Here is a 43,256-nt window from a genome sequence, read left to right on the forward strand (position 1 = left end):
GTTCTCCAGGCCGACGATTTGCTCGCAGGTCGGCCGCTGAGGCTGGGCAACGGCTTTGCAGCGCGTGCCGTCGTCCAGCACCGTCGAATCCGCGGGGAGTTCCTTCACGGGGTTTCCCACACGAGGGCCCGGTTGGCTGTCCTTGACCGCACCGATCTTCAGCTTTTCGTTGATGGCATTGATATTGCCGTTGATCGTTAAGCCCTCACCGACCGTCTTGCCGAGCACCGTGTTCATGTCGGTGGTCTGCTGGTCGATATCGGTGGTTTTTTCGGCGGTCTTATTAGTATTCGTCTGGATTTGCTCCAGCGTACTGTTGGCTGTGGCATCGTTGACCGCCCACTGCGCATGCGCAGCAGGAGCAATGGAACCCAAGGCCAGAAGAAGCACCGAGGCACCGAGGAGCCGGCGAATCGGGGAGGCGTAACGATGATGTTCGATTTGGATAGCCATGGTGGTCTCCAGGGGTCAGCGAGCCGCCGAACGGGCAGGGCGTGTCGTGGGGGAGGCGGGTGACGGCTTCTTGCCGCTACCCTTTCGGTTTTCGTAGAAAGACGGCAACCACTGGTCGGGGGTGAGGTCGTCTGGCGGTACGCCCGCGTCCTCGGCCTGCCGGGCCAGGATCTCGTGCATGATTTCGATGTTGTCCGTGGACGCGGAGATCACTGCCAGCGCGTCGTCCATGCCACGCAGGTTCAACTGGCATACGGCCGAGGCATGGCCTTGTTTGACCAGGAAGCGGCGCGAGCGCTCGTCCAGGCTTACGACCACCTGGTACTCGGCGTCGGTGAGCTTGAGGCCGTCGACGTAGTCCTCGCGACTGGCGTTCGGGTTCGGAAGGAGGATCATCGTGGCGGTCTGCTCGATGAGCGCGGCCGAGATGTCGCTGGCCAGCGCGTCCTCGGGGCTTTGCGTAGCGAAGATGCCCATGCCGTTCTGCTTGCGAATGGTCTTCTGCTTGTTCTTGGCGAACTCCTTGAGGCCGCCCTTTCCATCCAGGATCTTCCAGAACTCGTCCATGACGTAGATGAGCCGGCGGCCGTCGATCAGGGCCTCGAGGCGATGCAGGAGGTAGTTGATGACTGGCGCACGGACTTCCGGGTTGTCGATGATCTCTGTGTAGTCGAAGCCGATGATGTTGGCCCGGGACAGGTCCACGGTGTCGCGGGGGTTATCGAAGACCCATCCGAGGGAGTTGCCAGCGGTCCACTTGCGCATACGGATGAAGAGGCCGTCGTCGCCGAGGTTCGGCAGGTTCTTCTGGAAATTCGTCATGCTTCGCAGGTGCATGGGGATGTCGAGGACCGCCTCAACGGCGCGATAGATGTCCTCTTCCTCGCGCGAGCTGTACACGCTCTTCCCGGCCAGCACCTTGATGAGATCGGCCAGGAACTGGACGTTCTCTTCCGTGCGCTCGCACTGGAACGGATTGAATCCCGTGGGCTTGCCGTTTTCCAGGGCGAGGTAGTTGCCGCCGCATGCGCGGACGAAGATCTCGGCGCCGCGGTCCTTGTCGAAGAAGAAGATGGTCGGCGCCGGATCGAGCTTCTGCACCTGGCTCAGGAGGAAGTTGATCAGCGCCGTCTTGCCGGTGCCGGACTTGCCGATGACCATCGTATTGGCGATGGCCTTCTCGCCCAACGAGTTCTCGGCGGGATGCGTGGCGTGGAAATTGAAGAAGTACGGCTGGCCGTTCGTCGTCTGCAGCGTGGTGACGCAATCGCCCCAGGGATTGTTCTGCTTCTTTCCCGTGGCGAAGTTGTGCAGGGGCGACAGGCCCAGGAAGTTGAGCGAACTGACGTTGGCGAGGCGAGTCCGGTACTTCCAGTTACCCGGAAACTGCGCGTAGAACGCGGACGTAACGGCCAGGTCTTCCTTCACCGAGACGAAGCCGGCGTTGGAGAGCTCCGCGCGCGTCGCGGCAATCTGCTGCGAAAGTACGTCCTGTGCCGTCGAGTACACCGCCATGGTGAAGTGGTATTCACCAAGCACGAAGTTGCCGGACGCGAGCTGGTCCATGGCCTGGTCCATCTCGATGATCTGGCTGACGGCCTTATCGCCGGACGAGATCATCATGCCCTTGGTGCGCTCCAGGGCCTTGAGCGCGTCCTGTCTGCCCATGGGGCTGAAGGAGTGGGTGATGACGTATTCGAAATCGAGGTACTTCAAGCCGTTGAGGATTCCCGGGTAGGTACCCTCGACGTATTCCTTGATGTTGAGGATCGCGCCGAAGTGGTTGACCCCATCGGGCGTGGTCAGCACGAAGTCGCCCGTTTTCGACGAAAAGCGCTGCCGGCTGACAGAAAGGTAATCTTTCACGGCTGCCGTCAGTACGGGAACCGGCTCATCCAGGCGGTTGAGGATGTATCCGTAAAGCTCAAGTACTTCGGAGAACACGACGCCGTTGGGCGCTTCGTACATGCCCATGCGGTTCGGCGCGTAGTCCTTGAGCACGGCCTCCACGTTGCCTGCCAGTTCCAGGATCGTGGCAATGGCCTGTGCCTGCTCGGACAGAAGACGTTCGGCGTTGGAGGACTTCTCGACGAATCGCTTTCCCGATACCACGGGGCGATAGATCATCGTGAGGTATAGCTCGTTCTGCATCAGTTTCTGGCCGGAGAGCGAGGTGTAGTAGCCCTCGGACAGTTCCTGGTTGAAACGATGCTGGAACTTGCTCTTGTCCTTGATGCCGCGACGGCGGCGGATGTCGTGGACCCAGAAAGCCACGTTCACGAAGTCCGGCGCACGCAGCGTCTGCAGCATGCGGTTGAACGTGTTGTGACGGTGTTCAATCTCCCACTCCTCACGGCCCACGAAGGGCAGGCCGCCCAGGCGCCACACGAGCAGGAAATCGCCCCCCGTCGTCTTGAGGACGGTCGGCGAGACGTGGGTTGAGAAGGGAATGAATTCGCCGATCGCTGCATCTGGAATGAACATGGCTCTGTCTACCGTGAGACGCGCTGGAAAGGCCCTGGCAGGTATCTGCCAGGGCGAGGGATGCCTTATCGTTTAGCCTTGCCTGGCTCGCGATAACTATTGGGCGTGAACACCCAGGTACCTTCGTGCTCCGCCAGGTTCCTCACCCGCGTCCGGAACTGAAGACGCAGTCCGAGCAGCCGGAAGATCAGTTCGTCGCGACGCGCCATCTGGCGCATGACGACGATGGACAAGGGAATCCAGAGGAGGAACCACATGTTGAAATACATCGCCATCAGCAAGCCGCTGCCCGCCCCCACGAAGAACGGTACATAGGGCACGCCCATGAACATGGGAGGACGCGTGCAGCCGCGGAAAAGCGCGTTCTTATGCATGGAGGTGCAGCAGGTGCATCGCGGTCTGCAGCGACTCCATGAGGAACGTCGCGCCGCCGCCGCTGCTGGAGGCACATGCGGTCGTGTCGCCACTGCCACCGACGACCATCTTCGCCACCTGGGCGGCAGCGCCGATCAGGACACCACCGACTAGGGCGGGCGCGACATCGGCGATGCGCTTGTGGGCAAAGGCGATCTGGTAGCCGGAGAAGATCACCGCGATGGTCACGACCACGATGGAGGCGGCATTCAGCAGCGAATTGATGTTCTCGAAGAAGCCGCAGACCTTCTTCGAGGTTTCAGCCACGTTCTGGGCCAGGCTGATCGACGGCAGGAGAAGGACAGCGGCGATCATGAAGAAGATCACCACCTTGTTGAGCGACGTGCGGTCGGTCGGGATGCTGGGCAGTTTGGACATCTCGTAGTTCCTTCGTATTACTGGGCGGGGTGCGGCCGATTGTGTGCGGCCGGGTTGAGGACGGCTACGAACTCCGTAGCCGGTTTCGCGATGACAGGCCTCCGATGAAGGCGGAAGCAGGTCAGAAAACAAAGGCGCCATCGGCTCCTCCACGGCGCAGGTCCGCCGGATCGCCGGCGGGTGTCGAGGAAGGCGCTGGCGTGGCGACGGATGAGGGGGCCGGATCGTCAGGCCCCTGCACTTGCGGTTCGAAAACGCCGTTGCCGTCGGCTGGGGCCGAACCCGTCGCATTGACCTGACTCCGTGCGGCCTGTATGGCCTGCAATGCCTGCGCGATGGATGCGGCATCGGGCAACGCTTCGGGCACGGCAGGATTGGCGGAAGGTTTGACAGCGCGACTGGGTGGCGGGAGCCCCGCGGCCTTCGCGACAACAGGTGACATCGCGAAGGCGAGCGAAGCGTCCGCCACGCTGCGCATGGCCACACGATAGGCAGAACCATCGAGAGGGCGAACGGTCGCCCCTTTGCCGGATACCGTCGCCGGCGTGATCACCAGGGGTATCGGTATGGCATTCGTGGCCAACGCGTTCTGGCGCGCCATCGAATCGAAGATCTTCTGGACGTAGCCGTCCTCGTAGCCGGTAGTGAAGTTGCCGGAGTAATAGCAGCTGAAGGCCTTGCCCCAATCGCCGCCGGCATTGGCATAGCACTGCGCGAGGATCTGTGATCCCGCGACGAGATTAGGACACAGGTCGAAAGCCTTCTCGTAGGTGTCGAGTCCGAACTTGCCGAGGTTCGCCCGATTGACCTGCGCGACGCCCAGGGAATAGTTGTAGCCCTTCGCCTCGAGCATGCGTGCCGTCGCCACGGCTTCGCCGAGGTCCGCGGGCTGACGCACAAGTTGCCCACCCACGACGCCGATGGCGAACGGGTTGCGCGACGACTCGACGTTCACGACATGCTGCATCACCTCGACCGGTACGGCGAGATTGGGGCAAGCCATCATTTCCATTCCTGGTACCACCGTTACAACTCCTGTCTAATGACCGTTGTGTTTCGCGTGTTACCCCCCGTCCGGAGCAAGGCCCCGGGCCGGGTTGAAGTCGATGCCGGTGATGTGGCGGCGTCCGGCGTGCGCCTTGATATGGACGACGATGTCGATCGTGAGCATCAACAATCGCTTGATCGTCGAGAATTCGAGCCCTGCGCCTTCGTTGGAGGCCTTCACCATCAGGCCGAGCTGGTCCCAGGTCTGCTCCACGCTGCCCGCATGGCAGCTGGTGATCGATCCGGGATGTCCCGATGCGCAGTTGCGTATGAAGTAAAACGACTCGTCGCCGCGAAGCTCGGCGAGGATGATCCGGTCGGGCTTCATGCGCAGGCAGGCTTCCATGCAACTCTTCGCGGTGACGTTGGTGGTGCTCTGGCCGCCCTTCGAATAGAGCAGGTGGACGACGTTGGACTGGTCGATGAACAGTTCGCGCGCATCCTCGATGGTGACCAGGCGTTCGTCGTCCGGGATATGTCCTACCAGCGATTTCATGAAGGTGGTCTTGCCGCTGCCGGTGGCGCCGGCGACGACGATGTTTTTCTTGCTCAGCACCGCATGGCGGAAGAAGTCCGCGTAGCGGCGCTCGGCGCGCAATTCCAGCAACTCCCGGTCCGCCTCGGTGATGGTGTTTGCACCTTCCAGGATCTGGTCGAAGAAACCGTCTTCCTGGTACTGCGCCAGCGTCTTGTTCTGGCGCGAGGGCAAGCGGATCGTGATGGAAACCCGCCCGGCCTCGCAGGCAGGCGGGATAACGAACTGGGCGCGCTGGCCCGTGGGAAAGGTCAGGGAAACCACCGGGTCCACATCGGTGATGCGCTGGCCGGTATTGCTTTCGTTGACCACGGCGGTGCAGAACTGCCGTGCACGGTCGAAGGTGAGCGACGGCACATCCACGCGCTGCCACTGGCCGCGGCGCTCCAGATAGAGTTCGCCGGGCTTGTTGATGCAGATCTCGGTGACGTCGGAAGACGACAGGTAGTCCCGGATGCCCAGCACTTCGTACTGGTAATCCAGGAAGTCGTTTCCGACGGCGGCGAGCGCGGGTTCGTTCATATCGATCAGTACCGCGCCACGACGCCGCTGAAATCCACGTCCTTGGCGACGTAGATGGCGAGCACCGTGCCCTGGTTGATCGTGACGGTCGCGGGGCGATTGACGGCGCGCTGTACGGCCGAATTGGCAATCTGCTGAATCGACTCCGCGGTGTTGCTCTCGAACGGGCTCTGCGTGACCACACCATTGCTGATGGTGGTCTGGGACGGTCCGTGCTCGGCAGCCTCGTACTTGAATGCGTCACTCAGCAGGGAGATCAGCAACGCGGCACCGATACGACTTCCCCAGTGGGCATTGTAATGTCCGGGGTGACCGGCACCGCCCAGCGTGTCGATGCCTGGGCTGGCCATGTTCACGTCGATGCCCGTGGGCGTGACGATGCGATCCCAGATGACCGCGACGCGCGGACCGTTGGGTTCCATCTCGTACTTGCCTAGCACCTTCGAGCCCTTCGGCAGGAGCAGGCGCTTGCCCGTGAACGAGTACACCGGTTCGGTGACGACACAGGAGGTGAAGCCGGGGATATCGGTGATGATCCTCGTCTCCAGCACGCAGCGGATGAACGTGCCGCGCAGCATGAGCGTGTCCGGATGGGTGAGGGGCGAGGCATTGGAGACCTCCGGCAGCGCCTTGGCACTGTAGGCGGAGTTCACCGGTACGCCACCCGGCGCGCCGGGGTAGGGCATGCCGGGAACCATTCCGAAGGGACCTGCCGGGCCGCCCGGACCGCCGCCACCGCCTGACTGTCCACCGCCACCCGCGATCTGCGCGGCTTCGGTATCCATCATGCGACGCTCCATGAGCGACGGACCCGTGCGCACCTGCGGCGTGGCGGCAGGACGTTGAGGAAGTGTCGACGGAAGCGGCGGGGGCGGTGCCAGCGCGATCGGCTGGGGAAGCCTGGGCGCCGCTTCCGGCATTGGCGCGACCCGGGGGGCGTCGGGAATCGTGACCGTCTCTTCCGCCTTGGCCTTCTTCGGCGCCGGCGTGGAACTGCCGCCGCTGATGAAGAACCAGGCGGCGAAAAGCAGCAGCGCCACGATGCCGGCGAGGAAGGCAAGGGCGCGGCGGTTCATCCGACGCATATCGGCGGCGGGGAGCTGCGGTGCGCCGGCATCGAGGTCCGGCGGCGGCGCCTGGCGGCGCTGCGTCGAATACGGATTGCCTGCGAGCGGATCGGCGTGCTCGTCACCATTTCCCGGCGGTGACACGTGGTCGTCGCGGGTCTCGTCTTCCGGATGATAAGGATTATTCGGGCTCACTTCTTCGTGTTCCTTCGCAGACCCACGACGTTGTTGTCGTGCCGGATGACCAGGTAGCTGTACGTGCCATGGACAACGATGGTGTTCCCCTCGACCGTGGTGTTCACCACCGAATCCTCGCCATGTTCCTTCTCACGCATGTACACCGTGGGGAAGTTCCCAGTGGGGAATTGCTTCAGGTCGGGCATCTTGATGTACGTGAAACGGCCATCGTCGTAGACGTTGGTCGGCACCAGCCAAGGCGCGGTCTTGCGCTTCATGGCGTAGTCGTAGTCGAAGTTGTAGTCGCGCCCCTTGACCAGCGCGGTGTCGAGTTCCGGCGTCTCAGCTACCTTCTTCGTTTCGGCGAGGAAGCTGGTGTCCGAGGGATAGGTGAAGGTGATCTTGTACTGCACGCCGGCCCGGCGCGCCTGCTCAAGCGTCTTCCAGTCGGTGGCGACGACCTTCAGTTCGAAGATGTACGAATGCGTCGCGGTACGAATCATCATGTTCGTGTCGACGTCGACGTTCTTCGGCTTCACGTAGAACACATTGTCGCGACGGGTGAGTTCCCAGCCGCTGCTGAAACCCGTGCTGTAGTCGAGGATCTTTTCGTTGGGGCTGAGTTCGATCTGGGTCGTGATCCCGAGGCCCGTGCGGACCGTGTAGATCTTGTCGGGCTCGTACTGGTATGGCGTGACGACCTGCGCATGGACGACACCGGTCATGCCGGTCGCTATCAGGCAGGCGGCCAGGGAAAGCCGTAACAAGGTGCGATGTTTCATCGACGGCGCCCTCCGTTGGCGGCGTTCGGTTGGACGGGAGTGGTGGACTGCGGCGCGACTGCCTGCGCAGGAGCGACCGCGGCAGGTGCGCCATCGACGGGAATGGGCGGCTCCGGCAGTGCTGCCAGCGAAGCGGGCTGCTGTTGTGCGGGGATGGGTGTAGCAGCTGCCGGAGCTTGCGCCGCGGCGGGCACCTCGCTCTCGGGCGGCGGCGGCTCCGCATAGTCGCTGTCGACACGATAGTCGGTGACCTGGAAGCCGAGCGGGTTTTCCACTCGGTACTGGTCGTCCATCTTCAGGTTCGGCTTGTACGAGAACGCCAGCGTGGCGATCTTGCTGTCCAGCGGGACGATCTGGCCGGATACCTTGTTGTAGACACTGCGCTGGAAACGGACCGTCGCACCTTTCGGTGTCGTACCGTTGTCGCCGCCGATGAGAATGATGCTGGAGATCTTCACGCGAATGGCGCGATCGCGGCCATAGGTCTTGTACGGAGCGTTGGGATTGTCCAGCGCATGCAGGTCGGTGTATGCCTTGGCGACATTCGGCGCCGCCATCGTCAGCACGGTGGCCCAGTCGCGCAGGTTGATCATCGTCACGTCGAACGATTCGCGCGCGAGGATGAAGTGGGTGACGTTGCTGCGGTTGATGGCCTCGCTGGCGGTGATGCGGCGATTGATCACGTCGTCGGTGATGCGCGTTACCGAACTCATGCCGGTATACGCATCGGCCAGGACGATGTACGGCACCTTTTCTTTCAGGGGCAGCATGTAGAAAAGGGCACCGGCGAGAATCAACGACATCGAAATCGCGCAGAAGGCAACCATCCACGCACGGCGTTCGCTTTTCTGCGCCAGGTCGGAAACCGTGATTTCGAAGTCGACCGATTTCGCCACGGCAGCGTCGATCTTCGGAGATTGCTTCTTGTTGAGCATCGAGGGAGCCTGGTTAGCGGGTCTGTGGCGTTGCGGCGGCAGTCGCATCCGGCGCTTGCGCAATGGATGGCTTTTCCGGCGTGGGTGGCGGTTCGGCGGCAACGGGTGCGGTGGGCACGATGCTGCTGGTTTCGTCGACGACGAGTTCCGGGCCGTCCACGACCACGGTGACGCCTTGCTGGGCGAAGATCGCACTCAACTGGCTGGCGGCGTCGCGCAGTTCCGAGGTGTGGATGTCCGCCGCGCCCTTGGGCAGCGTGAAATCGGAACGCAGGCGATACGAGAGCCGGGTGCCGGTGTCGCTCGTCCAGCGCGTCAGCATGGTTTTCAGCGTGCCGTCCATCGGAGCGGCGTAATAGGTGTACGGGACGGCCAGCGGAATCTCGACCGGCTTATCGTCGTAACGATTGATCGGCCGCCAGCGGCCGCCGAAATCCTTGGCTGCCGGGGTCCCGCAGGCGGAGAGCAGGGCCGTCAACGAGGCAACGACAAGGATAGAGAGCTTCGAAGACAGGTGTGTTTTCACGCGTGGCTCGTAAGTCATTGAAAGGCAATGAAGCGCCGGCAGCGGCAGGCACGATGGGGCCTCGCCGTGAGGCGTAGCGTTTAAAACAGTCGGAATAAGGTTGGAGCGGGAGTGTCGGGAAAGGGCTTGTCCCGATGGAGAAGCCGCTGCGGTGGTCCCGCTCGCGGATGTACGACCCCTGGCTGGAGCCAGTCTCGAGCCGACACGGCCTCGAGCGACATGCAAATCATCCATACAACATCCTGTACAAGCGCCAAGGACGCCCTTGCATTACGTGCCAGCGAAGAATGGCCGTACGCCTTCGGAGGCGATCCCGGGTCGCCTACCTAAAGTTGCGTCTGTCGAAGCCTTGGATTCCCCACCCCTTAAGCGGACCCTGTCCGCGGCGTAAAGGTAACGCAACAACTGTTTTTTGACTAGGGTCGAATTTGCCTGTTTTTGGGATGTTTGTCACACATTCCGGAGGTGTAATATGCGTGAAACGCGTCGGAGGCTTGACGGCCGTCTCAGTGGCAGTGCGAACTGAAGCCGCATTTTGCCGAATACGCGCATGGCTCGTGAAGGTTGCGATTGTAACCATCATGTCTGTCCTTGGTGGATGGAAGGCTGTCAGTACAGCGTGTCATTCGCGCTACATCGGGATGGCTTTCCGGGCATACGAATGCTGAACAAACGTCGGCTGGGTTATCAGGGGCTGCAGCCCCTTTGAGGAGTGAGGGCTCGCCGCACAGAGAGCGCGGGTGACCCCACCAGCTTTTGAAGGGCGGTGCGCCATGTCATCGCTACAGAATGGCACCTGAAACGAGCCTATTCGAGCAACATATGGTGGCAAATGATATAGGCGACCCGTCAGGCTGGCAACCTGTTGCATGAACGCGCCCTTACGTACTTGCATACGGAAGGGCTGCATCGACATACATCAGCTCCGGTAGTAGAACTGCTCCCTTTACCCAAGGACCCCCATGGCTGACGCACCCATCCCCACCGATGCCGACCTCGATGCGCTGGCCCGTGACGTTGCGACCGCCGCGCAGGAGAGGCGCGTGATGGTGGCCACAGCCGAATCGTGCACCGGCGGCTGGATCGCGAAGACGCTTACCGACCTGGCGGGGAGCTCGGCCTGGTTCGAGGCCGGGGTCGTTTCGTATAGCTATAGCGCCAAGGAAGCACTGCTCGGCGTCAACCCGGGCACCCTTGAGCGCACGGGTGCCGTCAGTGAGGAAACGGTTCTCGAAATGGTCTCGGGCGCCCTCGCGAGGTATGGCGCGGGCGTCGCCGTGGCGGTCACCGGCATCGCGGGCCCGTCTGGCGGTACGCCGGACAAACCCGTCGGCACGGTCTGGATCGGCTGGAAGCAGCGCGGGGGCTACGCCCACGCACGGCTCTATCATTTTGACGGGGATCGCGAGGCGGTCAGGCGGCAGACGGTAGCCGCGGCGCTTGTTGGAATGACCGCCGAACTGAAGGGCTGATCCCGGCTGGCTATGGCAAACTGAGGGACTGCGGATCGCAGTCCCTGAGACCACGGTCGGGCAAGATACTCACCTACACACGAGACTGGAATTCACGATGGACGACAACAAGCGCAAGGCGCTGGCGAGCGCGCTCGGCCAGATCGAAAAGCAGTTCGGCAAGGGTGCCGTGATGCGTCTTGGCGACCGCGTCGACGACCAGATCGACACCGTGTCGACGGGTTCGCTCGGCCTCGATATCGCCCTCGGCATCGGCGGTCTGCCGCGCGGCCGCGTCGTCGAAATCTACGGTCCGGAATCGTCGGGTAAAACCACCCTGACGCTGCAGGCCATCGCGTCCTGCCAGCGTGATGGCGGCACGGCGGCCTTCGTCGACGCCGAGCATGCGCTCGACCCGAGCTATGCCGAAAAGCTGGGCGTCAACGTCGCCGACCTCCTGGTCAGCCAACCGGATACCGGTGAGCAGGCCCTGGAAATCGCCGACATGCTGGTGCGCTCGGGCGCCGTGGACATGGTCGTGGTCGACTCGGTCGCCGCGCTCACCCCCAAGGCCGAAATCGAAGGCGAAATGGGTGACTCCCACGTTGGCTTGCATGCCCGCCTGATGAGCCAGGCGCTGCGCAAGCTCACGGCCAACATCAAGAAGTCGAACTGCCTCGTCATCTTCATCAACCAGATCCGCATGAAGATCGGCGTGATGTTCGGTAGCCCGGAAACCACCACGGGCGGTAACGCGCTGAAATTCTATGCCTCCGTGCGCCTCGACATCCGTCGCATCGGCGCGGTGAAGAAGGGCGATGAAGTCATTGGTTCCGAAACCCGCGTGAAGGTGGTGAAGAACAAGGTGGCGCCGCCGTTCCGCCAGACCGAGTTCGAGATCCTCTACGGCGAGGGCACCTCGCGCGAGGGCGAGATCATCGAACTGGGCGTGCGCGAGAACCTGATCGACAAGTCCGGCGCCTGGTACAGCTACAAGGGCGACCGCATCGGTCAGGGCAAGGAGAACGTGCGTCAGTTCCTCCGCGACAACCCGGCCATCGCCAACGAAGTCGACGCCGAGTTGCGTGCCCGCCTGCTGGTGAAGCCGGGCAAGGGCGATACCCCGTCGTCGGCCAGCGATAACGAGCAGGATGCGCTCGAGGAAGTCTGATCCCGGCGCGGGCAAGGACGATCGCCAGTCAGATCGCCCGACCCGCACCGCCTACGACAAGGCGCTTGGGCTGCTGGCCCGGCGCGAACACTCTCGCCGCGAACTCGCGCAGAAGCTCGAGCGCGGCGGTTTTGCGCGTGACGAATCCACGGCCGCGGTGGAGCGGCTGGGCAACCAGGGTTACCAGGACGACACCCGCTTTGCCGAAGCTCTCGTCCGCAGCCGGGTGGGGCAAGGCTATGGGCCCGCCCGCATCCGCGCCGAACTGCGCAGCCAGGGCGTCGGCGACGCCACTATCCGCCGGCTGATCGAGGCGGCGGCCGTCGATTGGGAAGTTCTTGCCGCCCAGCAGTTGCGCCGGCGCTACGGGGCACCGGTTGCCGATCCCGGGGAACGGGCCCGCAGGGCGCAATTCCTCTTGCGTCGTGGCTTCGCCGCCGCCACAGTACGTGTTCTTACCCACGCCGATGCGGAAGACGCCGACGACGACTGAAGGCAGTGAGCCTTGATTCTGGACGGAGCGTCCCCCGCGAGACGCCTCGCAGCTCCGAAGCCACGATCGCATATGAAAACCGCCGACATCCGTTCGACCTTCCTCGAATTCTTCCGCTCCAAGGACCACACCATCGTGCCGTCGGCATCGCTGGTGCCGTCGAACGACCCCACGCTGCTGTTCACCAATTCGGGCATGGTGCCCTTCAAGAACGTCTTCCTTGGCAGCGAAAAGCCGGGCTATGTCCGCGCAGCCGACGTGCAGCGCTGCCTGCGTGCCGGCGGCAAGCACAACGATCTCGACGCGGTGGGCTACACGGCCCGCCATCACACGTTCTTCGAGATGCTGGGCAACTGGTCGTTCGGCGACTATTTCAAGCGCGATGCCATCCGCTATGCCTGGGAGCTCCTCACGGGGGTGTACAAGCTGCCGGCCGAACGCCTATGGGTAACCGTCTATCACACCGACGACGAGGCCTACGACATCTGGCACAAGGAGGTCGGCGTGCCCGCGGAGCGCATCGTCCGCATCGGTGACAACAAGGGCGCGCCGTTCGCCTCGGACAACTTCTGGCAGATGGCCGACACCGGCCCCTGCGGCCCCTGCACCGAGATCTTCTACGACCACGGTGCGGACGTGGCCGGTGGCCCGCCCGGATCGCCGGACGAAGACGGCGACCGCTACATCGAGATCTGGAACCTCGTGTTCATGCAGTTCGACCGCGCCCCGGACGGTACGCTCTCGCCGCTGCCTGCGCCGTGCGTCGATACCGGCATGGGCCTCGAACGCCTGGCCGCCGTGCTCCAGCATGTGCATTCGAACTATGAAATCGACCTGTTCGCGCACCTGATCGCGGAAGCATCGCGCCTGACCGGTACCGCCGATCTGGCGAACAAGTCGCTGCGCGTGATCGCCGACCATGTCCGTGCCTGTTCCTTCCTCATCGTCGATGGCGTCCTGCCCTCCAACGAAGGGCGCGGTTACGTGCTTCGTCGCATCATCCGTCGCGCGCTTCGCCACGGCTGGATGCTCGGTGTGCGCGGCGATTTCTTCTGGAAGATGGTAGCGCCGCTGGTCGCCGAGATGGGTGAGGCGTACCCCGAACTGGCTGCGAAGCAGGCCTTCGTGGAGCAGGCGCTGAAGACGGAAGAAGATCGCTTCGGCGAAACCCTCGAGAACGGCATGCGCCTCTTCGACGACATCGCTGCGAAGTCGGGACAGATCATTCCCGGGGCGGACGCGTTCCGTCTGTACGACACTTACGGTTTCCCCGTCGACCTCACCGCCGACATCGCGCGCGAACGCGATATGAGCGTGGACATGGAGGGCTTCGAGCGCAGCATGGGCGAGCAGCGTGCGCGCGCCCGCGCGGCCAGCAACTTCGGCACCAAGGCGCAGCTGCCGGCCGAGGTGGCCAGCGCGCTGGCACCTACCGTATTCACTGGTTACGACCACCTCGACCTTGCCGACGCGAGGGTCCTGGCCATCGTTCGCGAGGGCAAGGCCATCGATCGTCTCGTCGATGGCGAAGACGCCTTCGTGTTGCTGGACCGCACGCCGTTCTATGCGGAGTCCGGCGGCCAGGTGGGCGATACCGGCACGCTGGGCAACCCGTCCGGTGCCTTTGCCGTGGCCGACACGCAGAAGGTCGGCGGTGCGTTCTTCGCCCATTTCGGCACCTGGCAGGGCTCGGCACCGCTTGAGAAGGGTGCCGTGGTCGCCGCGTCCGTCGACGCCGCGCAGCGCCAGGCGACCGTCCTGAACCATTCGGCGACGCACCTTCTCCATGCGGCGCTGCGGACCGTCCTGGGCGACCACGTGGCGCAGAAGGGCTCGCTGGTCGCACCGGAGCGCCTGCGTTTCGATTTCTCACACCTCAAGGCGGTCACGCCGGAAGAGCTTGCCCAGGTCGAGCGCATGGTCAACGACGAGATCCGTCGCAACGCGCAGGCGGAAGTCCATCACATGGGCTACGACGAGGCGATCGATTTCGGTGCCATCGCGCTGTTCGGCGAGAAGTACGGCGCCGAGGTGCGCGTGCTGCAGATGGGTGGTTTCTCCACCGAGTTGTGTGGCGGTACGCACGTGAGCCGCACGGGCGACATCGGCCTGTTCAAGATTGTGTCCGAGTCCGGGGTCGCCTCAGGCGTACGCCGCATCGAGGCGGTGACCGGCGCCGGCGCCATGGCCCGTGTCGCCGACGAGGAGCGCATCCTGGGCGAGGTTTCGGGCCTGCTGGCGGCCACCGGCGACGAGGTGATCGACAAGTTGCGCCAGCTGTTCGATCGCCAGAAAAAGCTGGAGCGTGAGATCGAATCGTACAAGGCCAAAGCGGCCAGCTCGGCCTCTGCCGACCTCGCCATGTCGGCTGTCGACGTGGCCGGGATCAAGGTGGTGGCCGCCCGTCTGGAAGGCCTGGATGCCAAGTCGCTGCGCGACAGCATGGACGTGCTGAAGCAGCAGCTAGGCGACTGCGCGATCATTCTGGCGGGTGCGGTGGATGGTCGCGTTTCGCTGGTGGCAGGCGTCGGCGGCGCCGCGCTGGGCAAGGTGAAGGCCGGCGACCTGGTGGCCGAGGTCGCCTCCCGCATCGAAGGAAAGGGCGGTGGCCGTCCGGATATGGCGCAGGGTGGCGGCCTTGACAGTCCGTCCCTGCCGGGCATCCTCGCCGGTATTCCGGCCTGGGTTGAGGCACGTCTGCGCTGAACGAAACATGGCCGGGTAGTCGCCAGGGCGCTGCGAGTGCGTTCTGGTGCACGTATTCGGGGATTCGTGCGTTGCGTCCCCCGGTTTGGCTCAGCTAGTATCATCCGAATGTCGAAAGCATCCTTCGACATCGATCCTTCGGATCGAGATGGCAGGACAGCTGGTCAGCGACACACACAACTAGAGCCGGGGAAGGCAGATCGGCCTTCGATGGTCGAAACGTCGATCCATTGACGGCAAGCACTCGGGGTGAGGTTGTCGTTGGTGGGGAAGCCAATACCTGATTTTATGGAGTATCAATCATGCTGATTCTGACCCGCCGGGTCGGTGAAACCCTGATGATCGGCGACGAGGTGACCGTCACCGTTCTGGGTGTGAAGGGTAACCAGGTGCGCATAGGCATCAATGCGCCGAAGAATGTCGCGGTCCATCGCGAGGAAATTTACCAGCGCATCAAGAACGAGAACGATCCCGCCGGCCATTCCGGGGACGACCAGTAAAAGCTTTACGGCCGAAGCAAGGGCAAGTATCCTTGCTGGCTCGTTAAACGGAGAGTTGCCCGAGAGGCCGAAGGGGCTCCCCTGCTAAGGGAGTATAGGGTCAAAAGCCTTATCGAGGGTTCGAATCCCTCACTCTCCGCCAGTTACGCAAAACGCCCCCTCGTGGGGCGTTTTGCGTTATCAAAAACGTTCCGCGTCAGGAGGCCAGCGGCGGAAACGAGGTGATGCGCAGTTTGGCACCTGCATAAGGTACGAGACGCAGTGTCGTGTCCGGTCCGTCCTCCATCGCCGGTTTCATGGGCACAGGATCGGCGGCCCCTTCTTCCGCTTTCCATGCCACGAGCCTCCCCCGTACGGCGAGCGTCACCGCCGGTGTCGCACCCGCGAAAGGACGCGCACCGACCGGGTGATGCTCTACGGTACCTGGGTCGCCGGCGGCGAAGTTCCACTGCGAGGTCGGGTACACCTGCCAGTCATTCGTGAGGCCGCGCTTGCGCCACTTGACCCACGCCTCGCCGATCGTCAACGAGAACACCAGCGGTCCGCGGCTGAAGCCGACGGAGTCGTTGAAGCCTCTTTCAGTGACGACCTCAGCAGGGAATGAAAGCTGCACCTTGTCGCCGGCTACCCATCGGCGTTCCACGGTGAGGAAACCCTCGCCGGGAGTCGCTTTCACCGGTTGGCCGTTGATCCTCACCGACGGCGAGCGGCACCAGGCCGGCAGGCGCAGGCGCAAGGGGAATGCCACCGGCGAGACCGGCCGCAACGTCATGACGATGTCGTCCCGGAACGGGTAGTCGGTGTCCTGCTCGATCTCGATGGGTACCCCGCGTGCCACCGTGCTGACGCGACAGGGCGCATAGACGGTCGCGGCGAGACCGCCATCGGCACAGGCCATCCACAGGCTTGCCGTGAGCTTCGGCCAGCCCTGGTGGAAGTTGGCCGTACAGCAGCCGAAGTGCGGATCGAGACCGAACAGGTTCGCCTCGGGTCCGTTGGTGGTCCAGGGCCGGCGATGCAGGCTGCATTCCACCTGGTTGGGTTGCTGGTCGTACTGATGGGCCCACATGTCGTCGGTAAAGGCGCCCGGCAGCGCGTTGTAGGCGATACGCTCGATCCGGTCGCCGAGAACGGCGTCGCCGGTAATGGCCAGCGCGGTTTCGAGCGAGTACATGGTCTCCACGACCGCGCACAGCTCGATGCCCTGCGATGGACTGCGTCCGGCCAGGTGTTCGTCGGCGGAAAACATCCCGTTGGGCAGGCCGTGGTAACGGTCGAGCTCCGCCAGTTGATGATGGATGGCAGCGCGATCGTCCGCGTCGCGCGACACCAGCGACCACACCGGCGATGCCTTCAGTGCCTGGGCGACATTGACGCCGTGCACCTGCAATCCATCGTCTTCCATGAAGGCGTCCTTGCCGCCCTTGGCTTCGACCAGCTTCGCGTCGGTTTTTTGCTTGAAAGGGAAGTTGGCGAACATGCCCTGCCAGTCGTAGCCCTGCTTTTTCAGCAGCGCCGCCAGTTCGAGGAGCTTCGGATCCTGCGTGCGCGCGTGCAGCCAGAGGACCGAAGCGACTTCGTCCTGCCAGCGCATGCGCCCCCAGTCGCGCAGCGGCCGTTCCGGCAATGCGCCCAACTGGTAATGGAAATACCGCGTCATGAACGGCAGCACGCGCGCATCGCCGGTCAGTTCCTGGTATTGCGTCAGCACCTTCAGCATGACCATGCGCGGCCACCAGTCGTCGTTCGATGCCGGGCCGAACATGCCGCTGGGCCATGGATTTTCGAGTGTCCAGTCGATGAAGCGCTGTGCCTTCGCCTTAAGTACCGGCGAGTCGAGCTGCCATGCCAGTGGAAGGAGGCCGTCGACAAAATAGGGACCGCGTTCCCACGACTCGCCATGTCCGCCGAGCCAGCCACTATGCGGCCCCAGGTCGGGCCAGGTCTCGTCCACACGGCCGCCGAGCCCCTCCGCCTGGATCTCCAGTTGGCGCCGTAGCCAGCCCGTTGGACGAATGGAGCCGGCGGGAAGCAACTGGAAGGGTTGCGGTGCAAGGGGCTCTTGCGGGAAGACGGCGGCGGATCCAGGCCTTGCCGACGCGCCGGCCCTTTCCACGGGCAGCAACGGTGTCAGTGCGCCGAGAACAGACGCCCGGAGGAACCCCCGGCGACCGGGAAGGGTGGAATCGTGCATTCGGAGCAACCTCTTGCCCTCAACCTGCTCTGAATATGTACTACTTTTTTCTGCGAAGGAAGGGTGGTCCGATCTCCCGGCGGCCGCCGGATCATGCGCATTGCCAGAGCACATGACCAACCTGGATCGCTTTTGGTCCGCGCGCGCACTAGCACAGCGCCGGGCACCTATCAGAGTATGATTTTCATATCGATACTACCCAAAGGTACGCATGCCATGCCCCGCCATATCAAGATTGACTTTGTTTCCGACATTGCCTGCCCGTGGTGCGTCATTGGCCTGGGCGGGCTCGAGAAGGCCCTCCAGAACCTGCGCGACGTCGTCGAGGCGGACATCACCTTCCACCCCTTTGAGTTGAATCCGGACATGGTCATGGGTGGTGAAAACACGCTGGACCACATCGTGAAGAAATATGGCATGGCGGCCGACGAGGCGCGTGCGAATCGCGAGCGCATCAAGGCGCGCGCAGCGGAAGTCGGCTTCACCATGAACACCTCGGACACCAGCCGCATCTACAACACGTTCGACGCGCATCGCCTGCTGGCATGGGCGAAAGGCGAGGGCAGGCAGTACCAGCTCAAGCAACAGCTGTTCGCGGTAAATTTCACCGAGCAGACCGATCCGGGCAACCACGATGCGCTTGTCGCGGCAGCGGAGAAGGCGGGACTCGACCCCGTCGCCGCCCGCACCGTTCTCGAGTCGGATCGTTACGCCGACGAAGTGCGCTCAGAAGAAAGGTATTGGCAGAGTATGGGCATCACCGGCGTACCCGCCGTGATCGTCAACGACAAGTACCTGATCTCGGGCGGCCAGCCGGCTGAGGAGTTCGAGCGGCAGTTGCGGCATATTGCCCAGGAGGACTGAGCGACATGTCGACGTAAGGGACACCTACGTGCAGCCTGGGTGCCTGCCGCACCTCCCTGCGATCGGAACTGAGTGAGTCCGACACTAATGCCGTACTGGTACTGACGCAACGTCCGGCCCTGCCGTCGCGCCTTAACGTTACGCTGCCGCTCAACGGCGCAGTATCCGATCGTTCCGCACCCATCATCGGAGATAGCCATGACCACCAAAAGCCTTTACGTCGAACTGCACGCGAAGCCCGGCCGCGAAGACGACGTCGCCGCCTTCCTCGAAAGCGCCAGGGGGCTTGTCGCTGCCGAACCCGGCACCACTGCCTGGTTTGCCGTGCGTTTCGACAAGAGCACGTTCGCGATTTTCGATGCATTCGGCGACGACGCAAGCCGTGACGCCCATCTGAACGGCAAAGTCGCCGCAGCGTTGATGGCCAACGCAAGCGATCTGCTCGCCGGTGCGCCCCAGATCCGCAAGGCCGACGTACTGGCCGACAAGCTGCCGGACTGACTACTCCACGACGACCGACGTTGACTCAAAGGCGTCCGTCCAAATTTTGGCCAAACGCTTAGACATGCCGTAGATATACCCGAGATATTCCCCGGCCATTTTCCGGCCGTTGGAACGAAAAAAGGCCCGCCTTCGAGGGCGGGCCTTTCATCGTCAAGCGACGTAACTACTTGAATATTGGTCGGGGAGACAGGATTCGAACCTGCGACTTCTACGTCCCGAACGTAGCGCTCTACCAGGCTGAGCTACACCCCGACGGGAGCCGCGTATATTAGCCATGGGGCGGTTCCTTGGCAACAGGTCGTCGCACTTTTTTTACATGCTGGTACTCTATACGGCTGCCGCACGGCGGTCCCCGTAAAGCCTGTCCGAAGAGGAATTGCATGGCACTCACCCCGGCCCGCACCATGCCCGGTGTCCTCGAGCTCCTCCCGCTCGACCAGATCGCCTTCCAGCGCATGCTGGACACGATTCGCCGCAATTACGAACGGTTCGGCTTCCTGCCGATCGAAACCCCGGTCATCGAGCATAGCGACGTGCTGCTGACGAAGACGGGCGGCGAAACCGAGCGCCAGGTGTACTTCGTGCAGTCGACCGGTGCCCTGGGCGCGGCAGCGGAGAAAGGCGGGGTCCCCGAGCTGGCCCTCCGCTTCGACCTCACCGTGCCGCTCGCCCGCTACGTGGCTGAGCACGAGCACGACCTCAGCTTCCCGTTCCGCCGGTACCAGATGCAGCGGGTGTATCGCGGCGAGCGCGCGCAGCGCGGACGCTTCCGCGAGTTTTACCAGTGCGACATCGACGTCATCGGCAAGGACTCCTTGTCGGTACGTTACGACGCCGAGATTCCCGCGGTGATCTACAGCGTCTTTCGCGACCTCGACATCGGTCCGTTCACCATCCAGCTGAATAACCGCAAGCTGATGCGTGGTTATTTCGAGAACCTCGGCATTGCCGACGCGGAACAGCAGATGCTGGTGCTGCGCGAGGTGGACAAGCTCGACAAGCGCGGCGCCGACTACGTGCGCGACACGCTTACCGGGGAGGCGTTCGACCTTTCGACGGACGTCGCGGGAAAGATCCTCGATTTCGTCCAGGTACGTTCCACCTCGGTGGCGGATGCCTTCGCCCGGCTCGACGCGCTGGGCAGCGGGTCGGTAACCTTCGAGCAGGGCAGGGCGGAGCTGAAGGAAGTACTCGGCCTTATCCGTGACTTCGGCGTGCCGGAGACGCACTTCGCGCTCAATCTCTCCATCGCCCGTGGCCTGGATTACTACACCGGCACGGTTTACGAGACCACGCTGAACGATCACCTGGGCATCGGTTCCATCTGCTCGGGTGGCCGTTACGAGAACCTCGCGGGCCAGTACACGAAGTCGCACCTGCCCGGTGTCGGCATTTCCATTGGCCTCACCCGCCTCTATTGGCAGCTTCGCGACGCCGGCCTGGTGTCCACCGCGAAGAGCACGGTGGATGTCCTGGTTACGCAGATGGACGCGGCCCAGCTGCCTGTCTACCTCGCCGTTGCCAGCGAACTCCGCAGCGCCGGCATTGCCACCGAGGTGGTGCTGGAAGGCGGTAAGCTGGGCAAGCAGTTCAAGTACGCCGACCGTGCCGGCATCCGTTTCGTCGTCGTCCTTGGCGAAGACGAGATCGCCAAGGACGTGGTCACCGTCAAGGACCTGCGCCGCGAAGACCAGTTCGAAGTGGCGCGCGCCGATCTGGTGAAGACGTTGCGGGTCGAACTGGCCCAGGCCGAGATCGGCCGCTGATTCCCCTCCCACCGACGTCCCCACGGCCCTACCCATGACCACCAGCATCCTCCTCGACGGCCGCAGTCTCACCCGCGCGCAAGTCGCCGTCATCGCCCGCCAGGGCGCCACGATCTGCCTCGACGAGGCGCAACTGGTGAAGGTGAAGCGGGCCGCCGACTTCCTTGCCGAGAAGGTGGGCGGTGGCGAACCGATCTATGGCGTGACGACCGGCTTCGGCAGCAATGCCGACAAGCTGCTCGGCGCGCATCGCGTGCGCGACGAACTACCCGGCGGGAATCCGGAGCCGCGCGAAGGCACGCTGCTGGAGGAACTGCAGCACAATCTGATCATCACCCATGCAGTCTGCGTGGGTAAGCCGTTCTCAGCCGAAGTGGTTCGCGCGATGCTGGCCATCCGCGTGAACACGTTGATGAAGGGCCATTCGGGTATCCGCGTGGCAACGCTGCGCGCGCTCGCCGAACTGCTGAATCGAAACGTGATCCCGGTGATTCCGGAGAAGGGGTCCGTAGGCGCAAGCGGCGACCTTGCGCCGCTCTCGCACCTCGCCATCGTGCTGCTGGGCGGGGGTGAGGCGTTCTACAAGGGCGAGCGCATGCCGGGTGCGAAGGCACTGGCTGAGGCGGGTCTTGAGCCGGTGCGTCTGTCCTTCAAGGAAGGCCTGGCGCTGAATAACGGCACGACGCAGATGCTTGCCACCGGCGTGCTCGCGCTCGACACGATGGACATGCTGATCCGCACCGCCGACCTCGCCGCGGCGATGACTCTCGACGCGTTCGCCGGTCGCACCGGTGCCTACGCCGAGGAAGTCCACGCGTTGCGCCCGCATCCGGGTCAGGTGGAAGCGGCGCGCAACATTCGCAGCCTGCTCGAGGGTTCCACCCTCGCCGATATCCCGTACCACCTTGTGCCGCGCTTCCGCTCATGGCTGTCGGACTCCTGGTCGGACCCGGTCGAGCAGGCGTATCGCTTCGACATCGGCTGGGACTGGGTCCCGGCCACGCAGCGCCACGGCAAGGAAGCGTTCTACTCGCGCTTCCTCCCGTTCAAGGGCGGCAAGAAGCACCAGCCGCAGGATGCCTATTGCCTGCGCTGTGCGCCGCAGGTGCACGGCGCAGTGCGCGACGCCTGGGAGCAGGCCTGCCGCGTGTTCGACGTCGAACTCAATGCGGTGACCGACAATCCGCTCGTGTTCCCGGACGCGAAGGACGCCGAAGTCATCGAGGACCAGGTGATCTCGGCAGGCCATTTCCACGGCATGCCGCTTGCGCTTGCCATGAGCTACGTGAAGGCGGCGATCCCCGTGCTCGCGTCGATTTCCGAGCGACGCACGGCCAAGCTGGTCGATCCGGCGAACAACGATGGCCTGCCGGCCTTCCTCATCGGCAACGAGGATGCGACCGACTCGGGTTTCATGATCGTGCAGTACACCGCCGCCGCGCTGGTCAACGACCTCGCCACCCGCGCGCATCCGGCATCGGTCTATTCCATACCGACAAGCGCCAACGCGGAAGACCATGTGTCGATGGGCGCCAACGAGGCGCGCCATGTGCTGGAGATGACGGAAGATCTTGGCCATGTGCTGGCGATGGAGTTGTACACCGCGGCACAGGCGCTGGAGTACCGCCAGGACATGCTGAATGCTGCTCGCTCATTGGCGCATCGCGGCGACCTGCAGGCGTTGGCTTCCAAGATTTCCGGCGCACCGCGCACGGATTCGCCGCACTACGCGCGTTTCGAGGACGAAGTACGAGCCCTGATGGACGCGCTGGCCGCCGCCGAGGATTTCCACGGCGGCGAAGCGGTGCGCACCGCGTTGGCCACGTTGCGCGAGCACGTGGCCTTCATGCAGCGCGACCGCGCGATGGACGGCGACGTGCGCGCGGTATGCGAACTGGTGGCATCTGGCCGGCTAGTCGCGGGATGCTGAGCCTCAGGACGCGGTAAACGGCTGGCTGGAGGCCGCGTCCGTGGCAGGCGACCAATCGTCGAGCATGCCGGCGCGTAAGCCCGCAAGGTACTGGTAAAGCTGGGCGTCGTTGATGAGGCCCAGTTTCGCCATGGCGGAGCGCTTCTGCCGGCTGATGGTCTTGAAGCTTCGGCCCATGAGCGCCGCGACTTCCGAGAGCCCATGTCCCTGGGCATAGGCCCGAAGCACCTCCACTTCGCGCGGTGAGAGCTGCGGGGTGAGGTCGTCGTGCCCCGCTGCGCAATCGGCCTCGTGGAACAGGCGGCGGATCGGGGCGCTCAGGTAGGAGCGACCCACGTCCGCCGCATGCACCGCCACCGGGATGTCGCGCAGGTTCGTGCGCTTGTCGAAGATGGCGGCCACGCCCATGTCGAGCAGGCCGCGCAGGATGGCGGGGTTCGCGAGCATGGTGAGTACCACGATGCCGATATCCGGCCTGATGGCGCGGATGCGACGGATCATGGGCGTGCCGTCGGGCTGGTTGCCCTCCGGCATGGAATAGTCGGTGACGACCACGTCGCACGGGTAGTCGGATAGGGCCTCGAACAGGGTATCGGTATCGTGGGCGCGGGCGACGACGTCGTATCGGTGCGCCTTGAGGATGGCTTCGACCCCCGCAACGACGACAGGGTGATCGTCGGCGATGATCACGGTGCTCGACATGGTAGGGCTCACGGCGTGGACTAGCGCCATGGTGGCGAGCGCCTGCCTCGAAATATATGGAAGAAAAGCGCAATCGCGTCCCCGGTGCTTGCCACAAGGTGGTTGCGCAGCTACGATGAGCCATCGTATTAACGCGTTAGTACACTATGAAACGACGCTCACTGGACCCTGAGACCCCCGCCGATTCCGCCGAAACCAGCCTGTGCGAGGCACTCGCGGGCCTCTCCGCGGTGGAGGAGATGCGTGCCTTCTTGCACGACCTCTGCACCCCTGCCGAGATCGAGGTGATGGTCGATCGCTGGCGCGTGGTGCCACACCTGCTGGAGGGGCGGTCCTACCGCGAGATCCACGAGCGCACGGCGGTCAGCATCACCACGATCGGGCGAGTCGCCCGCTACCTGAACCAGGGCAATGGCGGATACATGGCCGCTGCGGCACGGCGCAACAGCGGCGGTGCGGCGTGACGCCGCGCGATCGCCTGCGCATCGCCATGCAAAAGTCCGGCAGGCTCACCGAGCCGGCCCAGGAGTTGCTGGCGCGTTGCGGACTGAAGTTCCGCCAGAGTCGCGACAAGCTGTTCTGCTTCGGCGAGGGCGAGCCGGTGGACCTGCTGCTGGTCCGCGACGACGACATACCGGGCCTCATCGCCGAGGGCGTATGCGACCTCGGCATCGTCGGCCGGAACGTGCTGCGTGAGTTCCAGCTGTCGAACGTGGAGACCGGCACAGGACTGGATGAACTGCGGCCGCTGGGTTTCGGCCACTGCCGCCTGTCCATCGCCGTTCCCCAGGAAGATGCTTATGACGGCGCATCACAGCTGGGTGGGCAGCGGATCGCCACCTCTTACCCGGGCCTGCTCGGCGAGTGGCTGCGCTCGAACGGCGTGGACGCGAAGGTGGTGATGCTCGCGGGCTCGGTCGAAATCGCGCCCAGGCTCGGGACGGCGGACGCCATCTGCGATCTCGTTTCCAGTGGTGCCACCCTCGTCGCCAACCAGTTGCGCGAAGTGGCGGTGGTGGTCGAGAGCGAGGCCGTGCTGGCTGGCCGTCGCGACCTTCCTGCCGACGAACGCGGGGAGATTGTCGAACTGCTCCTGCGCCGGCTCGACGGCGTGATCCAGGTTCGCGACTCGCGCCTCATCCTCATGCAGGCGCCGCGCCACTCCCTGGAGGAGATCACCCGTCTGCTGCCTGGCGCTCCCACTCCGACGCTCACACCGGTCGATGGCGCGCCGGACCAGGTCGTGCTGCAGGCGCTGTGCGCGGGCTCGGTGAGCTGGCGCCAGCTGGAAGACATGAAACGCGCCGGTGCCCGCGACATGCTGGTGCTGCCGGTGGAGAAGATGTTGGCATGAAGCGGATCGACTGGAAGACCCTGGACGAAGCAGGGCGCGATGCGGCGTTGGCACGGCCTGCGCAGTCGCGCGCTCCCGGTTTGCGCCAGGGCGTGGAAGTGATCGTCGCTGAGGTTCGTGCGCGGGGCGATGCCGCGCTGTTCGAACTCACAGCCCGCCACGACGGCATCGAACTCGATGACCTTGCGGTCACCGAGGCGGAATTCGACGAGGCGGAGGCTCGCCTTTCGACGGAGCTCAAGGCCGCGGTGCTCGAAGCGGCAGGACGCATCGAAGCTTTCCACCGCGCCACGGCACCCGTGCCAGTCACCGTCGATACGGCGCCGGGCGTGCGCGTCGAGCGCGTGCTGCGCCCCATTCGCCGGGTAGGCCTGTATGTGCCTGCGGGCGGCGCGCCACTGCCCTCCACCGCGATCATGCTCGGTGTGCCGGCCGCCATTGCCGGATGCCGTGACGTCGCGCTGTGCACGCCGGTGCAGTCGAACGGACGTTGCGACGATGCCGTGCTCTTCGCGGCACGCGCCGTTGGCGTGCATCGCGTGTTCAAGCTGGGCGGCGCGCAGGCGATCGCGGCGATGGCATACGGCACGGCCTCGGTGCCCCGCTGCGACAAGCTCTTCGGCCCCGGCAATGCATGGGTCACCGAAGCGAAGCTGCAGGTGGCCGGCGATCCTGCCGGCGCGGCCATCGACATGCCCGCCGGTCCGTCGGAAGTCCTCGTGATCGCCGACGCTGGGGCCGATCCGCGCTTCGTCGCCGCCGACCTGCTTTCGCAGGCGGAGCACGGGCCCGATTCCCAGGTGTTCCTCGTCAGTCCATCGAGCGACCTGCTCGATCGCGTGGAAACGGAAGTCGAACGCCAGTGCGCCGAGTTGCCGCGGGCGGCTGTTGCGGGCGTCGCATTGCGCGAAAGCCGGCTGGTGCTCGTGAGCGATCTCGTCGAGGCCGTGTCGGTAAGCAACCGTTATGCACCCGAGCACCTGATTATCCAGACCGCCGATCCGCGTGCCCTTCTCGACGGCATCGAGTCCGCAGGTTCGGTTTTCCTCGGTGAGTGGACACCCGAATCCATCGGCGACTACTGCAGCGGCAGCAACCATGTCCTGCCGACCTACGGATATGCGCGCAGCTACAGCGGTGTGTCGGTGGCCAGCTTCCAAAAGCAGGTGACCGTGCAGGAACTCACCGCCGAAGGCTTGCGTGGGATCGGGCCGTGCGCGGCGATCCTGGCCGGGGCCGAACAACTGGAAGCGCACCGCCGGGCGGTAACGCTGCGACTTGCCGCCATGGACGTCGTCGCATGAGCGTCCTGGACCTTGCCCGGCCGGACATCCGGGCGCTCGCGCCGTACTCCAGCGCGCGCATGGAAGCGCAGGGCGGCACCGTGCTGCTCAATGCGAACGAATCGTCCCGGCCAGCGAACATTCCCGGCGGCGACGGGCTCAACCGCTATCCCGATCCCCAGCCGCGTGCGCTGGTGGAAACGCTGGCGGAACTCTACGGCTGCGACGCCGGTCGCGTGCTCGTTACGCGAGGCAGCGACGAAGCCATCGACCTGCTTGTGCGCGCCTTCTGCCGCGCCGGCCAAGACGCCGTGGCGATTTCGCCGCCGACGTTCGGCATGTATGCCGTGTGCGCACGCATCCAGGGCGCGGCGGTGATCGAATCGCCCCTCGACGCTTCCGGTGCGCTGGATGTCGCGAAGCTGACCGCTGGCGTCACGCCAGCCGTAAAGATCGTCTTCGTCTGCACGCCGAACAATCCGACGGGGAACCTGGTCGGCATGGACGTGCTTGCCTACCTGGCCCATGAACTCGCCGGGCGCGCGCTGCTGGTCGTGGACGAGGCCTATGCCGAATTCAGCGGCGCGGCCAGTGCCGTGTCGCTCATCGACGAGCACGAGAACGTCGCCGTGCTGCGTACGCTCTCGAAGGCCTGGTCACTGGCCGGTGCGCGCGTGGGCGCGCTGGTTGCACATTCCGAAGTCATCGGTTTGCTGCGCCGGATCATTCCGCCTTATCCGCTGCCGTCGCCCTGTGTCGAAGCCGCGCTGGGTGCGCTCTCCTACGAAGGCCGACGCGTACAGCGTCACCACCTGAACGAGATCCTTACCGAGCGCGCGCGCATGTTCGCGGAGCTGCCGCATGTGCCGGGCGTGCGCGAAGTGCTTCCTTCGCATGCCAACTTCCTGGCCGTGCGCTTCGACGACGCGGCGGGGACGTACCGGCGCCTGCTGGCGGCAGGCGTGGTGGTGCGCGACATCACGAAGTATCCCGGCCTCGGCGACGCACTGCGCATCACCATCGGCACGGGCAACGAGAACGATCGCGTGCTCGCGGTATTACGGGCAGGTGCGGGCGCATGAGCCGGAAGATCCTCTTCGTCGATCGCGACGGTTGCCTCATCGAGGAGCCCGCGGACGGACAGATCGACAGCTACGGGAAGCTGGCGCTGATGCCTGGCGTCATCGCCGCGCTGCAGCGTTGCGTCGGTGCGGGCTACGAGCTGGTGATGGTGACGAACCAGGATGGCCTCGGCACGCCTTCGTTTCCACAGGAAGCCTTTGAGGGACCGCACGAGCTTTTGCTGCGCATCTTCTCCTCCCAGGGCATCGTCTTTCGCGAACAGCTGATCGATCGCAGTTTCGCGCACGAGAACCGCGATACCCGTAAACCGGCGACGGGCCTGGCCCGTCACTGGCTCGCCGACGACGGTTGGAGCCGCTCGCAGTCGGCCATGGCCGGCGATCGCGACACCGACCTCGCCTTTGCGGCGAACATGGGCGTGCGTGGTTTCCGCGTGGGGCAGGGCGGCATGGACTGGGTCGACCTGGCCCATGCATTGCTCGACGCACCACGCACGGCGGAGGTGATCCGGGGCACCCGGGAGACATCGCTCCGCGTGTCGGTGGACCTCGACCGCGTCGCCGATCCCATCGTCCACACCGGTCTGGGTTTCTTCGATCACATGCTCGAACAGATCGGCAAGCATGGTGGTTTCTCGCTGAGCCTGCGCTGCGACGGCGACACCCATGTCGACGAGCATCACACCATCGAGGACGCCGCGCTCGCTCTGGGCCAGGCATTGCGCCAGGCGCTTGGCGACAAGCGCGGCATCGCCCGCTACGGTTTCGCCCTGCCCATGGACGAGAGCGCCGCGCGCGCCGAACTGGATCTCTCAGGGCGGCCGTACTTCGTTTTCGAAGGGTCGTTCCCGCGAGAGCGGGTTGGCGACATGCCGACGGAACTCGTGCCTCACTTCTTCCGCTCCCTGTGCGAGACATTGGGCGCGAACCTGCACCTCACGGTGCACGGCGAGAACGCGCACCACATGGTGGAAGGCTGCTTCAAGGTGGTGGCGCGCACCCTGCGCCAGGCGATCCGGCGCGATGGCGCCGACCTGCCCAGTACGAAGGGTAGCCTGTGACGCGGGTGGTTCTGGTCGACGCCGGTGGCACGAACATCGGGTCCGTGCGCTATGCCTTGCAACGCCTGGGTGCGGAGGCCGAACTCACGTCGGACGCGGAACGCATCCGCACCGCCAGCCACGTCATCCTGCCGGGCGTGGGTGCAGCGGGTCCCGGCATGCGGATGCTCCGCGAGGCCGGCCTCGTGGATGTGCTGCGATGCCTGACCCAGCCGGTGCTCGGCGTATGCCTCGGCATGCAGCTGCTGTGCGAGCGCTCTGAAGAGGGCGACACCGAGTGCCTCGGCCTGGTCCCGGCCACGGTGCGCCGGTTCGCCGGGGGGCCGGGACTGCGTGTGCCGCACATGGGCTGGAACGCCTTGCATGTGACAGCCGGCCACCCACTCGTCGCCGGCTTGCGTGAGGGCGATGCGGCGTATTTCGTCCACAGCTATGCGGTGCCCACCGGCGATTTCACCCTTGCGTCGAGCGAGCATGGCCAGCCCTTCGCGGCCGTGATCGCCGCCGGCAATTTCATGGGCATGCAGTTCCATCCCGAGCGATCGGGGGCGCTGGGTGCGCAACTCCTGCGGAATTTCCTCTGCCTATGACGCTTCCGATTCCCGCGATCGACCTCCGCGACGGCAAGGTCGTCCGCCTCTACAAGGGCGACTATGCGCAACAGACCACCTTCGCCTTCGAGCCCGAAGCGCTTGCCGCGCGCTACGCCGACGAAGGGGCGGACTGGTTGCACGTCGTCGACCTCGATGGCGCGCGGTCCGGGCGCTTCGAGAACCTCGCCACCATCGCGGGTATCGCCTCGAGCGGGCGCGTGCGCGTGCAGGCCGGCGGAGGCATCCGTGACGAAGACGGCGTGCGCAGATTGCTGGAGGCAGGCGTCCACCGCGTGGTCGTCGGTAGCATGGCTATCCGCGCTCCCGAGACGGTGGCGGCGTGGATCCACAGGTACGGTGCAGAACGCATCGTGCTTGCGCTGGATACGCGCTTCAGGGATGGCGACTGGAAACTCCCCAGTGCGGGGTGGACGGCCGACGAACCGCGCACCCTCGACGATCTGGTTCCCTGGTACGAGGCCACCGGCGCACGTCATCTGCTGTGCACCGATATCGACCGCGACGGCACGATGATCGGGCCGAACGTAGCACTCTACCGGCACCTCGGCTCGCTGGCGCCGACGCTGGCGGTGCAGGCCTCCGGCGGCGTGCGCTCCCTCGACGACGTCGCCGCTCTCGCGCTGCAAGGCGCGGCCGGCGTGATCCTCGGCCGCGCCCTGCTCGAAGGCGCTTTCACCTTGGTCGATGCTTTCGTCGCCGCGGAACGGGCGAATGCGTCATGCTGAGCCGTCGCATCGTGCCCTGCCTGGACGTGCGCGATGGACGGGTGGTGAAGGGCGTACGCTTCCGCGACCACGTCGTCGTGGGAGAAATCGTCGACCTCGCGCTGCGCTATCGCGACGAGGGTGCCGACGAACTCGTGTTCTACGACATCACGGCGAGCCCGGAAGGGCGGCGCGTCGACCGTGCCTGGGTGGAGCGCGTGGCACGCGAGATCGACATCCCGTTCTGTGTCGCGGGTGGTATACGCAGCGTGGAGGACGCGCGCGACGTGCTGCACGCCGGCGCGGACAAGATATCCATCAACTCGCCCGCGCTCGAGCGCCCGGCGCTGGTCGGCGAGCTTGCCGATGCCTTCGGTGTGCAATGTGTCGTCGTGGGCGTGGACAGCTTGCGCGACGAAGACGGGGAGTGGCGCGTTCGCCAGTACACGGGCGACCCGTCGCGCACCCGCGCCCTGCGCAAGCGCACGCTGGACTGGATCGACGACGTGCAGCGCCTCGGCGCGGGCGAGATCGTTCTCAATTGCATGGGCACGGACGGCGTCCGGCGCGGCTACGATATCGAGCAACTGAAGGCCGCGCGGGCGGTCAGCCGCGTGCCGCTGGTGGCCTCGGGCGGTGCGGGCGTGCCGGCCCACTTCAGCGACGTTTTCCGTGAGGCCGACGTCGACGCGGCGCTCGCGGCCAGCGTGTTCCATACGGGCGACATCGGGATTCCCGCGTTGAAGCGCGAGCTGCGGGAGCAAGGTATCGAGGTGAGGTTATGAACGCTACGAACGCGGATTTCGCGAAGGGCGACGGTTTGCTGCCGGCGATCGTGCAGCACGCACGCAACGGCGAAGTGCTGATGCTGGGTTACATGGACGAGGCCGCGTTGAAAGCCACGCGCCAGTGCGGCCTCGTCACCTTTTTCAGCCGCAGCAGGCAGCGCCTCTGGACCAAAGGCGAAACGTCCGGGAATACGTTGACCGTCGTCGACGCGCGGCTGGACTGCGATGCGGACACGATCCTGGTGCGCGCGCTTCCCGCGGGCCCGACCTGCCATAACGGTACATCGAGTTGCTTCGGCGATGACGTGGCGCCGTCGTTGGGTTTTCTCGCGGAGCTGGATGCGCTGGTGGCTTCCCGATATACGGAGCGTCCGCCCGGAAGCTATACGACGAAGCTGTTCGAGGACGGCCTTCGCCGCATCGCGCAGAAAGTGGGCGAGGAGGGCGTCGAAACGTCGTTGGCGGTGGTCGCGCAAGACGACGAAGCACTGGTCGGCGAAGCGGCCGATCTTGTGTTTCACCTGATGGTGGCGCTAAGGGCACGCGGCATCGGTTTCGATGCCGTCGCTACAAAGCTAGCCGCACGCCACACCCCTATGTAGAAGGAGCCGCTGTAGCGGCTCCCACACGGTGGTTACAGGACTTCCACCACCGCCGGGGAGGGGCCTTGCGCCTGCAACAGGGCCAGCGTTTCCCGCGACTTGGAGCAGCGCGGGTTATGCCAGATCGTCAGCATGGCGCTTACCGATTGCCGCCGCGATTGCCGCCGCCACCGCCACCGCCGCGGTTGCCACCGCCACCCGGCCGCCCGCCACGGTTGCCGCCGGGACGCGGACCACCGGCACGGTTACCGCCGCTGCCACCCGGACCACCGGCACGGTTACCGCCACCGCTGCCACCCGGGCCACCGGCGCGGTTACCGCCACCGCCGCCACTCGGTCCGCCGGTACGGTTGCCGCCACCCGGACGGCCCGCACGATTGCCACCGCCTTCGAAACGGCTGCCAGTGGCGGAGCGATTGCCCTCGGCACGCGCGGGGCCCTGGCCAGCCGGACGGTTGCCACCGCCGGCATTGCCCGGACGCCCACCCGGCCGCGGACCGCGGTTGCCGGTGTTACCCGCATTACCGGCTGTATTGCCGCCACCGGTACGGCTGTCGCCGGCAAACCAGGTGCGGATCGCCGGCAGTTCCTGGCCCGGCGCGACGCGACGCGACTTGCGCTGGGCGCCGCCGCCTGCACGGTCCGGACGTGCGACATTGCCGTTCACCTCGCGGCGCGGAGCGCCACCCGGGCCTGTGGCACGTCCACCACGCCCGCCGCGCGGGTTGTCGTCGCGGATGCGGTCGAAGGCGGTGAGTTCGCGCGCTTCGTCGTGACGCCCCGAGCTCCACGCGCCGGTGGCGCGGGTGTCGGGGCGATATTCGGTGACGTGGCGTGGCGCGCGGCGCTGGTGCACCACGGCGCTCAGCGTCAGCACGGGAGCCGGCGCGCCGAGGCCGGTGCGCTCGCGCAGTTCCTTGATGGCGGTCTCATCCAGGTTTTCGCAGTCGCCGCGGCGCAGCGCACGCGGAAGTTCCACGGAGCCGTAGCGGATGCGCTTCAGGCGGCTGACGAGGAAGCCCTGGGAATCCCACAGACGACGCACTTCGCGGTTACGACCTTCACGGATGGTGACGCGGAACCAGCTGTGGCTGCCGCCTCGGCTGATGACGCCGATTTCGTCGAAGCGCGCGGGACCGTCTTCCAGTTCCACGCCGGCCTTGAGGCGTTCGATCACCTCGTCCGGCACTTCGCCATGGACGCGGCAGAGGTATTCGCGTTCCAGGCCGCTCTTCGGATGCATCAGCGCGTTGGCGAGTTCGCCGTCGGTCGTCAGCAGCAGCAGGCCCGTGGTGTTGATATCGAGGCGGCCCACGGCGACCCAGCGCGCGCCACGCAGGCGCGGCAACTGTTCGAATACAGTGGGACGGCCTTCGGTGTCTTCTCGGGTGGTCACCACGCCTTCCGGCTTGTGATAGACCAGCACTTCCGCATCGCTTCGGTTGTCGGTGGCGACGACGAACTGTTTGCCGTCGAGGATCACGCGGTCGCCGGCGTGGACGCTCGCGCCGATGGTGGCGACGGTGCCGTTGACCTCGACTTCGCCAGCCTGGATGCGCTGTTCCAGCATCCGGCGCGAACCGAGTCCGGCATTGGCGAGGACCTTGTGCAGGCGCTCCTCGAGTTGTTGGGTGGTATCGGGGGCTTCACTGCCGCCGCGCTTCAGGGTGAGCAGGGAACGTTGTGGCGCATTCATGCGCGTGACTCCTCGGTGTCTTTCTCGGCGTCGCCGTCTTCGGCGTCGCTTGGGGGGTTCTCTGCCTCGTCGGCAGTGGGGGAAGCCGCGGCGACGTCTTCGTCGCCGTCAGGCAGCTGGTTCGCGGCTTCGGCCGCGGAATCTTCGTTTTCGTCGTCGGGCATGGCAGCCCGGGCCGGCGCGGGTTCCGCATCGCCTTCGAAGCGCATTTGCGGATTAAGTTCCTCCAGGTCGCGGATCTCGGACAACGGAGGCAGGGCATCGAGTGACTTCAGGTTGAAGTAGTCGAGGAAGGTGCGGGTGGTGCCGAACAACGCCGGCTTGCCCGGTACGTCGCGGTGGCCCACCACGCGGATCCACTCGCGTTCTTCCAGCGTCTTGACGATGTTGGAGGAGACCACCACGCCGCGGATCTGTTCGATTTCCGGGCGGGTGATCGGCTGGCGATAGGCGATCAGGGCCAGGGTCTCCAACAGGGCGCGCGAATAACGGCTCGGTTTTTCCGCCCACATCCGCGACACCCATCCATGCATTTCGCGCCGCACCTGGTAGCGCCAGCCGGAGGCGACCTCCACCAGTTCCACACCGCGCCCTTCGCAGTCGGCGCCGAGCGCCGCCAGGGCCTGCGTGAGCTCGTCGGTGCCGATCTCTTCTTCCTCGCCGAAGATCGCCTTCAACTGCGCGATGGTCATCGGCTGGGTCGACGCCAGCAGCGCCGCTTCCACGATGGGTTTGAGTTGTTCGGGTTGCATAGGCCCTTGGATGGTGGTTTCGTGGCCCCTGGGGGAGCCGTCAGGCGAGCGCTTCTTCCGGCTCGGCCTCGGTCTGTACCTTCGTCTTCAGGTAGATCGGCCCGAGGGCCTCTTCCTGCACGATTTCGATAAGCATTTCCTTGGCCAGCTCCAGCATGGCCAGGAAGGTGACCACGACGCCGAGGCGGCCCTCGTTCACGTCGAACAACGTTTCGAAGCGGTGGAACCCGCCGCCTTCGCTGAGCGTGCCGAGCAGGTCGCCCATGCGCTGGCGCACGCTGAGCGGCTCGCGCTGGATCGCATGGTGCGTGAACAGGTCGGCGCGGTTGAGCACGTCCTTGAGCGCGAGCAGCAGCTCCTTCAGATCCAGCGGGGGTGGCACGCGCACCACGTTGTGCTCGCCGACGAAGGCGTGGACCACCGTGGTATCGCGTTCCAGGCGCGGCAGTTCTTCGATATCCGCCGCGGCCTTCTTGAAGCGTTCGTACTCCTGCAGACGCCGGACAAGCTCTGCGCGGGGATCCTCCTCCAGGCCTTCCTCGGCCGGCGGCCGCGGCAGCAGCAGCCTGGATTTGATCTCCGCCAGGATCGCGGCCATCAGCAGGTATTCCGCCGCGAGTTCCAGTCGCATCACCTCGCGCATCATCTCGATGTAGTCCATGTACTGCCGGGTGATCTCGGCGACGGGAATATCGAGGATGTCCAGGTTCTGCCGGCGGATCAGGTAGAGCAGCAGGTCCAGTGGACCTTCGAACGATTCGAGGATGACTTCGAGCGCGTCCGGCGGAATATACAGATCCTGCGGCATCTGCAGCACGGGCTGCCCGCGCACCAGCGCGAGAGGCATTTCCTGTTGCTGCGGGATACCTGCGAAGGCATCCTGGGTTTTTTCGACCACCTGGACTTCGGTTGTCTCGTTAGTCATCGGCACATGTCAGAAGGGTCGCGGGAGCGACCGGTAGCGCAACAATCGATGCCGTCCGGCGGCTTTACCGCCACCCCGCCAGGCATGCCACGCATCGTCGCCGACGAGCGATAGGCATGGCCGCTGGACACCCCAGGAGGGTCACCGTCTGTGAAGGAACGTCGGGAGCAGAGCGCGGCCGGTCCCAGGAACAGACCGGTGAGGGCGCGACGCCCGAATAAGTTCACCCGATGCCATACAGGGTATCGCCTGCGCCGATCCAAGTCCAGCGGCGACCCGCCTGCCAGACAGGCCTTGCGGCACAATAGCGTCATGCAGCCGGTCCAGCGCGCCATCATTCACGTCGACATGGACGCTTTCTACGCGTCGGTGGAGGAACTGGACGACCCCTCGGTGGCCGGGAAGCCGGTGATCGTGGCCGGCCTGGGACGGCGTGGCGTGGTTTCCACGGCGAATTACGAGGCGCGGAAATATGGCGTCCGCTCGGCCATGGCCACCGCCGAGGCCCGCCGCCGCTGCCCGAACGGCATATATATCGTCCCGCGCCATTCGCGTTACCAGGAAATCTCGACCGTGGTGTTCGGCGTCTTCGCCGAATTCACCCCCATGATCGAAGGGCTATCGCTGGACGAAGCCTTTCTTGACGTGACCGCTAGCTTGAGATTGTTCTCGTCGATCGAGGCGATCGGCCGCCGGGTGAAGGACGAAATCCGCGCCCGTACGGGCCTCAATGCTTCCGTGGGCATGGCCCATAACAAGCTCCTCGCCAAACTGGCCAGCGAGCTGTCGAAGCCGGACGGCTTCCTGCGTATCGCCCAAGAGGAGATCCGCGGGTACCTCGACCCGCTGCCTGTCGGGCGCATGTGGACGGTGGGGAAGGTGGCCGAAGAGGCGCTGCACAAGGTGGGCATCCGTACCATCGGCGATCTGGTGCGATCCGATGCGTGGCGCCTGAACAAGGCGGTCGGCGAGCGCCATGCGGCCCAGCTGCGGGAGCTTTGCCGTGGCGAGGACCGGCGACCGGTGATCACCGACGCGCCCGAGGTATCCATTGGCGCGGAATGGACCTTCGAGTACGACCTGGAAGAGCTCGCGATCGCCGAGGCCTGGCTCCTTCGCCAATGCGAAAAGGTGGGGGCCAGGGCGAGGAAGCGGGGGGTGAATGCCCGCACGGTGTCGGTAAAGCTGCGCGAACCCCCGTTCATCACCCATAGCCGGCAGGCCCAGCTCCCCGTTCAGGGCAACGCCACGCCGGATATCTACGCCGTGGCACGACGCTTGCTTCAGGTCTGGTGGAACCAGCACCCCCGGCCGAGACTGCGTTTGCTGGGGGTAACCCTGTCGGGTTTCGACGCCAGGCACGGCGACGAACAGCAGGACATGTTTGCCGTGGAGGTATCGGACAAGCAATCCGACGGCGTACAGGATCTCATCAACGGGCGCTTCGGCGCCGGCGCCCTGGTTCGGGCAGGTGTGCTGAAAACGCGCGGGAACGAGTGAACGCGACGGTATGTATGCGTCATCCAGGCTGCGCTAATGTGTCCGTTTGTGACACGCAACGTTAGTGGACGAGGTGAGTCATGCCGATAGCGACAGGCAAGGACGGGATATCGGGATGGGTGGAGAAGATGATGTCGAACGATAAGGAAGACCCGCACGCGCGCTATCGCCATGCGCGGATGCGCGTACAGACCGCGGTGCTCATGAGCCGTGGCGGCGAGGCGCACCCCACCGACCTGGTCGATATCTCGGCAACGGGCGCGCTCCTGCGCCGCCCGCTGGGCTGGCGCGGCGAGCCCGGCCAGACGTGGATACTCGACATGATCTTCGGCCACGACCTGCACATCCACCTGGAAGCGTCGGTGGCGCGGGTGTCCGCGCGTCAGATCGGCATGGAATACACCCTCATTCCTGAGGATAAGCAGGCCTCGCTGTGGGAACTTCTCGGCGGCTACGCCGATACGCTGGAGGCCTGGCAGGACGACTGACACTGTAGGAGCGCGCCCGGCGCGCGACAGCTCTTGGGGCCGTGGCTCGGAGCTGGCACGCAAGTCCACGAATCGGGTCGAAAAACTGCCGCGCGCAGGGCGCGCTCCTACGGCATCAGGCCTTCTGCTTCCTTCTTTCCTCGTCGCGCAGTTCGCGGCGGAGGATCTTGCCCACGTTGCTCTTCGGCAGCGCATCGCGGAATTCGATCTGCTTGGGCCGCTTGTAGCCGGTGAGGTTCTCACGGCAGTACGCCTTCAGTACCTCGACGGTCAGCGACGCGTCCTTGCGGACCACGAACAGCTTCACGACCTCGCCCGAATGCTCGTCGTCGATGCCGACCGCGGCCACTTCCAAGACGCCCGGATGGTGCATCACGATGTCCTCGATCTCGTTCGGGTACACGTTGAAGCCCGAGACCAGGATCATGTCCTTCTTGCGGTCGACGATGAACGCCTGGCCGGTTTCGTCCATGCGGGCGATATCGCCCGTGCGCAACCAGCCGTCGGCGTCGAGCACCTTGGCCGTTTCTTCCGGCTGGGCCCAGTAGCCTTTCATCACCTGCGGACCGCGGATGCAGAGTTCGCCCACTTCGCCGAGGGGCAGCACCTTGCCGTCCTCGTCGCGGATCTGCGCGTCGGTAGCCGGAATGGGGTAGCCGATGGAGCCCGTGTAGTCCGTGATGTCCACGCGGTTGGCGAAGGCGACGGGCGAGGTCTCGGTGAGGCCGTAGCCCTCGATGATCGGATGACCGGTGACCTTCTTCCAGCGCTCCGCGACGCGGCGTTGTACCGCCATCCCACCGGCCATCGTCAGCTTCAGCTGCGAGAAGTCCACCTGGTCGAAGCCGGGCGTGTTCAACAGGCCGTTGAACAGCGTGTTGACGCCGGTGATCGCGGTGAACTTGGTCTTCCGCAGTTCCTTGACGAAGCCGCGCATGTCGCGCGGGTTCGTGATGAGGTGGTTCTGGCCGCCCAGGCTCGCGAAAATAAGGCAGTTCACCGTCAACGAAAAGATGTGATACAGCGGCAGCGCCGTGATGATCGTTTCCTCGCCCGGCGTGGCGTGGCCCGCGACCCACGGACGGGTCTGCAGCATGTTGGCGATCATGTTGCGGTGGGTGAGCATGGCGCCCTTCGCCACGCCCGTGGTGCCGCCGGTGTACTGCAGGAAGGCGACATCGTCGTGGTCGATCTCGACGGCCGGCAGGGGATGCGGCTTGCCGCGCTCCAGGGCGGCGCGGAAGCGCACGGCCCGGGGCAGGTCGAAGGCGGGCACTTCCTTGCGGATGCTCTTCACCACGAAGTTGATGATGTTGCCCTTCGGGAAGCCCACCATGTCGCCGACGGCGGTGGTGATGACGTGCTGCACCTTGGTGCCGTCCAGCGCCTTCTGCGCCGTGGCCGCGAAGTTGTCCAGGACCACCAGCGCCTTCGCGCCCGAATCTTCCAGTTGGTGATGCAGTTCGCGCGTGGTGTACAGCGGATTCGTGTTCACTACGGTGAGGCCGAGGCGCAGCGCGCCGAACATCGCGATGGGATACTGCAGCAGGTTCGGCAGCATGATCGCCAGGCGGTCGCCTTTCTTCAGGCCGAGCTCGCCTGAGAGGTATCCGGCGAAGGCCTGGGACAGTTCGTCGATCTGGCCATAAGTGAGGACTTTGCCGAAATTCGTGAACGCGGGGCGGTTACGAAATTTCTGAAAGGATTCATCGAGCAGGGCCGCTATGGAGCGGAACTCGTTGACGTCAATGTCGGCGGGAATGCCGGCCGGATAGTGGTCAAGCCACGGACGGTCGATGCTCATGAATCGGACGGACTCCAGGATTTGTGACGCATGCACGATTGTCGTGCGGTCGCGAGGCATTGGAGCATACGCGCGCGTACAGCGGCAAGCCGCATCGCAGCGGCATCCGGGCGGGAGGAAAAGCACGATGTGGAAGGGGGAAAAGCTGCTGCTTTGCTGTCACGCGCCCGACGAGGAGCAGGTACGCAAGGCGATCGCGGCGACAAAAAAAACGCCCCGGTTTCCCGGGGCGCTCTTGAATGCGGCTTTTAAGCCGCCTTCGCCAACTGGCGAAGCACGTACTGCAGGATGCCGCCGTGGCGGAAGAACTCGCGTTCCTTCGGGGTGAGCAGCAGCACCTTCACGGTGAACGACTTGACCGAACCGTCCGGACGCGTGGCCTTGACCGTCGCCGTCTTCGACTCGCCGCCGTTCAGGCCGGTAACGTCGAACACTTCGTCGCCCTTCAGGCCGAGCGTCTGCGCGTTCTCGCCGTCCTGGAACTGGCAGGGCAGGACGCCCATGCCCACCAGGTTGGAGCGGTGGATGCGCTCGAAGCTCTCGGCGATCACGGCCTTCACGCCGAGCAGCAGGGTGCCCTTGGCCGCCCAGTCGCGCGACGAACCGGTGCCGTATTCCTTGCCGGCAAGGACCACCAGCGGCGTGCCGTCGGCCTTGTACTTCATGGCGGCATCGTAGATGGCCATCTGCTCGCCGGTCGGGACGTGCCTGGTGTAGCCGCCCTCGACGCCGTCCAGCATCAGGTTCTTGATGCGGATGTTGGCGAAGGTGCCGCGCACCATCACGTCGTCGTTACCGCGACGCGAACCGTAGGAGTTGAAGTCCTTCGGTTCCACGCCCTTGGAGATCAGGAAACGGCCCGCCGGGCTGTCCTTCTTGATCGAGCCGGCCGGAGAGATGTGGTCTGTGGTGATCGAGTCGCCGAAGATGCCCATGGCGTGCGCGCCGTGGATGTCCTCGATGGTGCCGGCCTCGGCGCTCATGCCGTCGAAGTACGGCGGGTTCTTGATGTAGGTCGAATCGTCCCACGCGTAGGTCTTGCCATCCGGCGAAGCGATCGCATTCCAGCGGCTGTCGCCCTTGAAGACATCGGCGTAGCTGTCCTTGAACATCTGCGGGCTGATCGCGCCGGCGATGGCGTCGGACACCTCCTGGTTGCTCGGCCAGATGTCCTTCAGGTACACCGGCTGGCCGTCGTTGCCCGTGGCGATCGCGTCCTTGGTCAGGTCGATGTCGAGGGTGCCGGCCAGCGCGTAGGCGACCACCAGCGGCGGCGAGGCCAGGTAGTTCATCTTCACTTCCGGATGCACGCGGCCTTCGAAGTTGCGGTTGCCCGAGAGCACGGATGCCACGGCGAGGTCGCCGTCGGCGATGCCCTTGCTGATCTCGGCCGGCAGCGGACCGGAGTTGCCGATGCAGGTGGTGCAGCCGTAGCCGACCACGAAGAAGTTCACCTTCTCCAGCTCTTCGAGCAGGCCGGTCTTCTTCAGGTACTCGGTAACCACGAGCGAGCCTGGACCGAGCGAGGGCTTCACCCAGGGCTTGGACGTGAGGCCACGCGCGGCGGCCTTCTTCGCCAGCAGGCCGGCGGCGAGCATCACAGCCGGGTTGGAGGTGTTGGTGCACGACGTGATGGCGGCGATCACCACCGAGCCGTCGTTGAGCCGGAAGGACTTGCCATCCTTCTCCACCAGCACGCCGTCGTCGTCAAGCTTGTTGCCTTCGTTGCCGACGGCGGTGCCGCCGCCTTCGTTGTTGAAGCGGGACACGTCGCCGTTACGCGGCTTGCGGTTCGTGGTGAGCGGACCGACGGCGTCGAGGAAGCTCTGCCGCACGCCTTCCAGCAACACGCGGTCCTGCGGACGCTTCGGACCGGCGAGCGACGGCCTGACGTCGGCGAGGTCGAGCTCGAGCACAGTGGTGAATTCCGGCTCCGGCGTGTTGACGTCGTGCCACAGGCCCTGGGCCTTGGCATAGGTTTCGACCAGGTCGATCTGGCTCTCGTCGCGACCGGACAGGCGCATATAGTTCAGCGCTTCCTGGTCGATCGGGAAGATGCCACAGGTGGCGCCGTATTCCGGAGCCATGTTGGCGATCGTGGCGCGGTCGGCCAGCGGCAGGTTCTGCAGGCCGTTGCCGAAGAATTCCACGAACTTGCCCACGACGCCGAGCTTGCGCAGCATCTGGGTGACGGTGAGGACCAGGTCGGTCGCGGTCACGCCTTCGGGCAGCTTGCCGGTGAGGCGGAAGCCGACGACCTGCGGGATCAGCATGGACGACGGCTGGCCGAGCATGGCCGCCTCGGCCTCGATGCCGCCCACGCCCCAGCCCAGCACGCCGATACCGTTGATCATCGTGGTGTGCGAGTCGGTACCGAACACGGTGTCCGGATAGGCGAAGGATTCGCCGTTCACTTCATTGGTGAAGACGACGCGGGCGAGGTTTTCCAGGTTCACCTGGTGCACGATGCCCGTGCGCGGCGGCACGACCTTGAAGTTGTTGAAGGCCTTCTGGCCCCAGCGCAGGAAGGAATAACGCTCCTGGTTGCGCTCGAATTCGATGGCGACGTTCTGCTCCAGCGAGCTTGCCGAACCGAAGGCGTCCACCTGCACGGAGTGGTCGATGACCAGTTCGGCCGGCGCCAGCGGATTGATCTTGTTGGGGTCGCCGCCGAGCTTGGCCACGGCGTCGCGCATGGCGGCCAGGTCGACCACGCAGGGCACGCCCGTGAAGTCCTGCAGCACCACGCGCGCCGGCATGAAGGAGATCTCGGTCTCCGGCTCGGCCTTGGCATCCCACTTGGCGACGGCTTCGATTTCCTTCGCGGTGACGTTCACGCCGTCTTCCTGGCGGAGGAGGTTCTCCAGCAGGATCTTCATCGAGTAGGGAAGGCGCTTGATGTCGAAGGTGTCGCCGAACTTGGCCAGGCTGGCGATGGTGTGGCGCTTGCCGTTGACTTCGATACTGTCTCGGACCGAGAACGAGTCTTTCATGCTGTACTCCTGGCGTGGCGTTCTTTAGCTGGGGAGGCCGGGCAGGCCCTTGCGGGCCGCCAAAGGTGTCGATTATCGCGCAGTCTGCCGTTGGTGTGCGACCGCCATGAGGCTGGCTACGGCTAGAATGGCCGGTCCGCGGCATAGGCCGCGCGAATCCTGGGCGCGAAAAGGATGAGGGCGGCGCATCGTGGGCGCAAACGCATTTGATGGCACGCAGCGTTCGATGATTTCGATGGCCCTGTCGTCGGTGTCCCTGCGCGATCTGGCCCTTGTCCAGGCGGTGGCGCGTGAAGGCAGCTTCAATAGCGCGGCCCGGGCCATGTACATCAGTCCGTCCGGACTTTCCCATCAGGTGCAAAAGGTGGAACAGGCTCTGGGCGTGCCGCTTTTCGAGCGCGGCGGCCGGCGCGTGGTGCCTACGGCCACCGGGCAGCGCCTGCTCGGCTATATCGACGACGTGCTGGCCTCCGCAAAGCATCTGGAGCATGCCGCGCGGGGAGGCGACGTCGCCTTCGGCGGGGAACTGAGGCTGGGGGTGCCCTCCACCCTCGGACCCTACCTCCTCCCGCACTTCATCGAACCCTTCCCGCAGCGCTTTCCCGGCGCGCGGCTGACCATTTCCGAAGGCAAGCCGCGCGGCCTGCTGCGCCGGCTGCACGAAGGGGAACTGGATGCCGTGCTGGCGCCGCCGGCGGCCACGGTCACGGGGCTGGATGCCATCCCGCTGTTCTTCGAGCCGTACGAGCTGATGCTGCATGCGTCGCATCCGCTCGCGGGCCGGACGTCGGTGGCGTTGAACGAACTGGATGCGGCCGAGGCGACGCTGATGGCCGAGAGCCACGGCAGCGGCGTGTCGGAACTGGGCATGGCTGGCTCGGCGCGACCGGAGCGCATCCAGGACCTGAGCATCGAGAGCCTTGCCACGCTGGTAGCCCTGCGCGGCGGTTACACGCTGGTGCCCATCCTTGCGCACGAGCGGCTGGGGTCGATTCCAAATGTCGTGCTGGCGGCAGTGGAGGGTGCTCGGCCGGGCCGGCACATCTCGCTGTACTGGCGAAGCGCCACGCCGTGGCGCGAGGACCTGGCGGGCTTCGGCGAGCTATTGCGCGCACTGGCGGAAAAGATCCCCGGCCTCGCCGCGGTACCGTTGTAGGAGCGCGCCCTGCGCGCGACATGTTTTGAGGCCGTATCGTTGAGTTGGCGCGCCAGGTTGCAGACTGAAGCGAAAGGCTGTCGCGCGCACGGCGCGCTCCTACGCAAGGCCGCGAAGCTTTAGCCGCCGTCGTCGAGCGTCGATCCGGTCAGCAGGCCGCGCGCCAGCATCGCGCACTGCTTGCGATAGACCAGCAACTGCCACTGCCGACCACCGAGCTGGTGCCACAGCACCGCCGAACGCACCGATGCCAGCAGGGCCGCGCGCACCTTGTCCACGTTGGCTTTCTGCTGCAGCAAGGCCGGCGTGCCGGTGACCATGACGCGCGGCTTCAAGGTCGAAAGGGTGGACGCATACAGTTCGGCCAGGCGCGCGGAAACGTTCGGATGACCAAGACCGAAATGCTCCACCTGGCGCTGGGCTGACACGATGCCTTCGCGCAGTCGACCGAGCAGGCCGCGGTTGCGCGACAGCGAGCGCTCCAGGCGAAGCACGGTGACCGCCATGCGCATCACGGCGACGTCGCGGGTCTCGTCCTCGAATTGCGCCACCAGCGTACGCAGCCCGCGACGCACGCCCGACACGCCGCCGTACACCGACGCCACCGAATCGGCATCGATGCGGAACACGCTGGAAAGACTGTTCTCCAACGCCAGCTCGTCGCAGCGACCGTCGGTGGCCAGTTGCTGGGCGAGGGCGGCACCCTGGAATACACCGGCCAGGGCAAGGACGCGTTCTTCGTTCATTCGGGGGAACTCAAAGGGATTGATAAGGTGGCCGGCACCTGTAGGAGCGCGCCCTGCGCGCGACAGCTTTTCGCGGCAATCCTGGAGACTGGCGCCAAAAGCTGTCG

General features: G+C 65.0%; 38 protein-coding genes, 2 tRNA genes and 1 pseudogene. 22 read left to right on the top strand and 19 right to left on the bottom strand.

Annotated features, from left to right (window positions below; translation table 11 throughout):
• The 10 genes and pseudogenes from VGM71_RS08725 to VGM71_RS08770 form a co-directional block, all read right to left on the bottom strand.
• A partial coding sequence (locus VGM71_RS08725; protein ID WP_331544086.1) for a hypothetical protein occupies positions 1-453 on the bottom strand: 453 nt, incomplete at its 3' end.
• Positions 454-468: 15 nt separating this feature from the next.
• Positions 469-2,937, bottom strand: a complete 2,469-nt coding sequence (locus tag VGM71_RS08730; protein WP_331544088.1) for a VirB4 family type IV secretion/conjugal transfer ATPase — start codon at positions 2,935-2,937, stop codon at positions 469-471.
• A 65-nt stretch (positions 2,938-3,002) separates the two neighbouring features.
• The gene (locus VGM71_RS08735) at positions 3,003-3,311 is read right to left on the bottom strand and encodes a VirB3 family type IV secretion system protein (RefSeq protein WP_331544090.1); all 309 of its coding nucleotides are present in this window, start codon (positions 3,309-3,311) and stop codon (positions 3,003-3,005) included.
• On the bottom strand, positions 3,304-3,729 hold the full coding sequence (locus VGM71_RS08740; protein WP_331544093.1) for a TrbC/VirB2 family protein: 426 nt from the start codon (positions 3,727-3,729) through the stop codon (positions 3,304-3,306). The genes VGM71_RS08735 and VGM71_RS08740 overlap by 8 nt, the downstream gene beginning before the upstream one ends.
• Before the next feature lie 121 nt (positions 3,730-3,850).
• On the bottom strand, positions 3,851-4,741 hold the full coding sequence (locus VGM71_RS08745; protein WP_331544096.1) for a lytic transglycosylase domain-containing protein: 891 nt from the start codon (positions 4,739-4,741) through the stop codon (positions 3,851-3,853).
• Positions 4,742-4,792: 51 nt separating this feature from the next.
• A complete protein-coding gene (gene virB11, locus VGM71_RS08750; protein ID WP_331544098.1) occupies positions 4,793-5,833 on the bottom strand; it encodes a P-type DNA transfer ATPase VirB11 in 1,041 nt (346 codons plus the stop codon).
• A gap of 5 nt (positions 5,834-5,838) precedes the next feature.
• Positions 5,839-7,095: a TrbI/VirB10 family protein gene (locus VGM71_RS08755; RefSeq protein WP_331544100.1), complete on the bottom strand. Its 1,257-nt coding sequence runs from the start codon at positions 7,093-7,095 to the stop codon at positions 5,839-5,841.
• Positions 7,092-7,802 carry a TrbG/VirB9 family P-type conjugative transfer protein gene (locus tag VGM71_RS08760; RefSeq protein ID WP_331544161.1) on the bottom strand — a complete coding sequence of 237 codons (711 nt, stop codon included), beginning with the start codon at positions 7,800-7,802 and terminating at the stop codon, positions 7,092-7,094. The genes VGM71_RS08755 and VGM71_RS08760 overlap by 4 nt, the downstream gene beginning before the upstream one ends.
• Positions 7,803-7,855: 53 nt before the next feature.
• Positions 7,856-8,794 carry a type IV secretion system protein gene (locus VGM71_RS08765; protein WP_331544102.1) on the bottom strand — a complete coding sequence of 313 codons (939 nt, stop codon included), beginning with the start codon at positions 8,792-8,794 and terminating at the stop codon, positions 7,856-7,858.
• Between the two features lie 136 nt (positions 8,795-8,930).
• Positions 8,931-9,338: pseudogene (locus VGM71_RS08770) on the bottom strand (hypothetical protein); the annotation flags it as partial.
• A gap of 944 nt (positions 9,339-10,282) precedes the next feature.
• Between VGM71_RS08770 and VGM71_RS08775 the strand changes: the two are divergent.
• The 6 genes from VGM71_RS08775 (at position 10,283) to VGM71_RS08800 (ending at position 15,783) form a co-directional block, all read left to right on the top strand.
• Positions 10,283-10,792 carry a CinA family protein gene (locus VGM71_RS08775; protein ID WP_331544103.1) on the top strand — a complete coding sequence of 170 codons (510 nt, stop codon included), beginning with the start codon at positions 10,283-10,285 and terminating at the stop codon, positions 10,790-10,792.
• Between the two features lie 97 nt (positions 10,793-10,889).
• Entirely contained in the window at positions 10,890-11,942 is a 1,053-nt protein-coding gene (gene recA / locus VGM71_RS08780) for a recombinase RecA (protein ID WP_331544105.1), read from the top strand.
• On the top strand, positions 11,923-12,435 hold the full coding sequence (locus tag VGM71_RS08785) for a regulatory protein RecX (RefSeq protein WP_331544108.1): 513 nt from the start codon (positions 11,923-11,925) through the stop codon (positions 12,433-12,435). Before recA ends, VGM71_RS08785 begins: the two co-directional genes overlap by 20 nt.
• A 72-nt stretch (positions 12,436-12,507) precedes the next feature.
• Positions 12,508-15,141, top strand: coding sequence for an alanine--tRNA ligase (gene alaS / locus VGM71_RS08790; protein ID WP_331544111.1), 2,634 nt, complete (start codon positions 12,508-12,510; stop codon positions 15,139-15,141).
• Positions 15,142-15,443: 302 nt separating this feature from the next.
• Positions 15,444-15,641 carry a carbon storage regulator CsrA gene (gene csrA / locus VGM71_RS08795; RefSeq protein ID WP_072323041.1) on the top strand — a complete coding sequence of 66 codons (198 nt, stop codon included), beginning with the start codon at positions 15,444-15,446 and terminating at the stop codon, positions 15,639-15,641.
• 49 nt (positions 15,642-15,690) lie between these two features.
• Positions 15,691-15,783 (top strand) — tRNA-Ser (locus tag VGM71_RS08800).
• Between the two features lie 54 nt (positions 15,784-15,837).
• Here VGM71_RS08800 and VGM71_RS08805 read toward each other — a convergent pair.
• A complete protein-coding gene (locus VGM71_RS08805) occupies positions 15,838-17,835 on the bottom strand; it encodes a beta-L-arabinofuranosidase domain-containing protein (RefSeq protein WP_331544115.1) in 1,998 nt (665 codons plus the stop codon).
• A 216-nt stretch (positions 17,836-18,051) separates the two neighbouring features.
• On the opposite strand from VGM71_RS08805, the gene VGM71_RS08810 reads away from it, so the two are divergent.
• Positions 18,052-18,699 carry a DsbA family oxidoreductase gene (locus VGM71_RS08810; protein ID WP_331544118.1) on the top strand — a complete coding sequence of 216 codons (648 nt, stop codon included), beginning with the start codon at positions 18,052-18,054 and terminating at the stop codon, positions 18,697-18,699.
• Between the two features lie 198 nt (positions 18,700-18,897).
• A complete protein-coding gene (locus VGM71_RS08815; protein ID WP_331544120.1) occupies positions 18,898-19,200 on the top strand; it encodes an antibiotic biosynthesis monooxygenase in 303 nt (100 codons plus the stop codon).
• A 178-nt stretch (positions 19,201-19,378) separates the two neighbouring features.
• Here VGM71_RS08815 and VGM71_RS08820 read toward each other — a convergent pair.
• Positions 19,379-19,455: transfer RNA gene (locus VGM71_RS08820), tRNA-Pro, on the bottom strand.
• Positions 19,456-19,583: 128 nt separating this feature from the next.
• On the opposite strand from VGM71_RS08820, the gene hisS reads away from it, so the two are divergent.
• Together hisS and VGM71_RS08830 are read left to right on the top strand one after the other, a co-directional pair.
• Positions 19,584-20,969 (top strand): histidine--tRNA ligase, encoded by a 1,386-nt coding sequence (hisS, locus tag VGM71_RS08825; RefSeq protein ID WP_331544122.1) that lies wholly within the window; start codon positions 19,584-19,586, stop codon positions 20,967-20,969.
• A 34-nt stretch (positions 20,970-21,003) separates the two neighbouring features.
• On the top strand, positions 21,004-22,899 hold the full coding sequence (locus VGM71_RS08830; RefSeq protein ID WP_331544125.1) for an HAL/PAL/TAL family ammonia-lyase: 1,896 nt from the start codon (positions 21,004-21,006) through the stop codon (positions 22,897-22,899).
• A gap of 3 nt (positions 22,900-22,902) precedes the next feature.
• Here the strand turns inward: VGM71_RS08830 and VGM71_RS08835 are convergent, their stop codons facing one another.
• Positions 22,903-23,601, bottom strand: coding sequence for a response regulator (locus VGM71_RS08835; protein ID WP_331544127.1), 699 nt, complete (start codon positions 23,599-23,601; stop codon positions 22,903-22,905).
• A gap of 146 nt (positions 23,602-23,747) precedes the next feature.
• Between VGM71_RS08835 and VGM71_RS08840 the strand changes: the two genes are divergently transcribed.
• From VGM71_RS08840 to hisIE, 9 genes are read left to right on the top strand one after another with little or no spacing between them, the layout of a single operon-like run.
• Positions 23,748-24,065 carry a YerC/YecD family TrpR-related protein gene (locus tag VGM71_RS08840; RefSeq protein WP_331544129.1) on the top strand — a complete coding sequence of 106 codons (318 nt, stop codon included), beginning with the start codon at positions 23,748-23,750 and terminating at the stop codon, positions 24,063-24,065.
• 26 nt (positions 24,066-24,091) lie between these two features.
• Positions 24,092-24,955, top strand: coding sequence for an ATP phosphoribosyltransferase (gene hisG, locus VGM71_RS08845; protein WP_331544163.1), 864 nt, complete (start codon positions 24,092-24,094; stop codon positions 24,953-24,955).
• A complete protein-coding gene (hisD, locus tag VGM71_RS08850; RefSeq protein ID WP_331544131.1) occupies positions 24,952-26,259 on the top strand; it encodes a histidinol dehydrogenase in 1,308 nt (435 codons plus the stop codon). The genes hisG and hisD overlap by 4 nt, the downstream gene beginning before the upstream one ends.
• Positions 26,256-27,320: a histidinol-phosphate transaminase gene (hisC, locus tag VGM71_RS08855; RefSeq protein ID WP_331544133.1), complete on the top strand. Its 1,065-nt coding sequence runs from the start codon at positions 26,256-26,258 to the stop codon at positions 27,318-27,320. Before hisD ends, hisC begins: the two co-directional genes overlap by 4 nt.
• Positions 27,317-28,381: a bifunctional histidinol-phosphatase/imidazoleglycerol-phosphate dehydratase HisB gene (gene hisB, locus VGM71_RS08860; protein ID WP_331544136.1), complete on the top strand. Its 1,065-nt coding sequence runs from the start codon at positions 27,317-27,319 to the stop codon at positions 28,379-28,381. The genes hisC and hisB overlap by 4 nt, the downstream gene beginning before the upstream one ends.
• Positions 28,378-28,971 (top strand): imidazole glycerol phosphate synthase subunit HisH, encoded by a 594-nt coding sequence (gene hisH / locus VGM71_RS08865; protein ID WP_331544138.1) that lies wholly within the window; start codon positions 28,378-28,380, stop codon positions 28,969-28,971. Before hisB ends, hisH begins: the two co-directional genes overlap by 4 nt.
• Positions 28,968-29,720 carry a 1-(5-phosphoribosyl)-5-[(5-phosphoribosylamino)methylideneamino]imidazole-4-carboxamide isomerase gene (gene hisA / locus VGM71_RS08870; protein WP_331544140.1) on the top strand — a complete coding sequence of 251 codons (753 nt, stop codon included), beginning with the start codon at positions 28,968-28,970 and terminating at the stop codon, positions 29,718-29,720. The genes hisH and hisA overlap by 4 nt, the downstream gene beginning before the upstream one ends.
• Positions 29,714-30,484: an imidazole glycerol phosphate synthase subunit HisF gene (gene hisF, locus VGM71_RS08875; RefSeq protein ID WP_331544142.1), complete on the top strand. Its 771-nt coding sequence runs from the start codon at positions 29,714-29,716 to the stop codon at positions 30,482-30,484. Before hisA ends, hisF begins: the two co-directional genes overlap by 7 nt.
• Complete coding sequence (hisIE, locus tag VGM71_RS08880; RefSeq protein WP_331544144.1) at positions 30,481-31,089, top strand: bifunctional phosphoribosyl-AMP cyclohydrolase/phosphoribosyl-ATP diphosphatase HisIE; 609 nt, start codon at positions 30,481-30,483, stop codon at positions 31,087-31,089. The genes hisF and hisIE overlap by 4 nt, the downstream gene beginning before the upstream one ends.
• Before the next feature lie 139 nt (positions 31,090-31,228).
• Here hisIE and VGM71_RS08885 read toward each other — a convergent pair whose 3' ends face one another.
• From VGM71_RS08885 to VGM71_RS08895, 3 genes are read right to left on the bottom strand one after another with little or no spacing between them, the layout of a single operon-like run.
• On the bottom strand, positions 31,229-32,785 hold the full coding sequence (locus VGM71_RS08885) for a pseudouridine synthase (protein WP_331544146.1): 1,557 nt from the start codon (positions 32,783-32,785) through the stop codon (positions 31,229-31,231).
• Positions 32,782-33,537 carry an SMC-Scp complex subunit ScpB gene (gene scpB / locus VGM71_RS08890; RefSeq protein WP_331544148.1) on the bottom strand — a complete coding sequence of 252 codons (756 nt, stop codon included), beginning with the start codon at positions 33,535-33,537 and terminating at the stop codon, positions 32,782-32,784. Before scpB ends, VGM71_RS08885 begins: the two co-directional genes overlap by 4 nt.
• A gap of 40 nt (positions 33,538-33,577) precedes the next feature.
• Positions 33,578-34,384, bottom strand: a complete 807-nt coding sequence (locus VGM71_RS08895; protein WP_331544165.1) for a ScpA family protein — start codon at positions 34,382-34,384, stop codon at positions 33,578-33,580.
• A gap of 390 nt (positions 34,385-34,774) precedes the next feature.
• On the opposite strand from VGM71_RS08895, the gene dinB reads away from it, so the two are divergent.
• On the top strand, positions 34,775-35,962 hold the full coding sequence (gene dinB, locus VGM71_RS08900; protein ID WP_331544151.1) for a DNA polymerase IV: 1,188 nt from the start codon (positions 34,775-34,777) through the stop codon (positions 35,960-35,962).
• A 128-nt stretch (positions 35,963-36,090) separates the two neighbouring features.
• Entirely contained in the window at positions 36,091-36,450 is a 360-nt protein-coding gene (locus tag VGM71_RS08905) for a PilZ domain-containing protein (protein ID WP_331544168.1), read from the top strand.
• 115 nt (positions 36,451-36,565) lie between these two features.
• Here the strand turns inward: VGM71_RS08905 and VGM71_RS08910 are convergent, their stop codons facing one another.
• Together VGM71_RS08910 and acnA are read right to left on the bottom strand one after the other, a co-directional pair.
• Complete coding sequence (locus VGM71_RS08910; protein ID WP_331544153.1) at positions 36,566-38,254, bottom strand: AMP-binding protein; 1,689 nt, start codon at positions 38,252-38,254, stop codon at positions 36,566-36,568.
• Between the two features lie 248 nt (positions 38,255-38,502).
• A complete protein-coding gene (acnA, locus tag VGM71_RS08915) occupies positions 38,503-41,247 on the bottom strand; it encodes an aconitate hydratase AcnA (protein WP_331544155.1) in 2,745 nt (914 codons plus the stop codon).
• 226 nt (positions 41,248-41,473) lie between these two features.
• Between acnA and VGM71_RS08920 the strand changes: the two genes are divergently transcribed.
• Positions 41,474-42,403, top strand: a complete 930-nt coding sequence (locus VGM71_RS08920; RefSeq protein ID WP_331544157.1) for a LysR family transcriptional regulator — start codon at positions 41,474-41,476, stop codon at positions 42,401-42,403.
• Between the two features lie 119 nt (positions 42,404-42,522).
• Here the strand turns inward: VGM71_RS08920 and hflD are convergent, their stop codons facing one another.
• Positions 42,523-43,149, bottom strand: a complete 627-nt coding sequence (gene hflD / locus VGM71_RS08925; protein ID WP_331544159.1) for a high frequency lysogenization protein HflD — start codon at positions 43,147-43,149, stop codon at positions 42,523-42,525.
• Positions 43,150-43,256: the final 107 nt, after the last annotated feature.

Origin of the sequence: Luteibacter sp. (assembly GCF_036499525.1) — a bacterium.
Taxonomy (GTDB): Bacteria; Pseudomonadota; Gammaproteobacteria; order Xanthomonadales; family Rhodanobacteraceae; genus Luteibacter.

Coding starts and splice junctions, on each gene's coding strand:
- VGM71_RS08740 (WP_331544093.1), bottom strand. CDS start 3,729: ATGTCCAAACTGCCCAGCATCCCGACCGACCGCACGTCGCTCAACAAG.
- VGM71_RS08735 (WP_331544090.1), bottom strand. CDS start 3,311: ATGCATAAGAACGCGCTTTTCCGCGGCTGCACGCGTCCTCCCATGTTC.
- hisC (WP_331544133.1), top strand. CDS start 26,256: ATGAGCGTCCTGGACCTTGCCCGGCCGGACATCCGGGCGCTCGCGCCG.
- VGM71_RS08895 (WP_331544165.1), bottom strand. CDS start 34,384: ATGCCTCTCGCGCTGGTGCGCGGGCAGCCCGTGCTGCAGATGCCGCAG.
- VGM71_RS08815 (WP_331544120.1), top strand. CDS start 18,898: ATGACCACCAAAAGCCTTTACGTCGAACTGCACGCGAAGCCCGGCCGC.
- alaS (WP_331544111.1), top strand. CDS start 12,508: ATGAAAACCGCCGACATCCGTTCGACCTTCCTCGAATTCTTCCGCTCC.
- VGM71_RS08920 (WP_331544157.1), top strand. CDS start 41,474: ATGATTTCGATGGCCCTGTCGTCGGTGTCCCTGCGCGATCTGGCCCTT.
- dinB (WP_331544151.1), top strand. CDS start 34,775: ATGCAGCCGGTCCAGCGCGCCATCATTCACGTCGACATGGACGCTTTC.
- acnA (WP_331544155.1), bottom strand. CDS start 41,247: ATGAAAGACTCGTTCTCGGTCCGAGACAGTATCGAAGTCAACGGCAAG.
- VGM71_RS08905 (WP_331544168.1), top strand. CDS start 36,091: ATGATGTCGAACGATAAGGAAGACCCGCACGCGCGCTATCGCCATGCG.
- VGM71_RS08775 (WP_331544103.1), top strand. CDS start 10,283: ATGGCTGACGCACCCATCCCCACCGATGCCGACCTCGATGCGCTGGCC.
- hisB (WP_331544136.1), top strand. CDS start 27,317: ATGAGCCGGAAGATCCTCTTCGTCGATCGCGACGGTTGCCTCATCGAG.
- recA (WP_331544105.1), top strand. CDS start 10,890: ATGGACGACAACAAGCGCAAGGCGCTGGCGAGCGCGCTCGGCCAGATC.
- VGM71_RS08810 (WP_331544118.1), top strand. CDS start 18,052: ATGCCCCGCCATATCAAGATTGACTTTGTTTCCGACATTGCCTGCCCG.
- VGM71_RS08835 (WP_331544127.1), bottom strand. CDS start 23,601: ATGTCGAGCACCGTGATCATCGCCGACGATCACCCTGTCGTCGTTGCG.
- hisS (WP_331544122.1), top strand. CDS start 19,584: ATGGCACTCACCCCGGCCCGCACCATGCCCGGTGTCCTCGAGCTCCTC.
- scpB (WP_331544148.1), bottom strand. CDS start 33,537: ATGCAACCCGAACAACTCAAACCCATCGTGGAAGCGGCGCTGCTGGCG.
- VGM71_RS08745 (WP_331544096.1), bottom strand. CDS start 4,741: ATGGAAATGATGGCTTGCCCCAATCTCGCCGTACCGGTCGAGGTGATG.
- VGM71_RS08765 (WP_331544102.1), bottom strand. CDS start 8,794: ATGCTCAACAAGAAGCAATCTCCGAAGATCGACGCTGCCGTGGCGAAA.
- hisF (WP_331544142.1), top strand. CDS start 29,714: ATGCTGAGCCGTCGCATCGTGCCCTGCCTGGACGTGCGCGATGGACGG.
- VGM71_RS08910 (WP_331544153.1), bottom strand. CDS start 38,254: ATGAGCATCGACCGTCCGTGGCTTGACCACTATCCGGCCGGCATTCCC.
- virB11 (WP_331544098.1), bottom strand. CDS start 5,833: ATGAACGAACCCGCGCTCGCCGCCGTCGGAAACGACTTCCTGGATTAC.
- VGM71_RS08830 (WP_331544125.1), top strand. CDS start 21,004: ATGACCACCAGCATCCTCCTCGACGGCCGCAGTCTCACCCGCGCGCAA.
- csrA (WP_072323041.1), top strand. CDS start 15,444: ATGCTGATTCTGACCCGCCGGGTCGGTGAAACCCTGATGATCGGCGAC.
- VGM71_RS08730 (WP_331544088.1), bottom strand. CDS start 2,937: ATGTTCATTCCAGATGCAGCGATCGGCGAATTCATTCCCTTCTCAACC.
- VGM71_RS08885 (WP_331544146.1), bottom strand. CDS start 32,785: ATGAATGCGCCACAACGTTCCCTGCTCACCCTGAAGCGCGGCGGCAGT.
- hisA (WP_331544140.1), top strand. CDS start 28,968: ATGACGCTTCCGATTCCCGCGATCGACCTCCGCGACGGCAAGGTCGTC.
- hisG (WP_331544163.1), top strand. CDS start 24,092: ATGCAAAAGTCCGGCAGGCTCACCGAGCCGGCCCAGGAGTTGCTGGCG.
- VGM71_RS08785 (WP_331544108.1), top strand. CDS start 11,923: ATGCGCTCGAGGAAGTCTGATCCCGGCGCGGGCAAGGACGATCGCCAG.
- VGM71_RS08805 (WP_331544115.1), bottom strand. CDS start 17,835: ATGCACGATTCCACCCTTCCCGGTCGCCGGGGGTTCCTCCGGGCGTCT.
- VGM71_RS08760 (WP_331544161.1), bottom strand. CDS start 7,802: ATGACCGGTGTCGTCCATGCGCAGGTCGTCACGCCATACCAGTACGAG.
- hisD (WP_331544131.1), top strand. CDS start 24,952: ATGAAGCGGATCGACTGGAAGACCCTGGACGAAGCAGGGCGCGATGCG.
- hisIE (WP_331544144.1), top strand. CDS start 30,481: ATGAACGCTACGAACGCGGATTTCGCGAAGGGCGACGGTTTGCTGCCG.
- hflD (WP_331544159.1), bottom strand. CDS start 43,149: ATGAACGAAGAACGCGTCCTTGCCCTGGCCGGTGTATTCCAGGGTGCC.
- VGM71_RS08840 (WP_331544129.1), top strand. CDS start 23,748: ATGAAACGACGCTCACTGGACCCTGAGACCCCCGCCGATTCCGCCGAA.